We start from the raw sequence: 57671 nt of genomic DNA, 5'->3' as shown, positions 1-57671 counted from the left end.
AGGGTTAAATTTTGCAATAAAATCATTCGCCCCAACTTTCTCCACCATCGCCTGATTAAAGACTCCGCTTAACGATGTATGCAACACAATTTTAATATTCTTTAATTTGGGATTGTCCCTTATTTCCGCAGTTAGGGTATACCCATCCATCTCAGGCATCTCAATATCAGAGATTATCAACGGTATTTCAGTCGAGACATCATCTAAATTCTCAGCCATTTTTCTGAGTTTATTCAATGCATCTTTACCATCAATAGCGGTATCGATTTGCAAACCGAGTGCCTCAAGCGCACGAATAATCTGTTTTCGAGCAACCGCAGAATCATCAATCACCATAATATGGAAGTTATCATCTTTACCTACGGTTAGACTCTCACTCACTTCCTGACTGATTTCTGTCTTAACGGGTGATATTTCGTCAAGAATCTTTTCAACATCGAGGATCTCAACCAACTCACCTTCAATCTCAGTCACCGCAGTTAGGTAAGAGTATCGTCCAGATCCCTGTGGAGGCGGCATAATCGCTTCCCAGTTCATGTTAATAATGCGTTCAACCGAGCTAACGAGAAAACCTTGAATACTGCGATTGTACTCAGAGATGATGATAAAGCAGCCATCTATACTTTCGACAGGACGACCACCCGTTGCTGCACTCAAATCGATAACCGAAATGGTAGCACCACGAATATGCGCCACACCTTTTACGAAGGAGCTTAGCTTAGGTAAGGTGGTGAGAGGGGGACATTGCAGCACCTCCTTCACTTTGAACACATTTATTCCAAACCTTTGGCGCCCGTTAAGCTTAAAAAGTAGAAGCTCTAACCGATTGGCGCCAACTAACTGGGTTCGTTTATTAACTGACTCAAGAATACTTGACATAATACGCTTGCCTTGTTTGGATGCTGACCTACATTCATTGTACTAATGAGTATAGGCATATTAATTGCTTAAATAGAAATACCTCACAACCAGACCACTGATTAGTCAAGTTTCTGACTCCTTCTCTTCGATTTGAGAAGTGTAAAGTCACGGTCATTACGAAAGTATAGGTGTAATCTAGTGAATCAAGCTAGTCTATTCATTATGAAAGTAAAAAATGTACTCATTATATTTATGATTTATTTTTCTATGCCTAGCTTTGCTGCAAGTCAGGCAAGTGTACCTTCTTTATCGACCATATCTAAATTAGCTATAGAAGTCATAGAAAAAAAAATAAATGTTGCTGATGGTGCCAAGGTTAAAATCACACCTCAGAGCTTAGACTCTCGTCTTTCCCCTCCTTTATGCTTACCTCCGTTAAAAGCAGAACTTGCGACAGATAGGGCAATAAAACGAACGAATACAGTAAAGATAAGTTGTAACAGTCCCCAGCTAGATTATCCGTGGCAGATTTTTTTATCAGTTCGAGTCGATATTCTCTATCCCGTTGTTGTTGCAACGGAAACATTAGGGCCTGGTCAGTTAATCTCCAATGGAGATATTTCAATCCAGTATGTTGATCAAACCCACCTAAGAGGGTTACAATTTGATAACATCAAACAAGTTATCGGCACTCGAACTAAAAGGCGGATTCCGCCAAATCAACCTATTTTTAGTAACAATCTCTGCTTTGTTTGCAAAGGCGACACTGTCTCTATATTTGCACGTTCACAAAATTTAGTGATAAAAACTGTCGGTGAAGCGCTACGAGATGGTAATTTAGGTGATAGAATTCGTATTAAGAACTCACATTCCAACAAAAACCTGCATGCGACAGTCATTGGTGTTGGCGAAGTTGAAGTGAGAATGTAATAACGCAAAAAAATACTAAAGCTCTGCGTATCACTGCCGATATACGTGTATGTTCTTCCTTTTTACTGCTGGAGCCTAACGATGGCTATTAATATTAAACAAGTAGATACAGCTGCTAATTCTCATATTGGCAAAGCGTCAGCGAATAAAACTAATGCACAAGCAAGTCAGACAAGTGGCAGTGCAAGTTCGATTAGCACACCACCAAAAAGTGATTCAGTTTCAATTACTTCAAAAGCTCAACAGCTGCAGAACATTCAGTCTAAACTGGGTGATATTCCTGAAGTTGATAAGAAAAAAGTGGCTGAAATTAAGCTTGCCATTGCAGAGGGTCGTTACAAAGTAGATCCAGAAAAGTTAGCTAGCAATATTGCTATGTTTGAAAATGAACTTAAGGATCTTAATTAGCCTTTATGAGTCAACTATCAGTCATCATTGAAAATCAGCATCAGCTTTTAAAAGAGTTGAAAGTCATCATATCTGATGAAAAGAGTGCATTAGTCAATCAAGATGCCGAGCTCTTACTTTCTTTGGCTTCCAACAAAGCGAAGTTACTTGATGCACTAAAGGCCAATGATGTTAATTTGTCAGCTCAACCTGATATATCTAGCTTGTCATCAGTTCCTCATTTAGTCGAGCAAGTAAAATTTGCCAAAGAGCAGCTCGCAGAATGTCAGCAGCTGAATATAGAAAACTCAAGCTTAATAGAACTCAATATCGCCAGTGTTAACCGCTTTGCTCAAGCTCTGCAAGTGAGTAGAAATGCGTCCAGCCTAACCTATAATGATAAAGGTAAAACGTCTACAATATCGTCATTAGGTAATAACTTAAAAGCTTAACAGGACTATTTTGTGCGTGGTAAATGCTTAGCAGACTCGAGAAGCTGGAAATTCGCTTCTTAGTTTTGAGTGCACACTCCCCTACAACTCTTCATGTATCAGTAAAACCTCAGTAATACATTAAAAAAGAAACAGCGAGTAATAGAGACGATGAATGAAAGTGGCAAGAGAAGATTTACCACTCAAATTATCGAGGTGGATAGCTAAAAGTAAGTCACGCTCTTAACTTTCTGAGTGCGGTTATTTTGTTGATACAGAGCCCAAACCTGAGAAAAATCCAGTTCTAACTCAGTCACATAATGTTCACCAGCGGGATAACTTTTCACCACTTTAGCTCCTCTGATAATCCCCGTAACAGACGCTTGAATTGTATTATCAGTCAACATCCAGTCATTCACTTTACTGCTAGCAGACAACTCTTGGCCATAAACCTGCTCAGCTAACTCACGATAAGCTGCAATTTTTGACGCTTGCATTGCCATCAACACCCGTTGAGATTTATCCTCTGAAGGTTGTAAGTCCAAACTAGCGTAACCAATAGCAGTGAGTTTAGGGAAACTTTCTGGCTGCTGGGTTTCCCACTCAATATAACGATCCTCAGAAGCACAGCCCGATAGTATAAGCATTATCAATATTAACCATCTATTCATTTCAAATCTCCAATCACCTTTGCTTCTTTCATTCCCATACTGGTATCTCTGTAAAGTAAACCATCTTGGGATACCACTTTTTCTGAAGGCCTTAAATAACCAGGTAACTGCATGAGACCAAAACTTGCCTGAGAAGCCGATACAACTCGGTTATTAGTTATATTTACAATTCTAGCATTAACGACCATTCCTTCACTGTTCATACTCATGGTGGAGACTAACACGTGCTCAACAGCCACATCCGCCGGTAGTTGCTGCCAGTTTCGCGTCAATAAAAAGTCCCCTTCTGGCGTCACTCGTATATTTTCACCCACATTAATATCCACGAGACTGAATTGATGCTGATGCATCGCAGTACTCAAGCCTTGTTGAAGCTGGAGACCCACTGCATTGGTTTGATTGAGATCCGCCAACAGTACCGGTGTCGCCACCAACAAAGGTTGAGTTGGACGTAAAGCATCATTATGACGCACCAACTCATTCACTATCTGCTCAGACATGTGATTAATTGCCGTGGTTGACGGCAATCGATTGCCGTCATCTAGTGGTGATTTAGTTGTGTACTCAACCTGTGCACAGCCACTTAGAAGCAAGACAAAGGAAATAAGCAATATAATACGCATGGCTAAACCCTAAATTATACGAACAAGAGATAAACAACACTGACTTCAAACTCAGCTAAGAAGGTAACAAACACCAAATCGTTACTTAACTAAGCAGCAAGTATCAAGCCAAGATATAAAGGTGCCGCTAAATTAAGCCAATCTGGATTAAATATCGGTAACCACTTTTCATCGGCCTTGCCCGGCATAACTTTAAAACTCATTATCATTAATAGCTTGCAGGCACGTTAATTGCTTTATAAATCATCTAATGCACTAAACTACGTAAGAATATCTTTTGCACGACAAAGTGATTTCGGCAATATAGAGGGGAAGGATCATGCAGGGAAGCGATTTTACACCATATAATAATCAAGAAGAAAATGCCTTCTGGCGCACAGCAGTGGCCAATATCAAGCTTGGCCAAGAAGAGTTCAGCCAACTGCATCAAATTGATTTAGCCACCAACGCCCCAAGGATTTCCTCTATCGGTTCTTGTTTTGCACAGCACGTTGGAAAGTGGCTCAATGCCGGAGGCTACCAATTTAATCAAAGTAAACTTGAAACCAATCAAACCTCCAGTTTTGCATTTGGCAACCTATACACTCCAAGGTGCCTTCTACAATGGTTCGATATGAGTGATGACCTGAAACCATTCGATATCAATAGTGCCATCTATTCAGATAACCATAAATATTATGACCTGCTGAGACCCAACTTTAATCCCAAAGGCTTCGACTCACACGCCGATTTAGTCACTGCTAGACTCGCGGCTTCAAATGAGATGCGAGAGACCCTATTAGAAACCGATCTACTGGTATTTACACTCGGGTTAACCGAAGCATGGAAAGATAACGGTGATGTGTACTACCCTAGCTGCCCAGGTGTGGTCTCAGGTATATTCGATGACTCAATCTACACGTTCCATAACTTCAGTTACGAAGAGATCCGCTCCGATCTTGAAGAGATAGCAACTCGGCTTCAATCTATCAACCCCGATATTCAAATCATTTTGACCGTTTCCCCTGTGCCGCTCACCGCCACCATGACAAACAAGCACATTCTAGTAGCAAATCAACATTCGAAATCATTGCTTCGCACTGTTGCCGGTTTCTTAAGTGATAATCATACCGTTTTTTCATACTTTCCCTCTTATGAAATCATTACCGTTGCTGGTGCTGAAGATTTTAGATTTGAACAAAACCTGAGAACCGTCACGCCTCAAGCGGTTAACTATGTCATGCAACACTTTCGTTCGGTTATTGATAAAACGGCGAGTCCAACTTCACTTCTCGAAGCATCAGTTAAACACTTGCCCCCCAAAATGAATCCTTCGAGCAGTAATGAAGTCGTATGCGAAGATGAATTACTCGAAGCTGCAAAAAAACAACAAAGTAGCCAAGCCCAACAGCACAAATGTGATATTAGCCTTTTTGGTGATAGTCATATGGGGAAATTATCCAGCGCTTTTAACAACATAAATGCACAACATTGTGGTGGCATGGTGATGCATGGTTCTGGGTTTTCACAAAAGAAATTTGCCATGTGTGACGCCGAATATTTTGTCCCACTTGAGAGTGCTATATCGAGAAAGTTATGGTCAGACGTATTGCATAACTTAAATATCCATCAGCATGATAAAACAACGGCTAATTCAACCATCATCACCAACCTTGGCATGCAGACCCATCAAAATATATCTAGGCTCACCACTTGGCTAAATCAAACCTATTCTGAAGGTGTATCTGAAATCTCCACCAAGGACTTTATCGATTATTTCAATAATGATTTAACCGACCAACTGTCTATCATTTTGAAACTTCGTGATAATGGACACCAAGTCATCGTGGTATCCGATCCGCCTTTCTGTCAATATTTTGAAGAGTCAAAATCAATAAAGAATCTCATTTATTCATATTTTTACGCGATGGAATATGTATGGAGTCAATTCGGTATTACCTTCTTTAATGCTGCAACGACATTTGATCAAGAGATCTCCGATCCTAAAAATTACCTGTCTAATATCAAATTTGATGATGGCAGCCATGACTGGATCCACGGTAACGACAAGTATTACGCTTGGCTCACAGAAAAATTAATCACATTGGTAAAAGCGCCGAGTTCAGATTAAATCAGAATTGATCTTAGTGACTAAGTTCAAAGTCAGTTGAAGTTAGTCACTCTCTATTTACTGCATATCTCAACTTACCGATTGCAACGCAAAGGCACGATTATTGCTTTATCATAAACACTGGCTGACAGCGGTTATAACTGTCATTTTTATGTCGACGGATCTGTTCATACTGGATCGACAACGATAAATGGATAAAAGATGAAATTTGTAGCCCTACTTCTCCTTAGCTGTCTCTCCCTCTATTCACACCTAGCAATTGGCGCTTGGGTCGTCGTCAAAGGCGAATCAAATATTGTCGATGGCAATGTGACCAAAGCCAGGGAAGATGCCATTCATCAAGCCCTTACTTATGCAACACTGCAAAGTGGTGCCCGTTTTAGCAGCTCTCAAACTGTCAGTAATGGTCAATTAACACAAGACAGCTTCTCTATCGCACAGCAAACCCAAGCCGCCAAAGTCGAATTAATCAACGAGCTGATTGAAGGTGATAAACTCACAGTGATGGTCAGAGTTGATGTGATCGGTGCTAGCTCACATCAGGCCCAGTGTGACAGTCAGTCACTAAAAGCGGCAATACTCGTTCCCCAATCGATGATCAATGACAGAGCCCAATTGCGATACGGTAATATTGGCTTCTTTGAAAAAGCACTCTCTGTGCGCATTGGCGATACATTGACACAAACATCAGACAGCAGCTTCGCCCACTTACATGCAAATGAGCGACTAGACATAGAGCAAGCCTTAGTTGATATCAGAGGCTATCGGCTACCTAGCTGGCTCAGCGAGATAACAGATAGCCAATATGTATTGTTACCAGAGATAATCGACATCTCAACCAACCCTGCCGAAAGCAATATGTTAGGGCTTTGGAGTAGTGATCCTATTCGACAATTTCAACTCAGACTTTCCCTATATCACGGAATAAGCGGTGAGCAAGTCTGGAGCCAAGATTACACATCATCAGCACCATGGGAATTTGAACGCCAAGAAACAGTGCCTTCAAACCAAAACCGGTTCTGGAACTCTGCCTACGGGAAAAATATTGATAAAGTATTAATGCAGGCAACCCAAGATATCGATGCCAGTTTAAGCTGTCGCCCTATTCTCGGTCAGATCGTCGCAAAACAACACGACAGAATAATCATCAATCTAGGTCGTCGCCATGGCATTAAAGTTGGAGATTCATTCCAATTAGTATTGCAGGAGAATTTACCCGATCGTTTCGATAAAATGCGTGCAGTTGCAGGTAAAAGCCGAGCAACAGTCAAAATAGATCAAGTCACCCAAGATACCGCTACCGCTATTCTTGTTGGGCAGAATGCCGCTTACAATGTGCAAATTAATGATATCGCGATAAAAATGTGAATAAGAATTAAGCAACTAAATTAATTAGCTTTTCATCCCCTCTTTTCATTAGGGAGAAAACCAGTATAATCACACTCGTCTCCTTATAGCTCAACAGGATAGAGCAGTCGCCTCCTAAGCGATCGATCGGGGTTCGAGTCCCTGTGGGGAGACCAAATAGGACTTTTTTTCTATTTAAATCAATAGATTAACATTTTTACAACAACCCTGTGCCGCCTCTGTGCCACCACAGGAATGTGCTTTTTTAGCACTTTTTCTTATAAGCATTTCAAATAATCCTCGTTTTACTCCATTAAACTCAGTTATAGACAAATCGCTCCATTTCTAATAGTTTTCTCTTAACGAGATAACATGGAAGTCATATATCATGGATGAACAAGAAAGCACCTTAATCTTTCCCTTACCCATTCATACCTCTGATGGTGGAAAGAGATATTTTACTATTCCAGACAGTGAGAAAAACCCTAACCTTCTTCTATTTGCCCAATTTATACATACAGTGAAGTGCTGTGATTGGTTAAATTTAATCTTAAGAGAGTTCGCTCCACACCTGTCAGATTTTGATTTCGAAGAACTGCCAGTGGAAGAAGTCATAGAATCACTTTCAGGTATCGACGACATTTTGTTAAAAATTGAGAAATTAAGTAAATCTGTTTTAGAACAAACCCTTTCTTTTGCAGAGAAACTGCCAATAGTCAAAGAAGAAGAAAATATAGAGGTCATCAAAAAATTTGCATCTGCAAATAGTCTTCATGAAGCCTTTGAAGGACATGAGGGGTTAGACTTAGTCACTAATATGTTTGCAGCACTTGAATCCAAACAAGCAGACATCCTTCAAGCCTCATTAGCTTGTCATATGGCTGGGCTAACAAAGCCTGCACAAACTTTACTTGAGGAGTTTGTATCTAACGAATTCCTTCATGGAAATGAGTTATACCATTGGCTAACCCTCGACTTGGCATCAGGAGTATCAAAAAAATACTCAGCAAGAAAAGCTGCCAAAAGTGGTAATGACTCTAAACATAGAATCAATAGACAAGTTCGAGCAAAAGCAGTTAAATTATACTTAGACGGTACTTTTCACAACCCGCGCCATGCCACCAAAAAACTTCTACCTAAAGTTGCTGAGATTTCAGCAAAGCTTGGTTCTTCACTAGAATGGGAAAACAATGGTTTTGAACGCTTATATGGCTGGCTAAGAGCCTCTAATAAACCTAAAAAAGTATAAACTTCACAGCGAGCCACACCTTTTTCGCTGCGAGAAACATACTTCTCGCAGCTAACCCCGCATACACACTAACCATCTGATCGTAATCTCACTCCGTCGAACACAAATCTATCGGAGTTAACATGAATACACTACTTACCCCCTCACAGGTTTCTGACTTCTTAGGAGTCACTATAGGAACCCTATCCGTCTGGCGCTGTACTGGCCGCTACCCTCTTAGCTTTATCAAAGTTGGCCGTCGAGTGATGTATCGCGAAAGCGATGTTGAAAACTTCATTAACGGGAGGGTTTATGAACATACTCTTTAATATTTTAACCACTATCATATTGCCGATAACCATCCTTGTTCAGCTTGCTTATATCTGGGGTTCACTAGCAGCGACTAATATCATGCTTCAAGCCACAATTGAAAAACCGTTAACGAGTAGCCAATACACCAAAGCCCCTTCGTACCCGTTAACGGGTACAGAGCCGAAACCTGAACCTATGTACCCGTTAACGAAATCGGTACTCGTTAACGAACCGTCTGCTGATCTTACCCCGTTACGCAAACCCGACTCGTTAGGTTATGTAGAGACACAAAGCGACAGTGAGCAGTCAACGAACAATAAAGGGGGCAAGTAATGGCCGCCTTTACTAAAGAGCAAATTGAATTTATCGAGTGGTTAGATAAAGACAATAGCATTGAGGTCTGTATCGAGGTTTGTGCTGACCTCGGAAAAATGGCGGGTTACGACACCTTTAACGGTCACTTTCAAAAGCGCACCCTGTTTAGATTAAAAATGCAGGGCTTTATTACAGAACAAGCCCATTACGTAATGGGAATCCACTGGCTGCGAGCAAGTCTAAACCAAAGAGGTAAAGCTTGGCTTAGTAATAACCGAGGGGAAACTCATGCCTGAAATTCATGACCATGATATAGAGTGGTTAGACGGGAAGCTCTACGGACTTCCCTCAGCTCATAAAAATGCCATTCTAGCCCTATACAAAAAAAGACCGACAAGACGAGAAGCAAACTTGTCGGTGTTGCAGTTAACCAAATCTATTGCTCAGATATTGGGAAAAGATAGCCACTTTTACAGCATCAACATTGAAGACAAGGATCATCGAGCCAACGCCAAGAAACATGCTCGACGATGCATTAAAATTGCCGCCAATGAACACCGCCAAGGGTTACTAAAAACCTATAACGCAGTGGTTCACTATATGCGCTGTTATCAGATTATCCCGCCTAAACTGCCTGACACGATTCTTACAAATCTAAAAGATGACACGTTAACGGAACTCGAACACGCTAAAGTGCGCGGTGTCCTGTTACGGACAAATGATGAGTCTTGGTGGAAGCCAAAACTCAGAAAGCTGCATAACAGACAAATAGAAACCATCTCACGCATGCTGAATCTGGTGAGCAAGCACAAAGGGATCTATGCCAGTGACATAACCGTGAGCGGCTTTAAGAAACAGTGGCAAAGTAATCAGCAACTACTCGAACAGACTATCGCCACCAATGAAGACGGTTTTAGCATGAGTTTGGCTGAACTCTCAAAACTTAATGTCTCTAATCCTGCTATTCGCTTTGCTGAATTAATGGTTCGCCTACGTGGTTTTGAAGACTACGCCAAAGAGATGGGCTACTCATCTGTATTTCTTACCATGACCACCCCATCTAAATATCACCGAAACTTTGCAAAATCAGGAGATGAAAACCCCAATTGGAATGGAGCAACACCGCTCGATGGCCAAGACTATCTGAATCGCACTTTCCAGCGAATTAGAGCAGCCCTTAAAAGAGATAATATTACGCCATTTGGTTTTCGCATTGCAGAACCCCACCATGACGGAACACCTCATTGGCATTTGATATATTTCATCCCTACGGAGCAACAACAAACCTTAGTCGATACCTTCGAACAATATTGCCTAGAGGAAGATGGAGACGAACACGGTGCTAAAAAGCATCGTTTCAAAGTCATGCATATGGATCCAAAAAAAGGTTCAGCAACGGGTTACGTGGTGAAGTACATCTCTAAAAACATAAACGGCAAAGGCATAGAGCATGACTCTTACGGTAAGGAAGCAGTCACCTCAGCTGAACGAATTAGAGTCTGGGCATCTTGCTGGGGAATACGCCAATTTCAACAGATAGGCGGTGTTGGTGTCACCCAGTGGCGAGAGCTTAGGCGACTGCCTCCACAAACAGACCAATCTCTTGATGAATTTGAAGCAATAAGGCAGGCCGCTGACAATTCTGATTGGAATGAATACACCTCGCTTATGGGAGGCGTATTTTGCAAACGTAACGATCAGACAGTAAGACCGCTATACCTTCAAAAACGAAATCGCCAACCTGCACACCAGCAACACACTAATTTCAGGGAAGCCCAGATAGAACCTAGGGATGCAGAACATCATGATCCAGCAATAGCCCCCAATACTAATCCCGAAATTGCCGAAAGCTGCTCAACAACAAAAATTGATAGCAAAGCCGCTCCAATACTAAGCAATCCCGAAACATGCCCCGTTACAAGCACAGAGCATGAAACCACAACAAACGAGCCTGTAAGCAAGTTAGCAAGCACTTGCATCGAAGAAGAAAGCACATATCAAGAACAGCAAGAAAGCGCATGTAGCCTTAAGCGAGAAAGCGTCAGCAAAGAGTACAAGACTAACCGTTATGGCGACGAACTCATGACACAGCTCAAAGGACTTATCTACCTAGGTGTTGAGATCATCACCCGCCACCACGAATGGACGCTAACACTTACTCATCAGCCTAACGCTGTTAACTTGGAGTCCTGTCAATAACTGTACGACGCTCGTAACCATCAAAGTTTAGTGCTCTAAAATTTACGAAAGAGAGCCTTTGGCGAAATTATAATAAATGGCCGTCAAGAAGGAGCGAAATATATCTACCTAAGTGTTAGGTGAAAAACATCGACTAAAAGCGTAGTAACCTAGTTTAAATCACCTGATCATTTTTTGGATAGGCCAAGTTAAGGTATAGTTTCAAAGTGTACTGATTGAGAGAATTAAAACCAAGACTGGTAACATACAATTATTACTTCGTTATGATATTTTACAAAACACTAATTATTAAACCTGTCTTATAATCCTACAATAATTCAATATTTATGATTAAATAATTATGGGGTACTAATATAAATAAAAATGCAGAGTAACCTTGTCCTGCTCATAACTGTAAAAAGCTCTTCCTAGACTTAGAGTCATCACTTTTTAAATAATATAATTATTACAACTCTAATGTTAACTCCTAAGAGTTGCAGAATTAACCACTACATGAACTCACAATCCAATAAAATTTAAAATCTTACCAAGATTCACCCACAATAGGGAGATTTAATATACATATACTACCAATCTAATCGTAATGATTTTAAATCATGTAAAGTAAGATATCTTGAACAAACACCTCTTGTTAAAGATTTTATTTTTTTGGAACCTTGCTCAGAATTGACGTATTCTAAAAAATTATCTCTTAAGTTATCATCTTCAAAACGAATACGAAAAATACAATCAGAGAATAATATATCTGGACCTTTATATAGAACTATTTTACCGACACTCCTAGAACCAACTCTACACATCAGCAAGTCGCCTGATGTAGCAAATTCTGTCCCCGCCTTAATTTCACTACCTACCGTATACTCTACTTTCTCTATATTTGTAGTATGTAAATATTCTCCTCCATGTTCCTTTAAAGCCTTATGAGTATATTTCCCCCTTTTTATTGTTGTGAAATCGCTCAGTAAAGGTTTAGATTGATCAATGAAATGCTCGTGGTAAGAAAAATCCATACGATAGCTTAACTTATTAGACTCAACCACAATAGATTTAACAATATCACCACAAGAACCAACCGAGTTAATTGTAACGTATTCATTCTTGGGAGGAGATTTCTGGATAGTCAATACATGCGTTTTTGCTTCTGTATATGTAAAAGAACTATGAGAAACTTCAGATATCGAAAGTATATTATACAACGTTAGAATTTTTTCTCTAAAATACCTTGTTCTCTCACCAGAAATAATAGTCTCCGGAAGGATAATAGATAGAATCCCATCAGGTTTAAGAAGACGTATATATTGAGCGAAAAAAAACACTTCAGCCCGTAGATAGGAAATATCTGAAATAGATAATTCAAGTTCCTCTTTGATTAATTTTTTATTAAAATCAGAAACTAAATCTAACTTTAAAAAGGGCGGATTCCCTATTCCTAAATTAAAGCTGCCAGCTCGAATTTCACTCAACTCACCAATGCCATCCTCAGTATAAACCTGAGCATGAGGAAACCTATCTCTTAATAAATTTGCGTTTACACAGTCTAAATCGACAGCAACCAAATGGCTCAAAGGAGCCTTACACTGTAAAGCTCTAAGAAGTTGACCATTTCCAGCAGAAAGCTCTATGGCAACCACCTGTTCATCAGATATGTATTTTAGTGCCTCAGAAACTGCAAAATCAGCAATGATATCAGGTGTATAAAACTGAGCTAGTGTTTTTCGTTTATTCATAAACTTCATTGAATGGTAACTACAATATGCTATGATACCGGACTATAGAAATTGGTACCAGTTTTGTACAAAAAGATGTGAATGACTTATGAAAAAACCTGAAGATGATATCGTCGAATATAGAGCCGACCATATAGAACTCGATGAGTTAGAGTTGATTACTCAAGAAACAGAATTCTATAGCGTTGTTGTAAAAAAATTAATCACTCGAGGATCTAAAGTAATAGTTGGACCACGTGGTGTAGGTAAAACACACCATATGCGCATTGCGCATAAACAATGTCTAAATTCCAAAACAAAACCACTTTCAATTTATGTTACTTTTTCGAAATACCTTAGACTTGAGCCTCTCAGAGGGAAATCGAGTATAGCAATACAATTTTTTCATTGCTGGGTTCTCTCTAAAATTTTACTAGCACTGAGAGAAACCTGTAAAACGATCGGGATTGATTTTCCGATATTCAACTCAAATGACGATTCTGTAAATTTGGACTCACTTCAGCTTTTTTGTGAGCAGATTGAAAAACAACAACAAAAAGATTGGCATCAAAATATTATTGAATCAGTTTCTGTAACTTTAGTCAACGATATAATTAACGAAGCTATACTGGATTCCGGTAGAAAACATGCTATTTTATTGTGCGATGATGCAGCTTTAGTTTTAACAAAAGACTATATGGTCGAATTTTTTGATATATTCCGCTCATTAAACTCTTCCAAAATATCTCCTAAGGCATCAGTTTATCCTAATACTGAATTTGGTCCACGTTTTCACCTTGGACATGATGCTGAATATGTTCCTTGCTGGCCTTCAATTCTAAGTGATGATTATGAAGATCTATTTGATGGCATATATGCAAAACGATTTACCAAAAACCTAAAAGAAGATATCAAGAAATGCTTTATATATGCTAGTTTCGGAGTTCCTAGAGCATTTTTGAATTTAGTAAATCAATTTAACTTAACCGATAAAGGTACTGATCAACAAAGAGTCAATGCAGTTATCCAAGCTCAAGCCAAACTAATTAGAGAAGAATTCCTTACATTAGCGGTTAAACAACCTCAGTTTAAAAACTACGTATTAGCTGGTCATGATTTGATGGACAAACTTTTAAAGGACGTCTCTAAAGAAAATCAACTTTCTTTAAAAAATGGAAAAAAACAAATTGTTATTGGTATAAAACAAGAACATACACCGAATAAGAACATTAATATTATTGTGAATTTTTTCGAGGAAACAGGCTTACTACAAAAAGCTACACAAGTTAAGCATGGTACTAACCGAGTTTATGATAGATATGTGCCACATTTGACGCTTTTATTATCAGAAGGAGCTTTTCAACGAGGTCATGGTGGATATGTAACTAACTTTTCAGAATCAATAAATTACCCAAGAGAAAAGCATCCATTAAGAAAAAACTCTTTTGCTGAATTTAGTGATCCAGAATTATTGACTAAAATAAGGCTTAACCTTCCAAACTGTCCAGCTTGCGATACACCACGTAGCAATGAAGAGCAGAAATTTTGTATGTTTTGTGGAACTGAACTTATAAACAAATCAACTTTCGAAACTCTCATGAGTAATACAGTTGATACACTTCCCATAACCGAGTGGCTGAGAGCTAAAATCAAGCAAGAAACTAGTGTAGAAACAATTGGGGACATAGTTCTTTCTAGCAATCCAGGACAAGAGCTTAGAAAAGCTAAAGGTGTTGGAAAATATAAAGCCACTAAGGTAATTAGTGAAGCACAAAACTGGCTAGATGAGTACCTTCAATAATGGCTAAACCAAAAAAAGCAGTACCATATTTTGCAAGTTTAAATGGCTCTTCCCCATCTATTGTTTTTAATACTGACAATGTATTTGATAACACGACGCTCGTTTCATCTTCACCTATAGATGTTTACATGAAACGTAACCAAGCATTAATTAAAAAGGTAGGACTTCTAGAGCGAGAGGATTTACTTAGTGCAGACAACGATGAAGACCGCGATATTTATAATTTGTTTCTTTTAGGCTTCGTATCAAATGTAGAGTCATATTTTCGCACCATTATAAGGGAAGTTATAACATTTGATATTCACTCTTATAATGCCTGTTTAGAGCAACCACTTACATATGCTGCAGCACTTCATCACACGAGAGAATTGCTTCCCGAAGCTTTGATGGAAAACCACACCTTCATTAGCAAACACTTAATTACAAAAGCTTTAATAGACTATCTAAAAATAACCATTAATACACAGGAAACAAAAGGTCAAGAAGTAACCGAATGCTTACAGTTATTTGAACAGTTATGCCAATTAAGACACTGTATTGTTCATCGTGCAGGCCTTCTAGGTTCAAAAAATGCCATTAAACTTGGAATTGATAGTCATAAAGGTTTTTTTGAAAAACCTATTCGACTTAATACAGCATTCCTCCAAAATGCTAATGTCATATGCCTTAACTGTGTTAGAACCTCAAATACATATATCTTTAACAAACTTATACATAGATATGTAGCAGAAAATGATGGTATTACTTGGAAGTTCCCTAACGACAAAAGGTGGTACTTAAAATACTACACACTATTTATTTCACAAAAATTAAATGAAAGTTTGGTACAAAATGGTATCGAACTTGACACTCCATTTAAAACATATGAGAAGCTGAGAGCCTCCTTCGAAAAAAAGGATTAATACACTTAATTGAATTAACTTCTTTGAAAAAATGTGAGTCGGAGCGAATTAGGGCTTTCGAATGAACTCAGATACTTATCCTCATCTGAGTCGGGGAATTAGATTCAGTTGATTAAACCCTATTAAACAGCTCTCGCCTTTCCTCCTCTGAGAGCTGTTCTACCTCTACTTTTACACAATCTTAGTAGCTTATCCACTTTTGACTCTTTCACAAACACAGCCACATCCAGCCCCATCAGTTCTGCCGTCGTGATGACAGTGATGGCTACTATTTGCTTTCTAACACGACGCGGGTTTCTGCTCCCATAGGTTCAAATGGGTAATAAAGTTCAGGACGTTCTGATAGCTCAATTATTTTGCTAGAAGGGATATCTGAAAATTCATTAAATATCTCTCGCTGAAAGCGATAGTTATTTAACGTCATCCAATCTTTCAGCAATTTTTCATCTTCTGTTTCTGCGGTGTAACGCATTATTGCAGTTGCATACTTAACACTTTCTTCATTCGTACACCGATCTAATACCATCATAGAGACGATGAATAATATCCCTTTTCGTTTTTTTTCTGGCAATGAGTATAACCAGTCACTTTGTATCTCTGGCAATTCACGCTTTCGTAAAGCCATACAGAACTCTGTCTTATCTTCTAGTGCTGTATGCGCTTCATTTACATCATTTAGCAAAGCTGTTTCAGAATATGGCCATGATAGAGCACTTGCATTAGCTGAAATGGCTAATATAGATAGGAGACATATATTTCTAATTTTATAATGCATTGTATACACACCTCCAGAATTTAGCTTCCTCGCCAATTGAATAGTAACCAGCTTGAAATGCTACTCTCTCTAATTCTTTTTTCTTTATAGCACCAACTCCCTTTAAGGAATCAGAAAATGTTTGCCAGTCAGATGACCTTACTTGCTCTCCTTGAGACACCATACCCGCAAAAGCATAAGTGCTACGCCCTGCAAAGATTTGAAAAAATGGAACCATTGATATTATTTTTTCAAGTAGGCTAGCCATATCTGATATACGGTTCATTTCCTTTACACTATCAATAGTACGGCTAGATGGGTCAAACTGACCAATATTACAATAATCACCTTTCACTGATGACATACAACCTCCATGTTTGGCATATAATTGGAAGAATATATAACACACATGCACTCAAAAACACATATGCAAACGCACAACCAAACTTAAGGTTTACAAAAAATACATGAGAGTGGGGGGATTTATTTTAGTTGATTAAACCCTATCAAACAGCTCTCTTCTTTCCTCCTCTGAAAGCTGTTGTATCTCCTTCACTAGCTTATCCACTTTAGACTCCATCACATTCAGCCCCATCAGTTCTGCCGTGGTGATGCCAAGCTCTGCCCTCACCTGTTCAATATCAAGATGGGCATAGGTGCTGGCGGTGATGCCGCCACTTGTTAGATCTCTGCCTAACGACAGGAGACTGCGACCTAGTAGATTACAGCATATTTGAATTTAAAATAAAAAAACTGCCACGCATGACACTATCACCTCACATTTTGTTTAACACCACATGTTGTATATGATTTAATAGATTATTATTTTATAGCTTTAACAGTTGATTAGGGAATGATTAATGACCGAACTATTTTTTAGCACTCTTGATAAATATGGTGTTGTGGGTGTTTTGGCCTTTCTGGGGCTAACCGTTATTGTTAACCTTAAGAATATCATCCCTTTTCTTGATGGTTACAAGAAAAGGAGGATGAATTTACTAAAAGAAGTATTAACCGATAAAGATGCGGATAAACTGATAAAACAAAACATTCAAGATGAAATCGACTCTGAATATTTCAGATTAGCTCATGGTATAAAAGTGGACAAAGAAAAAGCTATTTGTATACTAAACACGCATAAAGAACTAGGTTCAAAAATCCCTTTTAGAACATACCTAAATGCTAACTATTATATTTTCATAGAAGATAATAAAATGAAAATTAAAATAAGCAAACCTGACAAATTAAACCATTACTACAATATTTTCACAGCTTCAATACTCTTCATATCAAGCCCAACTATAGTAGCAATTAGTACAACAACTAATACTCCTATCGCGATATTACTAGTGTATTTACTTTCAATGGTTATGATGTTCATTTCAATATTAATTTTTGCTTCTACAAGACATTACAAATCAGCAACGATTATTGAAAAAGAACTATTACAGATTAATTCAAAAGATACAGATAAATAATGCTTAAATTACTCTAAATTAAATCCTACCCAACAGCTCTCGTCTTTCCTCCTCTGAGAGCTGTTGTATCTCCTTCACTAGCTTATCCACTTTAGACTCTTCTAAATTCAGTCCCATTAGTTCTGCCGTGGTGATGCCAAGCTCTGCCCTCACCTGCTCAACATCTAAATGAGCATAGGTGCTGGCGGTGATACTGATATCACTGTGACCTAGCAGTTTACTGGTCATCTGAATGTTGCCGCCACGCATTACACTCCAACTGGCAATGGTTCGCCTCAAATCATGGATAGTGACGTTTTGTTCTTTCTCCTCGCTGCGCAGACCTGCTCTTTCAGTTATGCGCCACCAGAAGCTACCCTTGCCTGAGTTTTCGGCGATGTGCCCTGTCTGGCTGCGATTAGCGGGAAAGACATATTTCTCACCTTGCACAGCTTCTGCACTTCTGCGTTTAAGGATATCCATCACCTCAATCGTTAACGGCACAGCATGAGGCCGCTTAGCTTTCATTTTACTGGTTGGAATAATCCAAACACCGCGCTCGTGATCCACCTCGCGCCACTCCATGGCAAACACACAGCTTTTGCGTTGGCCAGTAAGCAAAAGCAGCTTAATCACATCTTGATAGATCTGCTCTTCATAGTTGAGGGCATCGAGCAGATTTTTAACTTCAAGCTTACTGAGCACTCGTTCACGTTTTACACCAGCGAGCTTTTTTATCTTGGCAAAGGGGTTAGGCTCTTGTTCGTTGTACATCGACTTCATCAACGACAGGCATTTATTGCGAATTGGCACAGTCTTACTAATGAGGATTTTTTTAAGCAGATTATTGGCATCTAAGCGGCTTAGTTCACCAACTTGCAGATGAGCGACTCTAGATTGAAGATGGGCTTTCCAGAGAGATTGAATATCACGTAGGGATTTTGGTCGCCTCTCATTGGTTTTAATCTTTAGCTGAAACTCAACTTCGTACACATCGAAGAGTTGTTGTACTGTCATAGACAAGGCACGTTCACGATCAGCCAGCTGTTTTTTCTCGCGTTTTACTTCGTTGGGATTTTGACCTTGAGACAGATCTGAAGCGTGTTTTAGCGCCAGTTTTCTTGCGTTCTCAATAGTAATATTTGGGAAATATCCAAGGGAGACAGTAACGTCTTTTCCTAAGTGCTTGCGACGAAAGCGAAAAATCTGTTTTCCTGATGGCAAAACATCCAAAATAAGGCCTTTAACAGAGCTTTTTTGGCCATAATCGTGAATTCTATAGCGTTTTAAGGGTTTTTCGAGCTGTTCGAAACTACGTTTTGTAAAAGGAATATTAACACTCATAATCACTTAGCCTCAAAAATAGCCTTTCCCTGTGCCGCCCCTGTGCCACCACGGGGGTTAATTTAGACCAATCTACAGTAATTTTGGTTAATGTCAAAAACGTGGATAACAACATAACCAATTGATAAATAAAGATTCATTAATTTCAGTTAATTTTGATTAACCTCGAAACACCTCACCTGTGGGGAGACCATAATTACATCAAGTGTTCACTGACACTTGTTGAGCAGTTCATTACTGGTACGCTCTGATACATCAACCTTCATTGTTATCTGTTTCGTTTCTTGAGTTCAACTAGGTTCAAAGTAATCTATTGCTTGCCGCAGGCTGATGTGCAGCTACTTCTGTGAGACGCTATAAATATGTCCCTATACGCTCTACGATTTCATCCTTGAAATCGAAGCTCACAGCTGCATCTACACTGCCATAGTAAAACAAGCTCATCTTGTGTACTTAAGATTCGAGTTACTCAGAAATGACTTACTGATTCTATAAATTAGCGGCGATATCATAATGCTTGGTCATCATTTTATGGCAGTTTATCAAGCTCCTTTCCTGGTTTAGCGTAACTCAAACGCGCTAACCGTTTTGTTTGATGGTAACTATCAAGACCTGAGATGGTGACTGTATCAAGTGCTTCAATGTCGATGTAACCATCTGGATTCATACCCAGTTCATCCACGATAATATGCTTTATTTCACCAATCACCATGATGGTGTTGTTAACCATCAACTGAGTGATTTCTCGGACTTCAAGAGAGAACTTAAGCTGACTTTCCTGCACAAAGGGGGCAATAACGCCCTCGACATATTCCTCTGTTAACCCAACCTCTCCAAACTCAGAGACGTTGGCGTCATAACGCGCCGATGTTTGATGAGCTTTACAGTAAATGTCAGATGACACATGGTTAATGGTGTAGCTTCCTGTTTGCTTAATATTACTTAAGGTATCTCGTGGAACACCATCAGGTCGAATAATCATCCCCATTAGCGCAGGATTTGCACCAAGATGAAATACCGAACTGACGATGGACAAATTAGTACAGCCTTTATCATCTTGGCTACCAATTAGATTGGCGCTTTTAAAGCCTGATAGGCTATTGATCAATCTTGCGCGACTTCGTTGCTCCATCTGAGCAATGTCGGTGGTTGTTAAATGTTTCATCATTATGTCCTTAAAAAACAAACTCTCGCTGAACAAACAAGTATTTATACTGATTGGTATTATATGTCGTCGATATGACTGAGTAGATTTTCTGCTCGTGCTAAAATTAACTCCCTGTCCTCAATGGGCTTTTTTAGCCAATTGGCATAAACCATTTTAGTGCGCGGATTCGCGCTAAAGTCATCGATATGTTGTTCCATAAATCGCCAGTATAAAGCATTCAGCGGACAGGCATCTTCAGTGTGACTTTGCTTAACTTGATAGCGACAGTCTCCACAGTGATCACTCATTTTGTTGATATAATTTCCACTGGCTGCATAGGCTTTAGAGCCTACAATGCCGCCATCGGCAAATTGGCTCATGCCTCGGGTATTGGGCATCTCCACCCACTCAATCGCATCGATATAGATCCCTAAATACCAGTCATCGACTTGATCAGGGTCTATGCCAGAGATTAAGCAAAAATTTCCTGTCACCATTAAGCGTTGAATGTGATGAGCGTAGGAATAGTCTAGTGATTGCTTAATGGCATGATGTAAACAGTTCATTTTGGTGTCGCCATTCCAAAACCAACTGGGGAGATCCCGTGTCGCAGACAAGTTATTAAGGGTTGCATACTCGGGCATGTTTGCCCAATACACACCTCTAACGAACTCTCGCCAGCCCAATATTTGTCTAACAAAGCCCTCTATTTGCGCTAAGGTGATCTCTCCGTTTGCCGCCTCATAAGCGGCAATCGCGGTATCGACCACACGCTTAGGACTTATCAGCTTGGCGTTGATAGCAAATGATAATCGTGAGTGATACAGCGTCCACTGCTTGTCTTCGCCTAATGCACCTAGCTTGGGGTCGAGCTTGGATGTCATCGCATCTTGGAACCGCCCAAACCTGATTAAACAATACCGACAAAAATGCGCCAGTAACTGATTTGCCTGGCAACGAGTAATTGGCCAGAGTAAATAATCTTGAGCGACGCCGATTGTTTCAATATTATGCCGCTTAAGCCGTTGTAAAATCGGCCTGACATCATTAGTGAATAATAAAGGAGTGGGTACATCGTTAAAATCTGACACTTTGAGTTTCTGTCGATTATCAGCGTCATAATTCCACTGTCCCCCTTGAGGCTTATCTTGCTCCATCAACAGGTTAAAGCGCACTCTCAACTTTCGGTAAAAATGCTCTAAACGGTGTTTTTTACCGGCGGTAAAGTAATCAGGGAGTTCGGCATCAGACAAATAGAAATGTTCGCTTTCATAGGCTTGAACACTGACTTCGATTGATTTAGAAAACACCGATAATTGTTGTCGTAAGCGATATTCATCCGATAACTGGTATTCAAACTCTCGAGTCTGATAACACTCAATAAGATCCCTTAACAGTGCCGGTAAGTCTTGGTATTGGGATGTCTCATCTAATGTAAGGTGAAGCACTCGATGTCCTGCTTGCTTAAGTGCATGAGCAAAAGCAGCCATTGCAGCAAAAAATGCTGACACTTTCTGAACATGATGCCGTGTGTAGCTTGCTTCTTGATGGAGCTCAGCAATCACATACAGAGTATTAGGAGACTTAACTCTGTACCAAGAGTGTGAGGCATTAAGTTGATCACCCAGAATAAGTCTAAGCTTTTGTACTGGCTGGCTAACTCGATCACTCATGCATCATCCCCTTCACACAAACTCCAGATATGTAATGCTGAGATATCACTTCTGTATTGCCTTTTTGATACGTGATTATCGGTAATGCAATCATGCGGATATAAAACGGTTCGATTTAATGACAAGATGAACTCTCATATCTGTGATAGTTCCTGTTCATACGTATCAAACGATATAAAGGTTTACTTCTAGCAATAGACGGTCAAATTCTTACAGGGAGGTTACATCTAGAAATAGCAAGGACACTTACTAAAGGTGAATTTACTGAAGAAAAACAGACAACAATTGACTGGAATTGTTGTCTTATACAATGACGGTTTTTAACTCTTAAGCCATATTGACATCATTTAGCTGATTAAAAATGTTTTCGTGATGAGTGAGGTAATCGCCAAACTTTTCAAAGTCTGCTTTATTCATTCTCCCCGTCGCGAGTGCATCGCCGCCATTGATACCTAGTTGAGCCATCAGCGTTTTGTCGAGATCATCTGCAAGTTTCAATCTGAATTCACGACCAACTTTTTTAAAGGTGATGCGGTGTTTATCGAACAGGCCAGCGACATGAGCACACAATAAAATGCCATTTACACCATCTAATCGCTCGGCTGAATTTTCACAGTTCCGCCACGCTTTAATATGTGAAGCAATAAGCATCTCTTTAACCGGTGTCAGCGTTAATGCACAGGTCTCGCTGCCCCACACTCTAATGACTTCTTGTCTAAATTTACCTTGACCTACACGAGCATTTATCTCTTGGCGCTTTTCAGAATCAGACAATAATGTAGTTTGTACATCAATGATATCTTCACAGGCATCGCCATCATTGATCACTTCACTGCGATCCATACAATGGGGAAGTAAATTCTCAAACTTAACACTATCTTCTACGTCTTTTACTGCAACCTTGACTGAAACATGCTCATACTTAATTTGCTTCCCTACGGATTTACCCAGGCTGCATTCAGGATTTTTCTTATCATGGTCAAAATGAGGTCGCTGCCCATCTTTACCTTCCTTCATCAACTTAACGGCTGCATGGCACTCTGGACATCTACGTATAATACCGTCTTCTCCAAGGATTGACTCAACGGGTATTAAACGCCATTCACCACAAATCAGTGCTTCACAAAATGTGTTTGTCAGCTTTAACATACTATTCCTTATAATTTTAGTTTTACTTAATTCTGTTAAACAGCTCTGGATTTATTCCTCTAGGAGCTGTTGTATCTCGACTAATTCTTAGAGCGTGTAACTGCTCCACTTCGCTTGTTAAATTTCAATCTCAAGCAAATGAGCCACCGTCATTTCCACCCCAATCTCACCGACTAGACATCTAAACGCGCTCTTGTTTAAATATCGCTCTGATGAATACTCATTGAAGGTTCATCACAAAATACGCTAAGCAAGCATGAACCAAGAACTTTTCACACTACTTACTGTATATGATCTAATGACAATTTATCTTCATTTTTCAAATTATTAATGAGTGATTCTCAATGATAGAAGTGTTCTATAACATAAAAAATTGTCTAGGTGTCGTTTTGAGGCCTTAAATTCCTCGCCAGTGCGTTTGTTGTTTATCGCCTACCATCAAGGAAGAGTGTTAAACAAGTCCCTAAACATTAAGCCTCTGTTGATGGTTAACACAGACCAATCTACAGCAAGTTAAGTATTAATCTACAAACGCCCTTTATAAAACGCCAATTTATTGTCTACCCCGCCTCATCTTCATTCAAAAAGCTTGCTCAGCCTGCCGTTTCCATTGTCATGATAAAAGTGCATCTCTCTTAATAAATAATACACAATGCCTCCGTGGTTAACGTTAAGGTGGTTTATTTTGCGACAGCAACCATCTCAACCTCAGCGATAAATGTTGATTTGGTTCATTTTTTGCATTAATTCTCGCTGTATTAAAAATATTTTCAGTAGAAAATAAGATAGACTTTAGTTATCACTCAATTCACTTGTGATAGCTGACTTATTTTATAAATTGAATGCATCAAACCATCGGTAGCACAATGACAAACACCTTAAGCTTGATTGGAAGAGAGAAATCACTTTTTTCTGCAGATATTGGCCAACATGAGACTCTGTTAATCAATGAGGTTAGCCAGTCTCGTTTTCTCGTTCTCGGTGGTGCAGGCTCTATTGGTCAAGCTGTGGTGAAAGAGATTTTTAAGCGTATTCCATTAAAGCTGCATGTGGTCGATATCAGTGAGAATAACTTAACTGAACTAGTTAGAGATGTACGCAGCTCTTTTGGTTACATCAAAGGGGATTTTCAAACCTTTGCGCTCGATATCGACTCGGTAGAATATGACGCATTCATTAATCAAGATGGTCAGTATGATTACGTACTCAACCTGTCAGCACTAAAACATGTGAGAAGTGAAAAAGATCCCTTCACCTTGATGCGCATGATAAATGTCAATATTTTCAACACAGATAAGACGATTGAGCAATCAATAGCATGTGGCGTGAAGAAATACTTTTGTGTATCCACCGATAAAGCCGCGAATCCAGTCAATATGATGGGGGCATCCAAACGTATTATGGAGATGTTCCTGATGCGTCGCAGTCAAGAAATGACCATATCAACCGCACGTTTTGCCAATGTGGCCTTCTCTGATGGATCATTGCTGCACAGTTTTAATCAGCGCATGTTAAAGCATCAACCTATTGTCGCCCCCACGGATATTAAGCGTTATTTTGTCACCGCCAAAGAGTCTGGCGAACTCTGTTTAATGTCTTGTATTTTTGGGGAGAATCGGGATATTTTCTTCCCTAAACTTGATGAAAACCTACACCTTATATCTTTTGCTGACATCGCGGTAAGGTATCTTTCATCTCGAGGCTATGAAGCCTATATTTGCCAAAGTGAAGACGAGGCTCGGCAACTGGCTGCCACACTGCCAGCTAAAGGCCTTTGGCCATGTTACTTCACTATTAGTGATACAACTGGCGAGAAAGACATTGAGGAGTTTTTTACCGAACAAGAAACCCTCGATATGGAAAGATTTGCAGAGCTTGGCATCATCAAAAATGAACTCAAGTACGAGCCTGAACTTATCGCGTTATTTGTACAAAAAATCCAATCAATGAAGCAAGCGAAGTCATGGAATAAAGAACAATTAGTTCAGCTTTTTCACCTTATGCTGCCTGAGTTCGGTCATAAAGAAACAGGAAGGTCTCTCGATGAGAAAATGTAAACTAACCACGCTAAAAGGACTTCATTGCTATGTCGTCATTAGTTAAGTTTATTCGTGAAACCTATCAAACCAATGAGTTTATTCCTTTGCATGCTCCAACGTTTGCAGGCAACGAACAGGCTTATGTTGCAGAAACAATAGCCAGTACTTTTGTGTCTAGTGTTGGCAAGTTTGTCACTGATTTCGAACAAAAAATTGAAGCCTTTACTCAATCCCCTAAAGCCATTGCCACTTCGAGCGGCTCCAGTGCCTTACATACAGCTTTATATATGGCTGGAGTAATACGTGGTGATTTGGTGATCACGCAAGCCCTGACGTTTGTGGCCACCTGCAATACCTTATATCACATGGGTGCAGCGCCTATATTTGTCGATATTTCAACGGTGAGCTTAGGGTTAAGCCCTCAGGCTGTACAAGCTTATCTAGAAGAGCATGGTCTTCTTAATGAGGATGGTTTATGTGTTCACAAGGAGACAGGCCAAATCATCAGAGCAGTGATGCCTATGCATACCTTTGGTCATCCCGTTGAGTTAGATGAGTTGCTGTTCATTTGTCAGCAATGGAATCTCGTTTTAATTGAAGATGCCGCCGAAAGTTTAGGGTCACGCTATAAAGGAAAACATACAGGTACGTTAGGAGAGTTTGCAGCGCTTAGTTTCAACGGCAATAAGATCATCACCACAGGTGGCGGTGGAATGTTACTGACCAATAATCAAATCAGCGGCATACGGGCAAAACATATAACAACAACTGCAAAAGTGCCGCACCCTTACGAGTTTTATCATGATGAAGCAGGCTTTAACTACCGAATGCCAAACTTAAATGCAGCGCTTGGTTGTGCCCAAATGGAAAGCTTGCCTCGATTTATCGAACAAAAACGTGCCCTAGCAATGCATTACAACACCTTTTTTGATGGCGGCGATCTGCTTTTTGTTCAAGAGCCCAGTTATGCCAAATCGAACTATTGGCTCAATGCGGTTATTTGTCCCAATGTTCATAGCCGTGACAAACTGCTCAAGTTAACCAATGATAGTGGCGTGATGACTCGACCAGTCTGGCAACTGATGCATCGTCTTCCCATGTTTAAAGATGCGTTGCGTGGCCCCTTGACCAATTCAGAGTTAATGGAGTCTTGCCTTATAAATCTACCAAGCTCTCCAACAGCAATAGGATTAACTCATGCCTAAAAAAATTGCAGTGTTCACCGGCACCAGAGCAGATTATGGATTACTTTATTGGTTAATATCAGATATTCAAACCTCAAAAGAGCTTGATCTTCAACTGATTGTTTCTGGCAGTCATCTCTCACCTGAATTTGGTAATACAATTGAACAGATAGAGAAAGATGGCTTTCATATTGATGAAAAAATTGAAATGTTGCTCTCTTCAAATTCAGCGGTTGGCACAGCCAAGAGCATGGGCTTAGGTATTATTAGTTACTCTGAAGCACTTGATAGACTGAAACCCGATGTGTTGGTCATACTGGGTGATCGGTTTGAGGCGTTGGCGGTAGCGCAAACAGCAACGATTCTCGGCATTGCAATATTGCATATCCACGGTGGTGAAATTACCGAAGGAGCTTATGATGATGCAATACGGCATGCGATAACGAAACTAAGTCAAGTTCATTGCACATCAACCGAAACCTATCGACAACGTGTTATCCAAATGGGTGAGCATCCAGATAAAGTCCACAATGTCGGTGCAATTGGCTTAGACCATATCAATCGTAGCCAATTGATGACTTTGGAGGCATTATCGACATCGCTAGATTTCTTGTTAACGAAGCCCTACTTTGTTGTGACTTACCACCCGGTGACATTAGCTAAAGAGCCTGCTGAGGAGACATTTAGTGCGTTATTAGATGCACTAACGCAATTTACCTCACACCAAGTTATTTTAACTTACCCCAATGCGGATAATGGTGGACGTGGCCTTATCTCACAACTGCAAGACTATGCAGCACAATCAAATGGCCGAGTATTGGCAATCCCCTCTCTCGGACAAACCCGCTATCTCAGTGCGGTCAAACATGCAGCAGCTGTGATTGGTAACTCATCAAGTGGAGTTATCGAAGTTCCCGCTTTTAACGTCGCCACCGTCGACATTGGTGACCGTCAAAAAGGTCGACTTGCAGCAAATAGTGTCATTAATACCAAGCCAACATTCGACACAATCGTCAAGGCAATAGAGCAAGCCATCAACACGACGGAAGTACTGAAGCGCTCACCAGTGAGTAACCCTTATGGGCAAGGACTTGCCAGCCATGATATTAGAGACATATTAATCACCATGGATACTGATCCTATAAAATCTTTTTATGATATTGAGGTTGGGCAATAATATGGCCTTGATAATTGCCGAAGCAGGCGTTAATCACAATGGCGATGAGAAATTAGCCTTCAAACTCATCGATGCTGCACACAAAGCAGGAGCTGATATCGTAAAATTTCAAACGTTTAATGCTAAGAGCTTAGTAACAGATACTGCCAAGCAAGCTGAGTATCAGATTAGCAATACAAAAAAAGTCGAATCTCAGCTGACGATGTTAAGCCGCTTGGAGCTGTCACACGACGCTCACCAACGCCTAATTCATTACTGCAATAAACTTGGTATACAGTTTCTTTCTACCGCCTTTGACTCTGAAAGTTTACATTTTTTAGTTAACACACTTCAGCTCAAGACATTGAAAATTGCCTCAGGTGAGATCACCAACGCCCCCTTTATACTTGAGCATGCTCGTACAGGCTGCGATCTGATTTTATCAACGGGAATGTCGACCTTAACTGAGATTGAATCAGCACTCGGAGTGATCGCATTCGGTCTGACAACACCGAACGATGCTACGCCAAGTATAGAGGCTTTTACAGCAGCTTATATGTCAGCAGAGGGACAAGAAGCACTGAAAGAAAAAGTCACCTTATTGCATTGTACTACCGAGTATCCCGCACCGTTTAATGAGATAAACCTCAAGGCAATGGATACTTTAGCGTCGGTTTTTTCACTACCCGTAGGTTACTCAGATCACAGTCAAGGGATCACGATCCCCATCGCCGCCACAGCCCGTGGAGCCTGCATCATTGAGAAACACTTTACCTTAGACAATAAGATGTCAGGGCCTGATCATAAGGCGTCTCTGGAACCTGATGAGTTAACCGCCATGGTGACAGCCATTCGCACGGTTGAAGTGGCAATGGGAACTGGCGTTAAAACGCCTCAAGCCAGTGAATACAAAAATATTAGCGTTGCCAGAAAAAGCTTAGTGGCAGTGAAAGCGATTCAAAAAGGCGACAGTTTTTCAGCCGACAACTTGACAATAAAGCGACCCGGTACAGGCGCAAGTCCCTATCAATATTGGCAACGACTCGGCACTAAAGCGGATAAAGATTACGCTATCGGGGAGGTGATTTTTGATTAAGCCTATTGTTATGCTCGGTTCTGGAGGTCATGCCAGTGTACTTGCTGATATTTTATTGCAGAATAATCATACTATTTTAGCGGTAAGCAGCCTAAACAAAAGCTCTCGCCCCGTCTTTAGTGATATACAACATTTTGATTCTAATGAGGATGTTTTACAGTTCTCTCCTGATAAGGTTAAATTGGTGAATGGCTTAGGCTCCCTACCAGGACAAAGTTTACGTCATGAACTCTTTGACTACTTTGTCAAATCTAACTATCAATTTGAAACGGTGATATCCCAAAATGCAATGTTATCGCCCTATTCCACGATTGGCGCAGGCTCGCAAATTTTCATGGGCGCGATCATACAAACTGGCGCAGTGATTGGAGACGGTACCATCATTAATTCAGGAGTCATTGTTGAACATGATTGCCATATCGGCATGCACTGTCACATCGCCCCAGGAGCCACTATCTGCGGAGGCGTTCACATTGGTGAACATACCCATATTGCAACTGGTGCGAATGTCATACAAGGTGTCTCGATTGGAAAACATTGCATTGTTGCTGCAGGTGCTACGATTACCAAAAATATGCCTGATAACTCCATTGCTTATGGTTACCGGAGCCAGATAGAGAAAAGGTCATAATATGAATCAAATATTGAGTAAAGTGACAATATCACCCGACAAAACACTCCGTGATGCCTTAGAGCTTATCAACTCTCAAGCGCTACAGATCGCTTTAGTCACCGATCATAATCAACACCTTTTGGGCGTGATCACTGATGGAGACATTCGTCGTGGTTTACTCAATAATTTATCACTCGATGCTATTGTCACTGAGGTGATGAATACTAATCCTAGAACTGCTGCTCCTTCTACTTCGAAGAAAAAGCTGCTTCAACTTATGCAGCAATACAGCATTTTATCAATCCCATTGGTCAAGGATGATATTCTTGTAGGATTAGAAACCTTAAAAAGTGCTCAACAACAAACTCATTATGCTAATCCGGTACTTATTATGGCTGGCGGTTTTGGTACACGTTTAAAACCGCTTACAGATAGATGCCCTAAACCTATGCTGAAGGTTGGAAACAAGCCCCTGCTCGAGATTGCACTGTTCAATTTTATTCAAGCAGGCTTTACCAATTTCTATATTTCAACCCATTACATGCCTGAACAAATTAAACAGCACTTTGGTGATGGTCGTCAGTGGAACATAAACATCACTTACGTTCATGAAGAGACGCCGTTAGGAACTGGTGGCGCTGTCGGCCTACTGCCAGAGAGTATTCCTCAGTTACCGACCATTGTCATGAATGGTGACATTCTAACTAAAGTGGATTTTCAACTTCTACTCAAATTTCATGATGATAATAATGCTGACGCCACAATGTGTGTACGAGAATATGACTATCAAATTCCTTATGGTGTGGTAAGCGGTACAGGAAGTCGTATTACAGGCATGATAGAAAAACCGATACAACGCTTTTTTGTGAACGCTGGCATTTATGTCATCAATCAAGACATTATTAAGAGTGTTGCCGCTAATACATATATTGATATGCCAACACTACTAGAGCAAAAAATCGCAGATGACGGCCATGTTCTCATGTTCCCGATCCATGAATATTGGCTCGACATTGGCCAAATGGATGATTTCAAACAAGCTCAGGCTGATATCTGCGCTATTGGTTTTGAACAATGAAAACCGTCGCTGTCATCGGCCTAGGTAATATCGCTAGGCGTCATAGAAAAAACCTGAAATTCATTTATCCAAATGCAAAGGTCATTGCTCTTTCTGCCAGTGGTAGAATTGCTGACGAAGAGATAGAATTTGCCGACCTTCAGCTCCCAAATATTGAAATGCTCATCGACAACAAACCTGAGTTGGTGATTGTAGCCTCACCTAGCCCTTATCATGAAGCCCATGCAAGCGCGTTAATTCAACATAACATCCCCGTTTTGATTGAAAAGCCTGTAGCTTCAGAGCCCAATAGCGCTAATCGTATTTCAGCGCTATCTCAACAACATTCAGGCCAAGTGATGGTCGGATATTGTCTGAGATATCTCAGCTCAGCCATCGAGGTTAAACGTCTTTTATCTGATGATTTGATTGGTGAGATATATAACTGCCAAGCTAGCGTAGGACAGTATTTACCCGATTGGCGACCCAATAAGCATTACACTCATTCAGTCTCTGCCAACAAGTCCCTTGGCGGCGGTGCACTACTCGAATTAAGCCATGAGCTAGATTATTTGCATTGGTTACTCGGCCCTTTGACACTCAACTATGCACAGCTTAGAAGTACCAAAGAATTAATATTAGATGTTGAAGAGATTGCCGATCTAGTATTAACAAATGCCAAAGGATGCGTTTGCACGCTTCACATGGATTTCATCCAGAAACAAGCACAACGAGAGTGTACTTTTATCGGCTCAAAAGGTCGGCTGCATTGGGATTTATTAGCCAATACGATCACTCACCACAATCATGAAGGCACACAACAACTGTACTCAGAGCCTCTGTGGGATAAGAACCAAATGTACATCAATATGGTCACTGACTTTATCAGCAATATTCAACACGGTGAGTGTACAACGGCATCCTTAGAAGATGCCTGTCAGACCGTAAACTTGATTGCCCAAATTAAACAGCAGGCGACATGGGGGGCCACCCAATGAAACAATACGCCTTTATTTTTGCACGCGGAGGCTCAAAAGGGCTCCCGAGAAAGAACATTAAAAATTTACTCGGCAAGCCACTTATCGTTTATTCCATCGAAACGGCTCTCAATGTCACCGACATCGATAAGGTGTTTATCTCAACAGATGATGATGAAATTGCCAGCATTGGTTTAGCGACAGGAGCTGAAATCATCCCTAGACCTGCCAACTTAGCTATCGATAACTCTCCAGAATGGCTCTCTTGGCAACATGCAGTGAACTGGGTAACGAGTAAATATGGTGAGTTTGAACAATTTATTAGTTTACCCGCCACCAGCCCATTAAGAAGTGTTGAAGATGTTGAGTCGGCCATGCATAAACTCTATAGCGGAAATGCAGATATCTGTATTTCCACAACACCGGCCAATCGAAGCCCATACTTCAACATGATAAAAGAGACTGAATATGGCCACGTTGAATTGGTCAATACGGACTCGCAAGGGGTATACCGCCGCCAAGATGCGCCTGAGGTTTACGATATTACTACCGTAGTTTACGTATCAACACCGCAGTATATACTCAATGAAACAGGGCTTTTCGCAGGAAAAGTGACTCACACAATAATCCCCAAAGAGAGGGCCATAGATATCGACGACATCTATGACTTCAAATTAGCGGAAGCTATTTTAAGCTGTAAAGGACAAGTATGCTAAAAGGGAAAACGATCCTTATCACTGGTGCGGCAGGGTTACTGGGCTCTCAGGTAACCTGTTCGATACTGGCTCAAGGTGCAAAAGTGATAGCCACAGACTTATCTATTTCAGCAATGACGGCAAGGCTTAGCGAAATCAGGACAATTGAGTCTGATTCATTAACCTTGGTAGAACTTGACTCAAATGATGAAGAGGCGATAAAGCAATTTTTCTCGACTCAAGTTGAAATTTCTGGTGCTGTAAATTGTACTTACCCGCGTAATAAACAATATGGCACCTCATTTTTAGATGTCTCTTTAGAGAGTTTCAATGAGAACATCTCTTTGCATTTAGGCTCATCGTTCCTCTTTATGCAGCAGTGTGCAGCGCAATTTATTAAGCAACAATCCCCTATGTCCGTCGTCAACATTTCATCTATTTATGGTGTAGTCGCCCCTAATTTCTCCATCTATGACGGTACTCCAATGACGATGCCTGTCGAGTATGCAGCCATTAAATCAGCCCTACTTCACCTTAATAAGTATGTGACAACGTTTGTAAAAGACAGTCGATTTAGGGTGAATAGCATCAGCCCTGGCGGTATTTTAGATAACCAGCCCGCTGAGTTTCTTAAAGCATACAAAAGTTCGACTAACGGCCATGGGATGCTTTCTCCTGAGGATTTAACCGGTTCGATTGTTTTTTTACTTTCTCAGCAATCGAAATATATCACAGGCCAAAACATAATCATTGATGATGGGTTTACACTATAAATTATGATCCAGAAACTGAGCTATTGGTTCAAGGTTAAACGTATCGGGCCAGACATTCCTCTGACTCACCTCCTGCTGCACTCCAAACGGCTCGGCGCTTGGTTATGTCGAAAGAAATTTGCTAAATTTGGCCACAATAGCGCAATGAGACCTGGAAGTTATGCTGTCTGTTGTGACCACATTAGCATTGGTAATGACGTCGTTCTTCGACCTGGGACAATGCTGTTTGGATCCGAGCATGGCACTAAGTCCATCAACATCACCATTGAAGATTATGTGTTAATAGGTTCGGGTGTTCACATCTATACCGCTAACCATGAGTTCAGCGATCCACAGCGGCCTATTTTTTCCCAAGGACATCGAGACCCGCAGCCAGTTATCGTGTGCAAAGGGGCTTGGATAGGTGCTAATGCCATCATTTTACCCGGTGTCACCGTTGGCCAAAACAGTGTCGTTGGCGCTGGCAGCGTCGTCACCAAAGATGTTCCACCATACACAGTCGTCGCAGGGCAGCCTGCAAAAGTCATTAAACAACTGAAGTGATCTACCGTCATCAGTCAGCAAGTTAATTTCGACGCCAAATTTATTTATGCAAACATGTGTACCGTGTTGAAAAATTTAAACTTGAACTGCACACTGTCGTATAATTTAAACAAGCAATTGCATCAATTTTTGTCGAATAACGCTTAATGGGAATCTAATGTCTTTAGCTGAATCCAACATACAACATACTTTCTCAATCAGTCCGTTTAATGAGTATTATCTCCCTAGCGTTAATAGACGTATGTTCGAGTCGATTGACTCTAAGACTCAATACGATAAGAAATTCAAAAGCGATTTCGCTAAAGAAGATATGTTGCAGGTCATCGTTGGATTAGACTCAGGTTTACTGGTTAACTACTTACTCGATCAAAACGTGCCCAAAGGAAGTGTGTTTATTTTTGTTGAGCTAGATGCCGTGCTCGACCTATTAAATATCGATATCCCAAAAGAGTTAGCTGATAAATTATTTATTTATAGTTGGGAAGAGTTTCAAAATAACTTCTCTTCCACATCCAATAGTATCTACATACTTAAAAATAACTTTAAACACCATAGAAGTTTAGCTGCCACTTCAAGCCATCTCCCTGAATACAGTATTCTAAACACGCAAGTGGTTAAAATACTTGAAGCTGAACATCTGGAACAGAAACGCAATTCATCCCAAACAAAACACTTTCAGCAGCAATTTAAAAACGTCTCTGAAAACATGTTGCCCGCTTCACTATTAACCAACAAGTTTACAGACAAAACATGTCTAGTTATCGCTGGTGGTCCATCTCTAGATGACAATATCGACTGGATAAAAAACAATCGTCAAAATCTGTTTATTATTGCCGTTTCGCGAATAGCAGGAAAACTAGCACGAGAAGGCATCACACCACATATCATCGTTTCTGTAGATCCTTATGATTTCAGTTTCGAAGTCAACAGAGACATGATGGCGCTCGCGAGCGACTGTTTATTCGTGAATTCATATCATGTAAGTTCAAGGCTGTTAGGTCAATGGCAGGGAAAAAGTCTGTTTATGGACTGTAAGTACCCTTGGCAGCTTGAAAACACTCACAATATAAATACATTAGCACCGACGGTAACCAATTCCTCAGTCCACCTAGCAACCAAGATGGGGTTCTCTCGTATCATATTGACAGGGGTTGACTTGTGTTTCACTGATGACGGTTTTACACACACCAAAGGCTCCGTTGAGTCCAACATTGGTCCAAACTTAGGGATTATGGGGGAATGGATCGATACCTATGGGGGCAAGAGGGCTGAAACCGTCTCTCAGCTAAGAATGGCTATGGAAGCCTTGGCAGAGGAAGCTTCAAATAATCCACACATCGAATTTATCAATCTATCTCTCAATGCGGCTAAAATTGAAGGCATTAGTTACAAGAATAAAAAGCAGCTGTCTCTTACTCCAAGTGAATGCTCACCTGCACAGCTTCTGAACCAGCTCCCAAGCTTAAGCCTCGAAGAGAGAAAACAAGAAAATTTGAACTCTCAAAAGGAGTTTAACAGGCTGATTGATACTTTAACTGACATCATTAACCTATCAGACAATGCTTCAGATTTAAGTAAACAGCTACAAAACCCACTGTTATCTCCAAATGAGATACAGCAAAAAATTGATAGAATTGACAAGATAGACAAAAAAATAAACCAAGAAAATTCTAGCGTCGCCACTTTGATAAAAGCCTATGGTTTTGCTGAATTCTCAGCGTTTCTCACAACAAAAAATACCGATGACTGGGACGCCAACCACATTCACTTGATGACCATTAACTACTATCAAGCCTTTAAAACAGTAGCGACACAACTATTAAAACTTGCACACGATACTCAAATCAGACTCAGTCATAGACTTAATGAGTTATCGCCAAACGCAAATCTACAAGAATTAACTGAATTTTGGCGTGAAGAACAACAACATGGTCGAATTAACATCTGGCTTGAAAACCATTCAGATAAGGAAGCTCATCAAAACCTTCCCTCTTCCAGTCAGCTGATTAAAGAAAATGGCGCACTCATCAAAACGATAAGTGATGAATACGCAGAGCAGCTCGCTATCACACCAAAAGAATACATAGACACAGTTAAAGAGTCTGCGTCGATGGAAAATGTGTTTGAAAAAATAGTGGTGTTAATTAGGGATAATGATCATCACGGTTTGCTTAAGATGACAAGAAACCTTAAAACACTTGCTGAAAACGACGATGAGGCCAAACGGTTATATCACCTGACTTACTGTCATCAGCTACAGCTAGAGCAGAAAGACAGTGAAGCATTACAAACCTTATTAGCGTTAGATGAAACCTTACAATCTGAAGTAGAGTTAAAACAGATCAGTCTCTTAGCGCTAAAAACGAGCAACATCGACGTTGCTGAATTCGCTCTCGCTCAGCTCTCTACCTATTCTGATGAGTATATCCCGCAACATGCGCACATATTGAAGCTGCAAGGGAAATTTCAAGAGTCAGTGACCGCTTACTTAGATTATTTAGACAAGTATTCAGAAGATGTAACGACTTGGCTTAAACTAGGTTTATTTATGATTGAAGTTAATGAATTAGAAAGTGCAAAGACCGCTTTTCAACATGCTTTACAGACCGATCCTAATAACCAAGTCGCTCAAGAGTATCTAGCGCAACTTTAGTTAACTCGATTTTAATAAGATGCTGTTTTAACAAGTAAAGGGGATATGTAAAATCCCCTTTACTTAAACGAAGAGTACCGACAATCTTTGCTAAGTTCTTAGTTTATACAAGCGTAATTCGGAATGAAAATTGTCGATAGTTTGAAATCCAAATGGCAATACATTTGTCGCGACTAACTCATAATCAGGTAAATACGTATCATAATCGTCCCCTTTTATAGGCTTTATCACGCCGACTTGAGAGGCATCCTTTGCCACTTGTTTACCTTCTCTTAAATTGCGAAGTAGTACATATTTACTCTTTAATCGTGCCACATGATATAAGTAATTTTGAACGATATGAGGTTCCATTTCTTGAAAAGAAATAAAGTTAACAAACAAGTCTACTTCACCGGTAAGTGCTGGCAACTGCCAAGGACACATTACAGCACCACGGTACTGATCTCTTAACGTCTCTATGTCTATCGCTTCTTTGTCTTTGAGTTGCATGTAATCAGCAATATTGTCACTACCGAATACCTCTTTCAAATAGTAACTAGAGAACAGACATGTCGGCGGAATATCCACATCAATATAGAAGCTGTCATTTCGACTGTCGCTAAGCAATATCTCCCCTAATGAACCAAAGCCACCACCAATCTCTAATACGGTTTTGATAGGCAGTTCGTCTATATGCTGCTTAATAAAATTCAATCCCAAAAGGTAATTAAGGCTAGAACGACTGTGAAACTTACCCTCAAATTCAAATTGCTCTACCGGTTCACCAACTTGACTCTCACTGAAGTTTTCAGTGTAAGGTTTACATGCACGTTCACTCGCCTTAAAAACTCGGTAATCGCCTTTGGCATGCGTCTCACCGCAAAGAAATTCTGACATAAACATCATTGATTTCTTATCACCCACAAATGCATTATCAAACAGCTCCAAAGCATCATGATAACGTTCAGGTTGTAATGCCCAACCGTTGAACATATAAGTCGGCACAAAGTAGCCTAATGCACTCTTCAATGAGCGAAAAGAGGCGATTCCGTGTTGCTCCAAATCCTGTTGTAAACGATCAGAACCGTGTTGCCAAAAATGACTTGGCTGATAACTAGGATCGACATTTTTCATGTCTGCAATCATGGTACTCACGTTTTCTTTCCACATTAATTAACGCTTCCTATTGGCTCAGGTATCATTTCGGTTACAGGGTGAACATTCACTTTTTCACCGTTATATTTCTATAATCAAGAGGCTGACGACGCGAAGCTCTCATCATCTCAATAGCCCCAACAGGGCCTAAATTAAACAGCACATCAATGACACTAAGATGAGAGATATGCCCTGGTGACTGCTGTTGATACTCTGCAGGTTCAAACTGCTGATAAAACAAGTCAATATTATTCCTGACAAGCGCACCACCTGGTGAATACTGTTCCAGATACCCCATTGCACCGATAGGAGACAAGTATTGATTGCAATTCAACCGCTCACATAAAGAGACTAACCTTTCATCTTTAACACCATCGATATCAGACAGTTCTGAGGCCTTTACCTTAACGGTATCAATTTTCATAACCTCACAAATGGTACTAATAAACGCGATATTAAATGTGGCAAGCGAAGTAGTTTTATCATCGTAAAGCGCAGTTAATCGCGGATAGAGTTGATCAAAATATGGCGCATTTCTGTAGTTGTCATGGATGGTACGCAAATGCTTTTTTCGCCATGGGTGACCCGCTTTAAACTGAGCCTCAGCAATTGTCGTATTCAAGCGCCCTTGCGGTGTTAGAACTGGCGCACTGAGCATCAATTCCCCCTGTGCTGACTTAATTCGATTACGTACCTGCCAACTGCTTTTCTCAAGTTTCACATTGTCTAAAAAAACAAACGTATCTGCACTGTCAATTAAGTCGAAGTAGCCTATCCAAGGAAGAAATGTCGGCTGCATAACACTTAATATCATAACTTAGCCTTGTGCATTAACTTCATGGTAAATTCATACGGAAATCCAGAAGGCTTAGTGATGTAATCATGTTTGAGTACTACATAAGGCGTTATTTTGGTTTTACAAAAATCAAACAGAACCATTGGGTTGACGTAGAACAACTCATCATCTTGGTATTGAACATATTCAGACATCGCATTGAAAACAATCCCAACCTTCACTTTATGCATTGATTTAGTGAGTGTTTGATGAATAAAATCAAGATTATTTGATATTTTATTATTGAATATTCCACTTATCAACACATAGTCATAGCCTTCAGGAAGCTCATCTTCAATAATATTAAACTCTTGAAACTGAGCTAAATCATCAAATTGATACTTTTCTTTGGCACGTTGCACAAATTCAGGAACAAAATCACAACCTAAGTATTTACCCCTAAAGCCCTTCTCTCTCAAAAATGGCAGCATATCGGCTAAGCCACATCCCAAATCAATGATATTAGCTTCTTTATCTATGCCTTCACTCAATATAGAAAACCGGACTCTTTGAGACTCTGAACAGGCATATTGTAATGACGCTGGAGAATCACCTGATTTTGCATATAGTTTTTGATAATGTGCTTTTAAATCTACAATCATAACGTCCCAACTTAGATATATAATTACAATAGATAAAAAATCTTCTCTGCCAACTTAGCGGTAGAGTCACTGCGATAAGCATTAACCATCGCTTCACGTTGTTGTTCGATCACATCAGGGGTCAAGAAAACCGTTAATCGACGGATTAACTCCTCCTCGTCAACTTCGCCTATTAAACCTAAATCAAAGGAAAGCGCATTTTCAGCTAACACATAGGTATCATCCTGCTGTAGCTCAGTTTGTGAGACTGCAGCATTAGGCAACAAACAAAATCCCGCTTCGTACTTACTTAAACCACCACCACTGAAAACCAGATCAACACTTGAATATAATTCAGCCATGTCATCAACATAGGGCACCTGTGTTAATTGATTGTTTCGCAATGATAAACGAACATCTTGATTCGTTAACCATATTATCTGTTTTGAATGCAGCACTTTATCTAAACAAGACAGTAGTGTTGGCGCAAAATTCATCCTATCAGTGCCGCCGATAAACACGAGAACAGACTTGATGTCATTGTCACTTCTATTGTTGAGCCTTTGTTTTCTAAGTTGCTCAAATGAAGGAGCCACAGGAAGGTAATCAAGACCTAATAGGTGTTTATCGGTTGGCTGACATATTTTTTCTGCTTCAAATCGAAAATTAATGATCAGATCAACACACTCAAATGCAAATTGATCAAAATCATCGATAATGACAAGTCGAGCCCCTCGATTACAGTAGCCTTTCAAACTCGTTTCGGTGATTTGATAGTCATCAATAATCAACAAGGTGTCAGTAAGGTTTTCGGCTGGTAATCCCTCTACCCTAGTAAAACCAGCTTGTGCAATTTTTTGCTTAGAAAAATGACCATAATCCCCATAAAAATGGATCTGCTTAGCGGGGAGTAATCTTGCTAAACCAGAGGCAATATTTAAACACCTTGATACATGGCCAAAACCAGTGACCTCATTACCACTACAAATAAAGACAACATTCACATCGCTCACCTAATCGATCGCCTCTATGTCTCGATACATCTTTTTCAAAACATCACTTTGAAGCCAGCAACTCCCGCTAAAACGGCCAGAGATAATGATATTGTGAAAGGCGTTATTAAGCGTGTTGAAATTACGCTCTGTAGACCTCTTAAAGTCAAAAGTAGGAACAGGGAACGTATTATGTATCACTTGCTGAAAGCCTGATAACATTTGAGTATCCGATGATAATAAATTCATTTTTTTAAGATCGGCCAAACCCTGCTCTAGGGTGTAACACGCTGCATTTTCTCGATTAGAAAGATACTCCGCTGTTACCTGATAAGCGCCATTTGTGCGTAAGTTTTGGTAGAGTGTTATGCGGAAAATAGGTGAGACTTCATCCCAATTCCACAGATATTGGCAAGTTGTATTTAACGCTGCTTTGTCTAAATTAAAATGAAGTATGTTCGCCGTTCTGAACTCAACATTGTCTGACTGAACCTCAAGCCCTGCAGCTTTTAACGCAAATACTGGCGGTGCACTCCAAAACAATAAATCACACGGCAGCTCTTCACCACTTGCACTTAAGTTAACTGAGGCTATTTTTCCATTTGAATGTTTAATGGAGTTGATATTCTCACTGGTAATGATCCTCACACCAGCCTTAATGGCTCTTTGCAATAAATCATCTACCCATGACTGTACACTTCGGCCTTCGCTGGGGTATAAATACTCCGTCGGCTCAACGCCCATTTTCAGGAGTTGATCTTCATACTCTGCTTGCTGATGAAATCCTAATTTAGCATCAAAGCTTGGGTGCTTTTTTAACACATGAGTTAATTCAGAGCTAAAAGCAATAATGCGCCCCGCACCGAAATAATTAACTCCTGTTTGCCGTGTTAGATTAATCGGCTCAACATCATTCCCATACAGCTTTTTGATCACTGGTAGCGCCAATTGATTGAAAAATACAGGCCCCAATGTCTGTTCTAGATACTCTTTTATATTGTCCGATGTAGAATCTGAGTCACATGTCATCAACTCACCAATTCCTTGGTGGTATAAATTCAGAGGAAGCTTTCTAGCATCAATGGTTTGGGTATTGAAATCCCATTGCCCATTGAAATAATTCCCCGTTCTTAGTGCACTTATCTTTTGCCAATGAGAATCTATGTATTCTTGATCACCAAATAAAATGTCATCGATTACTTTTACACCTGTTTTCTCAGGGATATGTGTCCCTTGGTCATATTCATTACCTTGCTCATCCCGAACAGATTGAAGCAAACCGCCACAATGATCAGATTGTTCAATTAAGGTAACGCGATCATATTTCCGAGACAGTAAAATAGCTGCGGTTAATCCACAAATACCCGCACCAACAACGACACATGAAGATGACATATTTGACCTCATTAGACTTCAAACCCCTGAATCGTCTCTGCTGAAACTCGATCACCAAACTCGACATCTTGTACCACTTTCAACCCTAATATTTGCTCATAATATTTAGGATGGAGCCCAAAGCCTGGACGAACAGAACGTACAGTGGATTCAGTGATAACATCACCCGCTTTCATGGATTTACTGAAATAAAGAGAACGTCTTGCAAGCATGTTTTTTTGAGCTTCTGCTGTGATCTGGTAACTAACCTTGCCCAAAGCTTTTTCAGTATTACGGACTTCGGTGACCATCTGACGAAATTCTTGCTCATCTAAAGAGAAAAAACCATCAACTGAATCATGAGTCTTATCTAAAATAAAATGTTTCTCTATCACTTTGGCACCTAAAGCCGTCGCAGTGATCGGCGAGGCCAAACCAAGAGTGTGATCTGAAAGGCCGGCAATACAAGAGAAACGCTTTGCTAAATCAGGAATGGTCAGTAAGTTACATTCTTCATAGGGCGTAGGATAAGCAGTAGTGCATTTAAGGATGACCAACTCATCACAGCCATGGTTTCGCAATGTCGCCACAGCTAACTCAATGTCTTCAAGTGTCGCAATCCCTGTCGATAAAATGACAGGTTTACCCGTTCTTGCTACATACTTTAATAATGGAATATCGGTGATTTCAGGAGACGCTATTTTATACGCTGGCGCCCCTAAAGACTCTAATAAGTCCACCGCAGTTGCATCAAATGGGGAGGAGAAAATATCAATTCCAATACTCTTCGCCTCATCAAACAAGGCTTGATGCCATTCCCAAGGCGTGTGCGCTTTTTCATATAAAGAATACAGTGTCTCATGAGCTACCCAAGCACTTTTTTGTGGCAACCTAAAGTCTGAGTGGCTGCAGTCGAGCGTGATGGTATCTGCTCGATAAGTTTGTAACTTTACCGCATCAGCACCTGCGGCTTTTGCCTGTCTGATGATCTCTTTTGCTCGGTTGATATCACCGCCATGATTCGCTGAAAGCTCTGCGATGATATACACAGCTTGATCTTCACCAATAACTCGATCACCTATACGAACCATCTATCTTCCCTCGTTAAAAATTAACTGTCTATGACATTGCTAGGTACTTTATTTACTCAACATGCCCTTTAAACTTTGTGCTGAATAAGCTGACAAAGTAATTCAGCCTTAATCCAATCATCTTCCGTGTCTATATCTTGAACTTGATAAGACGGCAAAATATACGGAATTGAACATGATGAAAAAACAACAGACCCATCAAGAAATGACTCAGTGAGTCCCCAGTAAAACTGACCGGCATCATGGTATGCTAGCTCTAAATCCTGTGAACGAGTATTTAAATGTTCTTCATTAAACATTGAAATATCCCCGGATGCGGAGATCTTTAACGCTCGTTGTATCGGAAATGGGTATTCCGTCACGCTAAAGCAGAATTTTTTATCATGGTGACTCAAGAGATTAAACGACTCCCGTAGGATTTCGGGCTGAATAAAAGGGGCTGTTGCATACATCAAACAGGTATATGTAGGATTGTGTCCATGTTCCTTCAACCAATTTAAAGCGTGAGTCACTACCGCTAGCGTCGTCGCATGATCATCAGCAATATTTTCAGGACGAATAAAAGGCACCTCAGCCCCATATTTCTTGGCGACTTCGGCTATCTCTTTATCATCAGTCGATACTATGACTTTCTCAAAACAACCACTGTTTATGGCAGCCTCAATCGAATAGGCAATAATCGGTTTACCGTTAAATAGCTTGATGTTTTTGCGAGGAATACGTTTACTGCCACCCCTTGCTGGAATAATGGCAATATTCATGTAAGTAACCCTCTCAACGTACTGATAATGAAATTCTGATCTTCCTCTTTTAAATCTGGGTAAAGTGGCAGAGTTAAACAGTGCTGATAAAAACACTCTGCATTTGGAAAATCATTTTCAGCAAAGCCTTTTTGAAGATAGTAAGGCTGAAGATGAACAGGAAAGTAATGAACATGCACACTAATGTCTTTAGCTCTCATCGCATTAAAAATATCTTTGCGAACGATATGGTGAGGCAATTGAACAATCATCAAATGATACGCGCTATGGCTGTTTATCAAAGGCGTCACACACGTTAACCCTAAATCTGCTAATGCATTCTGATATGATTTCGCAAGCTTATTTCTTTGGAGAATAAAGTTATCCAAACGTTTAATTTGACTATTACCTAAAGCAGCGTGCAAGTCTGTCATACGGTAATTAAAACCTAAAGTATGCTGTTCGTAATACCAATCTCCCTCATCAGGTCTTAGCATTAACTCCCTATTTCTAATGATACCGTGACTACGAAATTGAGCCATTGATTCAAACAATGAAATATCATTAGTCGTCGCTACACCGCCTTCTGCTGTTGTGATTATTTTAACTGGATGAAAACTAAAGATTGTAATATCACTGTATTGGCAAGCACCAATTTTCGAACCGCCATAACTGCCTCCTATCCCATGCGATGCATCTTCAATCACTTTCACGCCGTAGGAGTGGGCTAAAGAACCTATAGCCTTCATGTCACAACTGTGACCAGCCATGTGTACAGGGATCAGCACCTTAGGTAAGCTATTATTAATCTTGGCCTGCTGAAGTTTCTTCTCTAACGCTTGAGCACACATGTTTCCAGTGGACGGTTCAACATCAACAAAATCAATTGAAGCACCACAATACAAAGCGCAATTAGCAGAAGCGACAAAGGTGATTGGGCTAGTCCAAACACTATCCCCTTCTCCAACGCCCAACGCTAGACAGGCAACATGTAACATTGAAGTCGCACTATTTGCCGCAACGGCATACTTAGCTTTTGTCACCGCACAAATGTTTTTTTCAAAAAGTGGAACCTGCGGGCCCTGAGTCAAGTAATCAGAGTTAAGGACAGCTGTAACGGCATCAATATCCTCAACCGAGATATTTTGACGTCCATAAGGAATCATTAATCTTGCCCTTCATCAAGTTGCTTTATCTGCTCAACTGATAAGAAGTCAGTATTATTTCCTGAATGGTATTCAAACCCCATAGCAACGGGTTTGCCTTTCTCACCTAGCATATTCTTAGAATAATCATTATCTTTGCCAAAGAAAGTAATACTGGGCGTAATAACAAAGTGGTCATCAAACTCTATCGTGTGATGAGAGTCATCACCTGGACACATGATTTCATGCAGTTTCTCGCCAGGTCTTATGCCAACGATGTCATGTTTCAATCCGGGGCCGCATGCTTCTGCCAGATCGGTGATGTGAATAGAGGGAATTTTAGGGACAAAAATTTCTCCACCTTGCATTCTTGAGAAGTTCTTTAGTACAAAATCGACCCCATCTTGCAACGATATCCAAAAACGAGTCATCTCCGAATGGGTAATAGGTAATGAAGTCGCCCCGTCTTTAACTAATGACTTAAAAAATGGCACAACTGAGCCACGGGAGCCAACCACATTGCCATAACGGACTGCGGAAAAACGGGTTACCCCTTCCCCCACCATGTTATTTGCTGCAACAAAGAGTTTATCGGAAGCTAATTTCGTGGCCCCGTAAAGATTAATAGGCGCCGCGGCTTTATCTGTGGATAGTGCAATGACTTTAGATACATTATTTGCAATGGCAGCTTTAATCACATTTTCGGCACCATAAATATTGGTTTTGATGCACTCCATAGGATTATATTCAGCAGCCGGCACCTGCTTAATCGCGGCCGCATGTATTACGTAATCAACACCATTAAATGCCTGCATTAATCGATCGGCATCACGCACATCGCCTAAAAAGTAACGCATACAAGGGGCGTTAAATACTTGCTGCATCTCGTACTGTTTAAGCTCATCTCTGGAGAGGATGATCAAACGCTTTGGCTTGTAGCGTTCTAAAATAGTCTTGGTGTATTTATGCCCAAAAGAGCCTGTACCACCTGTAATAAGAATTGTTTTATTATCAAACATGATTTCTCCAACTATCAACGAAGTGCAATCATCCCAACCCACCAGATTAATCAGATAGAGCTTTGCACATCAGTGTCAATGCAATCATTAAGCCAAAATAGAGTTAAGCCGCTGCATTTTTATATACTCCTCTTTACAAACTAAAAATAGAGCAATATGAGTAGCTTAACTAGAGCCTCATAATAAGTACATTAATATTCAAATTCACAGTGTTTTTTATAAATTCTAGCTAAAAAACAAACGTTAACGTACTTTTACTATCATAGTTATGTTTATTCTATGTAGAATAAACATAACATGTGGCTCATTATTTGCTCTTTCGTTACGGACAGCATATTCAATGGCAGGTTAACTAAGCTACGTATCACTTGGTGACAATCTTTTGACTCTTAAAATCGATAAAATCAGAGGCGAACATGCAAGAGCAACAAACAAATATTCTCAGTACTTTTGCAGTGAGCCAATTTGGTGAGTACTACCTCCCTAGTGTTAATCGTGCGCAATTTGAGAAGTTAGACTCTACAACTCAATATGATGCTAAGTTCAAAGATGATTTTAACAAAGAAGATACCCTGCATATTATTATCGGCATGGATTCAGGGCTTCTGGCAAACTATGTGCTTGAGATGGCAACAACAAAAGGAGGTCGCTTCATTTTTGTTGAGCTAGATGCCGCACTGAGTCTATTACAAATCGATATTCCAGATGACTTTAAAAATAGACTCCATATTTGTAACTTGTCTGAATTAGCTGAACTACTACAAGAACAAACCTATCAATTATTTATCTTTAAAAAGCGTTGCGAGCTATACCGTTCATTAGGGGTGACTTCAAGTCACCTTGAAGAGTACACAAGGCTAAGTAACGATGTAGAAAAAATAGTTCAAAACGCCTTTTTTGAATCTGAAGTGGTTTTTTCACAAAAGATATTTGTAAAAACTCAGTTTGAAAATCTAATTGAAAACCGTCGACCTGCATCCGTATTAAAAGATAAGTTTACAGGCATGAGCTGTATTATCATTGCGGGAGGGCCTTCCCTTGATCAACACTTAGATTGGATAAAATCGCAATCTGATAATCTCGTTATCATCGCCGTTTCTCGTATCGCATCCAAACTCAAGAAAGAGGGCATTACTCCTCATATAATTGTTTCGGTGGATCCTCAAGACCGCAGTTTTGAACTCAATTGTGAAATGATGCAGCTCCACCAAGAATCCCTTTTAGTTCAGTCTTACCACCTCTGCCCTCGTATCAGTGCTCAGTGGCAAGGGAGAAGCTTGTATTTAGGTAAGCAAACTCCATGGATAACTAAAATTGATGAAGATAATATTGAATCTATCGGTCCAACGGTAACCAACAGTGCTGTTCATCTAGCCATAAACATGGGCTTTTCCCAGCTATTACTTTGTGGGGTCGACTTTTGCCATTCAAGAAATGGGTTTACTCATGCGCAAGGCACTATCGAATCAAGCCTTGGACCTAATTTAGGCCAAATTTGTGAATGGGTCGATACTTACGCTGGTGAGCAAGCTGAAACTCTTATTCAGCTTTTATATGCCATTGAAGCACTACAAAGCGAAGTTGAGCAGCATCCTACATGCACATTTATCAATCTGTCTGAAAATGCTGCGGTAGTGAAAGGCATTGGTTATCAACCAACAGAAAATATTCAATTGCAGCCCATTGAAGTCGAAAAACTAAAGATATTACAAGTTATTGAAGAGACTGAAACACATAACAATATTGAAAAAGACATTAGAAGTAAGATTCACTACCTAAAAAATAAAATTGAGTCATTAAGTGAAATTGCGAGACTGTCAGCCAAGGCTATCGAACTCAATTTAGAGATGCAGCAACAGCTAAATAACAGAGAATTGATTATATCCTTATCCGATGAAATAGAGGGCATAGAGCAAGAGATGAGGGAAAAGTATCACTCTGAATGTCATTCAATAAAATTCTATGGCTACTATGAATTTTCTCAATTTTTGACCACACAAACATCCGACTCATGGTCACAAGAACAGTTAAACGAGACCACTTATAAGTATTACCATGCTTTTAACAACATATCATTACAGCTACGAGAACTGCTGACTTTAACGCTTGAAAGAGCGGAATGTCGCCTTTTAGAATTCAGTCCAGAAATTGATATTAATCGACTTGCTAAACAATGGCATAAAGACAATCAGCCTGGTCGCATTAGGATCTGGAAAAAGTATCATCCCGATCACCTCGCTCACTGTGATAATGCCAGTATTAAACAGATCGATGAATTAGAAGATGAGTATCAACAGCAATTAAACAATGACCGCAAAACCTATATCGATTCAGTCAAGAAGACATCGACTTTAGAGCGTACATTTATAAAAATAATGCTTTTGATTAATACCAAACACCATACTGGTCTTAAACAAATTGCCACGTGTTTACAGCCCTTAGCTGCGAACAGTGACGAAACAAACCGTTTGTATCACCTAAGTTATGCCCATCAATTGCAATTGGAAGAACGCGATGAAGATGCCCTGTCGTGCATACTCGCGTTAGATGAACACTTAATTACCGAGCCTGAAACTAAGCTAATCATTCAGTTATCACTTAAGTTGATGAAGCTTGAACTCGCCAATAAAGCACTAAAAAAAGCCATTACCTACAGTGATGAATATTTGCCACGTTATGCCAATGTATTAAGGTTTCAAGGCTTTACCCAAGAATCAGTCAATACCTACCTCGATTATTTAGAGAAATATCCCTCAGATCTTATGGTTTGGTTAAAGTTTGGCAGTTTCATGTTTGATCTTGGCGAGATGATGGCAGCTGTCGATGCCTTTAATCACGTGATAGAGTCAGATCCCGATAATCAAGTCGCACTCAATTATTTAGCTAAGATCAAAGCCAATTTAGAGCAGAGCTAATAGAGATAAATAGACATCTAGTTCCCTATCTCATGCCTAAACAGTATAATGTCGATAATTAATCATTATCGACATTCTCGTTTTTTGTCGCTTCCAAGTTAGTCCCGGAGACCCCGCTTGTCACATACATATATCCCACTTGAGCAATACAAACGCAAATGGATTTTTAACCATAAAGATCTGCCCGTTACCGAAGAAGATAAAGCGTTTATCAAGCCACTGGATCAGAAGAGTTCCATGGAAGTTTGGAACAAATGGATAAGCAATAAAAGCAGTCACTCCGAACAATTCGCTAAAGGTGATTGGGCTGCAAAAGGTGATGCTTGGAAGGAGACCGATCATTGGCAAAGCGCTTGGGACAGTGAAGAGCCAGCACTGCCTGAACTGTTTGCTGATTTTTTTGATTGGAAAGATGAAGCAACAGTTTATTTTTGTTATGAAAAATATCAGGTTATTGAAACTCGATGGGATATTTTTGTGCGTAACTGGAAGTGTTTTCTATTCTTCGATGATGGCCCATTACTCATCTCTCCGAAACAGAAACAAACCGCATTTATACACCAAAATGGCCAATATCAATTAGGTAACCGCGGCTAAGTTCAGCCGACGAACATACCGAAATAGAACAATAAGAGGTTATATGATGTCCCTCACTCATAAGATGGCAAAATTCGCTCTGGCTGGCACGATTCTCCTTAGCAACCATGTTCAAGCGATGGAAGTTTCAGGTATTGAACTCCCACAACAAATAACGCTAGCTCAAACAGAGCTACAACTTAATGGCGCCGGTGTACGTAGTAAGTTTTTTATCGACTTGTATGTCGGCAGCTTATATCTCACCTCACCCAGCTCTGATGTAACGAGCATTATCAATGCAGAAGACTCCGCTGTTCGCCTCAATATCACTTCAGGCATGATCACAGCTGACAAGATGCGAGATGCCATTAATGAGGGGTTTGACGATGCTACCATGGGAAAAACTGCTGCTATCCAGCAAGAGATAGACTCCTTTATGGCACTTTTCAATGAAGAGATTAAAGAAGGCGACCAATTTACATTAGCCACCAGCAAAGCGTTAGGCGTGACAGCCTATAAAAATGGTGTTATTCAAGCGACCATTGAAGGTGAAACATTCAGACAAGCGTTATTGAACATTTGGCTAGGTGATGAACCCGCTCAAAGCAGTCTAAAAGATGACATGCTAGGTCAATAGAACAATGATAGGGGCTAGATACTCACTACATTATGCCCCTTTCCTTAAAATTTATACTCAGCAGTAAACGCTAAAGCCGCTTGAGCATCTATGCTTTCGACCTCAACTTGTGGTGTGTTAAGTTCAAGCTCACCATTAAAGTAATATCCAGCATGGCCAGTTAACACGATTGAATCCGTTGCACGCCAGCCTACTCTTAAAAAGCTAACCCACTCATCTATTTCAACTGTCGTATCATCACCTTCAAGCAAGAACCTTTGCATACGTTTTGATGCGCCAAAACCAAAATCAATGCTTGGGCTCATTTTATAACTCAGCTCCAAACCTGCAGGACCAGTAAAGCCTGCGGCAAAAGGATTGCCAAGTCTCCATGCATCGGTTATCTGCCAATTGACGGCAATAAACGGCACAGTTCTCACCTCTGAGATATCATTCAAATACGCCACACCAAGACCGACTAGATTACCATTATCAAATCGATACAACCCCGATGCCACCACACCATAACTGCTTGCATCACTCGATGATGCGGTATCAGCATAGGCATACTGTAATTTAGGGGCCACCATAAACATCCAGTGCTCATCTAAGCGATAGCTCAGTGAGACTCCCGCACTGTATCGATTAACCTGCTGCCAACCATTGAACTTATTACCAAATAATGAGCTGCCACCTTGTTGCCAATCATAGTTGAGGTCGCCGTAGCCTAAGTTAAATCCTACAGACCACTGCCTATTCAAAGGAATTTTTGCATTTATATCAAACAGCCATGAACTCCTTTGCAGTGAATGGTTATCTTCACCCACATCGGATTCAGCGGTTCCAATATGCGACATAGAGATACTTAATGGGGAAAAATTAGGTTTGCCAGAAGCTAAGGCTGTAGGAGTGAATAATTGGGAAGATAAAAATGTAACCGAAATTAATGATATTTTGTAAAAGGTTCCATTCGTCATGCTAACTCCTTGAGTGACTGTTTACCTAACATATGAACGTTCCAGCCATATGTATATGAATTGGTCTGCTTTTGTTTAGTCTATACGGTATTAAAGTCTAAACCGATCACCTAGAAATTGCTTTTTTTGTAAGCCCTTAAAAACATATCAACACATTCTTGAATATATTCAGCACGTCCTTCAATAAGATCTTCAACCCCTAATCCAAGCTCTAACTTCATCCGCATCTCACCAAACATCATCAAACACAGACGCACAGAACAGCTTCTAGGATTATCAAACTGATAAACACCACCTTGCTCTACAAGTGTTAAATAATTTGCCATGAGATCGAGTAAATGCTCAGGACCCGCATCGAAAAACAGTGCCGAGATTTCTGGATGAGTTTCCGCTTGCGCCACACACGCAGTGAATACTTTGAGAGCCTCTGGGCTCACTATCATTTGGCTAAAGTATTCACCAAAACAGGCTAAGGCTTTTTCTGGCTGATGGGGATCGGAAAAAAGATCGTCAGTCAATCTGTGCACGACACACTTAGACTCGATAGATGCCACGAACAGATCGTCTTTACAGCCAAAATGAGAATAAACAGTCTGCTTAGAGACCCCAGCCTTCTTGGCTACTTCGTCCATACTGGTATTAGGGAAACCTTGATCACAAAAAAGATCGATTGCGGCTTCAAGGATTTGTATTCGTTTTTGCTCACTGCGGCTTAAATTAACAGTTGAAACGGTAGTCATTACCAACACCTCTTGTTAACAAGGTTTTTATAGTTTGGACACATTTAATCACAAACTAGACTAGACAGTCTAGTTCTTTCAAAATAGACTAGACAGTCTAGTTTAACAAGTTTGCTACCTAAAACTAACCAGGACAGTGTATCAGGATGAGTAATAGAACCGATATATTCCACAACAAATTTTTAGCCAGTGTGCTGTTGATCAGCTTTTTAAGTGCTTGCCAAGGGGAAGTTACTAGCCACAGTGACAAAGCTAAATTTCAAACTGTGACCACAGAGGCATTAATATCTTCAAATTCCTATGAACACGCGCAAGAGTTTACCGGCACAATAAGAGCCGGTAACACAACAGGGATCGGTTTTGAGTTAGCAGGAAAACTAAAAAAACTAGCCGTCGACAGTGGCGATAGAGTCGTAACGGGTCAGTTATTAGCGCAATTGGATATCCGCTTATTAGAAGCAGAAAGACAAGAGTTAGATGCCAGTTTGTCACAAAACAATGCCGATCTAAATTTGGCCAAAAGTACCTTAGACCGCAGTCTGGAATTACAGAAACAGGGTTACACTTCTGAACAGCAACTCGATGAACTCAAAGGTCAACTAAACAGTCTACTTGCCGCTAAAAATAGGCTCATCGCATCCAAGCACGCCAATGAATTAAGAATTGAGAAATCCTCTCTTCTGGCTCCTTTTAATGGCGTGATCAGTAAGCGAAATAGCAACCTAGGGGAAGTCGTCGCACTTGGTACTCCAATTTTTACCTTAGTTCAAAACAAAAACCCCCAAGCATTCGTCGGTGTTCCAGTCAAAATAGCTCAGCAGCTAAAAACCAAACAAGATGTGTTATTAAACGTTGGCGACAACAATTACACAGCACAGATTGCGGGAATTGGCGCAGAAGTGAATCCAGTGACTCGCACCGTACCTCTTAGACTGTCCTTACCCATCGACGCTCAGGTGATCAATGGCGAAATCGCCTATCTCATTTATGACACCCAGATACAACAAACTGGCTATTGGGTGCCTATTTCTGCATTAACAGATGGTATCAGAGGGTTATGGAACATTTATGTCATCAAGCCAAGTGAAGGCTCTGATGCTGTTGAAGACACGTTCAGCATTGAGCGAAGAGATATTGAAATTCTCTATACCAAAGATGATATGGCCTATATCCAAGGCGCCTTACAGGTTAATGAACACTATGTCAGTCAAGGGCTACATAAACTCGTTGTCGGTCAGCGAGTAAAGAACAACACCAATGTAGCGGCGAGGTAAGTCATGATTAAGGCTTTTGTAGAAGTAAAGGACACGCTAGCTAGAGTGGTATTAGCTCATGCTCTAGAGGGTACTGAAAATGATTAAGGCTTTTGTAGAAAATGGCAGGTTAGCGAGTCTATTTATCGCGCTGCTTATTGTGGCGGGTTTTGGCGCGATATCCAGTTTACCGCGCATGGAAGATCCCGATATTACCAATCGGTTCTCGTCTGTAGTCACTCAATATCCAGGGGCATCAGCCGAACGCGTTGAAGCCTTAGTAACCGAAGTGCTTGAGAATCAGCTGCGCAGACTCGAAGAGATTAAATTAGTCCAATCGACTTCTAGACCTGGAATTTCAGTGATCCAACTGGAACTCAAAGATGACGTCATCGATACCGATCCTGTTTGGTCAAGAGCCAGAGATCTGATTGCAGATGCAAAGCCTTTACTCCCAAGTGCAGCACAAAGTCCCACCCTAGATGATCAAGTTGGCTATGCCAGCACCGCAATCTTAGGCTTAGTCTGGAAAGGAGGTGGGGAAGTCCGTACCGATATGCTCAACCGCTATGCCAAAGAGCTCCAAAGCAGATTGAGACTAGTCAGTGGTACTGACTTTGTAAAACTCTATGGAGCCCCAACTGAAGAGATCTTAGTACAACTTGATGGCAACAAAGCCAATCAACTGAAATTAACACCGGCTGCTATTGCGCAGATCTTAGAAAACGCTGACACCAAGGTGTCAGCCGGTGAAATCAACAACAATAATTTCCGTGCATTAATCGAAGTCTCAGGTGAGCTCGATTCAGTCACTCGCGTGCGTCAAGTACCGTTGAAAGTTGATAAACTCGGACAGATCATTCGTTTAGGCGATATTGCGACCATCAAAAGGCAAGCTAAAACCCCTGCCAACTCCATTGCGTTAATAGAGCAAGAGCAAGGTGTCATGGTCGCGGCTCGTATGCTTAACAACACCCGCGTCGATCTCTGGTTAGAACGAGTCAAAGTCTCAGTTGAAGAGCTGCAAACCAGTATTCCATCCAACATCGAGATCCAGTGGTTATTCGATCAAGAGGGATATACCACCGATCGTTTAGGTGGATTAGTGGGCAGCCTGCTACTCGGTTTTATCATCATTTTAGTGGTGCTCATGCTAACGCTGGGGCTACGTAACGCGCTCATCGTCTCGTTGTCACTACCTTTGACGGCCTTGTTTACGCTAGCTTGTATGAAATACATCGGCTTGCCCATCCACCAGATGTCAGTCACAGGGCTCGTGGTCGCACTCGGAATTATGGTCGATAATGCCATTGTCATTGTCGATGCGATTGCCCAAAGGCGACAACAAGGTTTGTCTCGCCTCGAAGCCGTCACTAAAACCTTGCATCACCTTTGGTTACCTTTAGCAGGCTCAACCATCACCACAATGCTAGCGTTTGCGCCTATCGTTTTAATGCCTGGCGCTGCTGGAGAATTTGTCGGTGGCATCGCCATCTCTGTGATGTTTGCTCTAGTGGGGTCTTACCTTATCTCCCACACATTAATCGCAGGCCTTGCTGGCCGATTCGGTTCCGATGGCACTCAACAACATTGGTATCAACGTGGCATCGACCTCCCCTTTGTGAGTCAGTTATTTAAAGCAACATTAACCACGGCTTTAAAGCGCCCCATTCTGTCAGCCTTATTGATCGGGATTATTCCCGCGCTTGGCTTTATGGCGGCAGGCAAGATGACGGAACAGTTCTTTCCCCCATCAGATAGAGATATGTTTCAGATAGAGGTCTATATGCCTCCCCATGCCAGTGTCGACAGCACTCGCGCTTATATCGAACGTATGGATGCGCATTTACGTTTAACATCAAGCATCACGCGAATTGATTGGGTTATTGGAGGCAATACTCCCTCATTTTATTACAACCTTTTACAACGTCAGCAAGGTGCCAGCAACTATGCACAAGCTATGGTTAAGGTCACTGATTTCGCAACGGCCAATTCGTTAATTCCGCAACTTCAACAAGAGTTGGATGACCACTTCCCTGCGGCGCAAGTGTTAGTGCGTATGCTGGAACAAGGCCCACCTTTCAACGCCCCTGTTGAACTGAGAGTCTTTGGTCCAAACCTGGATCAACTTAGACTCATTGGAGATGAGGCCAGACGTATTTTGAGCGATACCCCCGATGTCATCCACACTCGAGCAACCTTAAGTGCTGGCGCACCTAAAATTTGGTTTCAAATCAATGAAGATGCCAGTTTAATGAGTGGATTGAATTTAACGGATATTGCCAAACAGATCCAGATGGCCACGACGGGGATCAATGGTGGAAGTATACTCGAGCAAACCGAATCACTTCCTATTCGAGTCAGATTACAAGACAGCACCAGAGAACAACAAACCAAGCTTTCTGAAATAAATTTAGTCTCCCCCTCTGGCAATGGGATCCCACTGTCAGCACTTGCTAACAATCAAATCGAGGTTAGCCGTGGCGCAATCCCTCGCAGAGATGGTCAGCGAGTAAATACCATCGAAGCGTATATTGTTAGTGGCGTTCTCCCTCAACAGGTGCTTGACGACGCCCAATCTCGAATCGATGCCATGTCACTGCCTGCGGGTTATCGAATTGAAGTCGGCGGTGAAAGCGCTAAGCGCAATGAAGCCGTGGGGAATCTATTATCCAACGTGGTTCTGGTTGTCACCTTACTGCTCGCCACGGTGGTTTTATCCTTTAATTCGTTCAGATTAACCGCCATTATACTCTTTAGTGCCCTGCAATCTGCCGGTCTTGGTTTACTTGCTGTTTTTGTATTTGGTTATCCGTTTGGCTTTACCGTGATAATAGGACTGCTTGGCTTAATGGGCTTAGCCATTAATGCCGCCATTGTTATCTTGGCAGAGCTTGAAGACCAAAATGATGCTAGGCAAGGAAATATACAAAGTGTCGTCGAGGTTGTGTCCAGTTGTGGCCGTCATATCGGCTCAACAACCATAACCACGATAGGCGGCTTCTTGCCGCTTATCATTGCAGGGGGTGGCTTTTGGCCTCCATTTGCCATAGCCATTGCTGGCGGAACATTGTTAACCACCTTGTTATCCCTCATCTGGGTACCCACTATGTATCAATTGATCATGAAGCCAAAAAACATCGGCTGTAACTTAACGAGCCAACCTCCCATAAACGGTTAATGAAAGTGTGATGCTTCATCCTTAACAGGAATACTGAAAACCAGTGTTCCTGTTTTGTATATACCCAAGCTACTTCAAGATGCAGGATTCAGCATGTCGAGAAGTGACAGAGTTCAAGGTAGTTAATTGCTCCTGCATTAACGACATTCCCGCCATCCATGGCGGTCTTCATGAAATAGTTGGACTAGTTATTCTCGGCTCTGGCATCCAGCTTCGCCCTACCTTCTGCATCCATGCAGTCGTAATTCAATATTTCATAACGCAGAAACATGTTGCTTCTCGCCGTGCCCTTTGGGAGTTCCCGTAGAATACCTGCACTGTGTTAGTCATATCAATAAGGGAATAACCATTATCCTCAATCACTGCCTTGTTCAGCTATCCTACGGGGGCTCAGAAACGAGCATCTTGAGGTGGCTTGGGTATAAGCCCCTTTCATCCTCTCGTGACACCTCACATTAAACCTGCCAATATCAGTCTCAAATAACATCAATTTAATCTGGCTCAATTGTGAATGTCGATAAGCTTCCTAATCTAGGCCCTAAGTCTACAGCTTGGTTAAATAACATAGGGATTTACACTCGCGCTGAACTGCACGCTGTTGGTCCTATAACCGCCATGATAAGGCTAGAGCGTGCAGGACATACATCGAGTTTAAATATGTTATACGCCTTGGTAGGTGTGCTTGAGGGGGTTCATTGGCAAGAGATAGCTCACACTCGCAAAGGAGAATTAGTGTTGGCACTTGATGCAGCAAGGGAACTAGAAAAGCTTAACTTCTAGATAGAGTAAATAATGATTGCCACGGTTAACATTTCCCCATTAAAAAGCCCCGTAATGCTTAACGCATTGACGGGGCTTTTGTTATCAACTTAATCAGTAAACTGAGGTAAGTGATTAATCTTTATTTTCAGTGTCTCTGTCCATGTTTTCAGTCGTCTCAAGCCAAAGGGCATTGATAATTCCGAATGAACACGCCAGTAATACACCAAGTATCCAAGCAAAGTACCACATAGTGTCGGCTCCTTATTAGTATAGTGACGTCTTATTATTATCAATGAAGCTACGAGATAAACGACCAAACATCTTCATGTAAGTGTACACAGTGTAACTCAGTACAATTGGTATAAAGATAATCGCAGCCCACGTCATCACAGTTAACGACATTTCACTTGCTGTTGCATCCCACATAGTCAAACTTACATTTGGCTCGAGTGAAGATGGCATAACAAATGGGAACATGGCAGACCCGCACGTTAAGATAACGGCAGCAATCGCCAATGAGCTGAACAAGAAGGCAAAACCTGAACGATTTAAACGACTTGTTAACAATACTAAAATTGGCATCAGTAATCCCAATACAGGGAACATCATTGTTACTGGATACTTGTCGTAGTTTGCTAACCAAGCGCCAGCTTGAACCTCAACCGTTTTAAGGGTCGGATCTGAAATACCATAGGTACTTAAAGTAGAGGTGATCACATATCCATCGATACCATTCACCAACCAAACACCCGCAGCACCAAAGCAGACAAACAATATGATAGAAAGAACTTGAGAAGCATTAGCAGCACGAACTCGCAACTCCCCTTCAGTCTTCATCTGTAGCCAAGTGGCACCTTGCATCATAAACATGCTGACACAGACAATACCCGCAAGCAGACCAAATGGATTCAACAGACCGAAGAAACCACCATGATAAGTTGCACGTAAGTACTCATCAAAGTTGAATGGCACACCTTGAAGCAAGTTACCAAACGCGACACCTATGATCAGCGGCGGCACAAAACCACCGATAAACAATGCCCAATCCCATGACCTGCGCCATCTTGGATCTTCAATTTTAGAACGGTAATCAAAGCCAACAGGACGAAGGTACAAGGCAAACAGTACCAACATCATCGCGACATAGAATCCCGAGAATGAAACGGCGTAAACCATAGGCCAAGCAGCAAACAATGCGCCACCCGCAGTGATTAACCACACCTGATTGCCATCCCAGTGAGGGGCTATCGAGTTGATCATAATACGGCGCTCAGTATCATCTTTACCTATGATAGGCAAAAGTGCACCAACACCCATATCGAAACCGTCTGTGACAGCAAAACCAATGAAGAGCACGCCAATTAGCACCCACCAGATCAATCTTAACATTTCATAATCAAACATAATCAGATCTCCACTTAGGCTTCAAGGTTTTCAAAATGATAACGGCCAGTCTTCAAACAACTAGGACCTTGACGAGCGAACTTAATCATCAAGTAAGCTTCGATAACAAGTAGCACAGTGTAGAATAAAGAGATCGATATGATACTGAACCAAAGATCATTGACTGACAGACTCGACGCTGACATAAAGGTCGGCAGCACTTC

Annotated in this window: 54 protein-coding genes and 1 tRNA gene (2 of these 55 cut by a window edge); 31 read left to right on the top strand and 24 right to left on the bottom strand. The window is 40.8% G+C overall.

What is annotated here, in order from left to right:
* Positions 1-879 carry the 5' portion of a chemotaxis protein CheV gene (locus tag FN961_RS03915; RefSeq protein ID WP_143563240.1) on the bottom strand. It extends 42 nt beyond the left edge of the window, so only the first 879 of its 921 coding nucleotides appear in the window; it begins with the start codon at positions 877-879; the stop codon falls past the left edge of the window.
* Positions 880-1083: 204 nt separating this feature from the next.
* Here FN961_RS03915 and flgA point away from each other — a divergent pair, with 204 nt between their 5' ends.
* The 3 genes from flgA (at position 1084) to FN961_RS03900 (ending at position 2630) form a co-directional block, all read left to right on the top strand.
* Positions 1084-1791 (top strand): flagellar basal body P-ring formation chaperone FlgA, encoded by a 708-nt coding sequence (gene flgA / locus FN961_RS03910; protein WP_143563359.1) that lies wholly within the window; start codon positions 1084-1086, stop codon positions 1789-1791.
* Positions 1792-1872: 81 nt separating this feature from the next.
* Positions 1873-2199 (top strand): flagellar biosynthesis anti-sigma factor FlgM, encoded by a 327-nt coding sequence (flgM, locus tag FN961_RS03905; RefSeq protein ID WP_143563239.1) that lies wholly within the window; start codon positions 1873-1875, stop codon positions 2197-2199.
* A 5-nt stretch (positions 2200-2204) separates the two neighbouring features.
* Positions 2205-2630, top strand: a complete 426-nt coding sequence (locus FN961_RS03900; protein WP_143563238.1) for a flagella synthesis protein FlgN — start codon at positions 2205-2207, stop codon at positions 2628-2630.
* Between the two features lie 203 nt (positions 2631-2833).
* Here the strand turns inward: FN961_RS03900 and FN961_RS03895 are convergent, their stop codons facing one another.
* Together FN961_RS03895 and FN961_RS03890 are read right to left on the bottom strand one after the other, a co-directional pair.
* Positions 2834-3280, bottom strand: a complete 447-nt coding sequence (locus FN961_RS03895) for an LPP20 family lipoprotein (RefSeq protein WP_143563237.1) — start codon at positions 3278-3280, stop codon at positions 2834-2836.
* Positions 3277-3903, bottom strand: a complete 627-nt coding sequence (locus FN961_RS03890; RefSeq protein ID WP_143563236.1) for a FlgO family outer membrane protein — start codon at positions 3901-3903, stop codon at positions 3277-3279. Before FN961_RS03890 ends, FN961_RS03895 begins: the two co-directional genes overlap by 4 nt.
* A 319-nt stretch (positions 3904-4222) precedes the next feature.
* On the opposite strand from FN961_RS03890, the gene FN961_RS03885 reads away from it, so the two are divergent.
* The 8 genes from FN961_RS03885 (at position 4223) to FN961_RS03850 (ending at position 11414) form a co-directional block, all read left to right on the top strand.
* Positions 4223-6013, top strand: a complete 1791-nt coding sequence (locus FN961_RS03885) for a GSCFA domain-containing protein (protein ID WP_143563235.1) — start codon at positions 4223-4225, stop codon at positions 6011-6013.
* Between the two features lie 201 nt (positions 6014-6214).
* Positions 6215-7381 (top strand): flagellar assembly protein FlgT, encoded by a 1167-nt coding sequence (locus FN961_RS03880; protein WP_143563234.1) that lies wholly within the window; start codon positions 6215-6217, stop codon positions 7379-7381.
* Between the two features lie 79 nt (positions 7382-7460).
* Positions 7461-7536 (top strand) — tRNA-Arg (locus FN961_RS03875).
* Between the two features lie 212 nt (positions 7537-7748).
* Positions 7749-8609: a hypothetical protein gene (locus tag FN961_RS03870; protein ID WP_143563233.1), complete on the top strand. Its 861-nt coding sequence runs from the start codon at positions 7749-7751 to the stop codon at positions 8607-8609.
* A 122-nt stretch (positions 8610-8731) separates the two neighbouring features.
* The gene (locus FN961_RS03865) at positions 8732-8917 is read left to right on the top strand and encodes a helix-turn-helix domain-containing protein (RefSeq protein WP_143563232.1); all 186 of its coding nucleotides are present in this window, start codon (positions 8732-8734) and stop codon (positions 8915-8917) included.
* Complete coding sequence (locus FN961_RS03860) at positions 8901-9233, top strand: hypothetical protein (RefSeq protein WP_143563231.1); 333 nt, start codon at positions 8901-8903, stop codon at positions 9231-9233. The genes FN961_RS03865 and FN961_RS03860 overlap by 17 nt, the downstream gene beginning before the upstream one ends.
* Complete coding sequence (locus tag FN961_RS03855) at positions 9233-9511, top strand: hypothetical protein (RefSeq protein ID WP_143563230.1); 279 nt, start codon at positions 9233-9235, stop codon at positions 9509-9511. The genes FN961_RS03860 and FN961_RS03855 overlap by 1 nt, the downstream gene beginning before the upstream one ends.
* A complete protein-coding gene (locus FN961_RS03850; protein ID WP_143563229.1) occupies positions 9504-11414 on the top strand; it encodes a replication endonuclease in 1911 nt (636 codons plus the stop codon). Before FN961_RS03855 ends, FN961_RS03850 begins: the two co-directional genes overlap by 8 nt.
* Positions 11415-11980: 566 nt before the next feature.
* Here FN961_RS03850 and FN961_RS03845 read toward each other — a convergent pair.
* Complete coding sequence (locus FN961_RS03845) at positions 11981-13141, bottom strand: Eco57I restriction-modification methylase domain-containing protein (RefSeq protein ID WP_143563228.1); 1161 nt, start codon at positions 13139-13141, stop codon at positions 11981-11983.
* A gap of 88 nt (positions 13142-13229) precedes the next feature.
* Here FN961_RS03845 and FN961_RS03840 point away from each other — a divergent pair, with 88 nt between their 5' ends.
* Together FN961_RS03840 and FN961_RS03835 are read left to right on the top strand one after the other, a co-directional pair.
* Positions 13230-14921 (top strand): ORC-CDC6 family AAA ATPase, encoded by a 1692-nt coding sequence (locus FN961_RS03840; RefSeq protein WP_143563227.1) that lies wholly within the window; start codon positions 13230-13232, stop codon positions 14919-14921.
* Entirely contained in the window at positions 14921-15823 is a 903-nt protein-coding gene (locus FN961_RS03835) for a hypothetical protein (protein WP_143563226.1), read from the top strand. Before FN961_RS03840 ends, FN961_RS03835 begins: the two co-directional genes overlap by 1 nt.
* Before the next feature lie 268 nt (positions 15824-16091).
* On the opposite strand, the gene FN961_RS03830 is transcribed toward FN961_RS03835, so the two are convergent.
* Both FN961_RS03830 and FN961_RS03825 read right to left on the bottom strand, forming a co-directional pair.
* Complete coding sequence (locus tag FN961_RS03830) at positions 16092-16598, bottom strand: hypothetical protein (protein ID WP_143563225.1); 507 nt, start codon at positions 16596-16598, stop codon at positions 16092-16094.
* Positions 16588-16941, bottom strand: a complete 354-nt coding sequence (locus FN961_RS03825) for a hypothetical protein (RefSeq protein WP_143563224.1) — start codon at positions 16939-16941, stop codon at positions 16588-16590. The genes FN961_RS03830 and FN961_RS03825 overlap by 11 nt, the downstream gene beginning before the upstream one ends.
* Before the next feature lie 496 nt (positions 16942-17437).
* Here FN961_RS03825 and FN961_RS03815 point away from each other — a divergent pair, with 496 nt between their 5' ends.
* Complete coding sequence (locus FN961_RS03815; protein WP_143563223.1) at positions 17438-18055, top strand: hypothetical protein; 618 nt, start codon at positions 17438-17440, stop codon at positions 18053-18055.
* A gap of 18 nt (positions 18056-18073) precedes the next feature.
* Here FN961_RS03815 and FN961_RS03810 read toward each other — a convergent pair whose 3' ends face one another.
* The 4 genes from FN961_RS03810 to FN961_RS03795 all read right to left on the bottom strand — a co-directional run bounded on the left by FN961_RS03810 (position 18074) and on the right by FN961_RS03795 (position 23347).
* Positions 18074-19378, bottom strand: a complete 1305-nt coding sequence (locus FN961_RS03810; protein WP_143563222.1) for a tyrosine-type recombinase/integrase — start codon at positions 19376-19378, stop codon at positions 18074-18076.
* Positions 19379-19907: 529 nt separating this feature from the next.
* On the bottom strand, positions 19908-20546 hold the full coding sequence (locus FN961_RS03805; protein ID WP_221936090.1) for a flavin reductase family protein: 639 nt from the start codon (positions 20544-20546) through the stop codon (positions 19908-19910).
* A 56-nt stretch (positions 20547-20602) separates the two neighbouring features.
* Positions 20603-22198 carry a cryptochrome/photolyase family protein gene (locus FN961_RS03800; RefSeq protein WP_143563220.1) on the bottom strand — a complete coding sequence of 532 codons (1596 nt, stop codon included), beginning with the start codon at positions 22196-22198 and terminating at the stop codon, positions 20603-20605.
* A 327-nt stretch (positions 22199-22525) separates the two neighbouring features.
* A complete protein-coding gene (locus FN961_RS03795) occupies positions 22526-23347 on the bottom strand; it encodes an HNH endonuclease (RefSeq protein WP_143563219.1) in 822 nt (273 codons plus the stop codon).
* Between the two features lie 866 nt (positions 23348-24213).
* Between FN961_RS03795 and FN961_RS03790 the strand changes: the two genes are divergently transcribed.
* The 11 genes from FN961_RS03790 (at position 24214) to FN961_RS03745 (ending at position 36133) form a co-directional block, all read left to right on the top strand.
* Positions 24214-25404 carry a UDP-N-acetylglucosamine 4,6-dehydratase gene (locus FN961_RS03790; RefSeq protein WP_143563218.1) on the top strand — a complete coding sequence of 397 codons (1191 nt, stop codon included), beginning with the start codon at positions 24214-24216 and terminating at the stop codon, positions 25402-25404.
* Between the two features lie 29 nt (positions 25405-25433).
* A complete protein-coding gene (locus FN961_RS03785) occupies positions 25434-26591 on the top strand; it encodes a LegC family aminotransferase (RefSeq protein ID WP_143563217.1) in 1158 nt (385 codons plus the stop codon).
* On the top strand, positions 26584-27747 hold the full coding sequence (gene neuC / locus FN961_RS03780; RefSeq protein WP_143563216.1) for a UDP-N-acetylglucosamine 2-epimerase: 1164 nt from the start codon (positions 26584-26586) through the stop codon (positions 27745-27747). Before FN961_RS03785 ends, neuC begins: the two co-directional genes overlap by 8 nt.
* Position 27748: 1 nt before the next feature.
* Complete coding sequence (gene neuB / locus FN961_RS03775; RefSeq protein ID WP_143563215.1) at positions 27749-28822, top strand: N-acetylneuraminate synthase; 1074 nt, start codon at positions 27749-27751, stop codon at positions 28820-28822.
* Positions 28815-29453: an acetyltransferase gene (locus FN961_RS03770; protein ID WP_143563214.1), complete on the top strand. Its 639-nt coding sequence runs from the start codon at positions 28815-28817 to the stop codon at positions 29451-29453. The genes neuB and FN961_RS03770 overlap by 8 nt, the downstream gene beginning before the upstream one ends.
* A 1-nt stretch (position 29454) precedes the next feature.
* On the top strand, positions 29455-30513 hold the full coding sequence (locus FN961_RS03765; protein ID WP_143563213.1) for a nucleotidyltransferase family protein: 1059 nt from the start codon (positions 29455-29457) through the stop codon (positions 30511-30513).
* Positions 30510-31490 (top strand): Gfo/Idh/MocA family protein, encoded by a 981-nt coding sequence (locus FN961_RS03760; protein ID WP_143563212.1) that lies wholly within the window; start codon positions 30510-30512, stop codon positions 31488-31490. The genes FN961_RS03765 and FN961_RS03760 overlap by 4 nt, the downstream gene beginning before the upstream one ends.
* Positions 31487-32185 (top strand): acylneuraminate cytidylyltransferase family protein, encoded by a 699-nt coding sequence (locus tag FN961_RS03755; RefSeq protein ID WP_143563211.1) that lies wholly within the window; start codon positions 31487-31489, stop codon positions 32183-32185. The genes FN961_RS03760 and FN961_RS03755 overlap by 4 nt, the downstream gene beginning before the upstream one ends.
* Entirely contained in the window at positions 32179-32937 is a 759-nt protein-coding gene (locus FN961_RS25760; protein WP_185972716.1) for an oxidoreductase, read from the top strand. Before FN961_RS03755 ends, FN961_RS25760 begins: the two co-directional genes overlap by 7 nt.
* Positions 32938-32940: 3 nt before the next feature.
* Complete coding sequence (locus tag FN961_RS25755) at positions 32941-33480, top strand: acyltransferase (protein ID WP_185972715.1); 540 nt, start codon at positions 32941-32943, stop codon at positions 33478-33480.
* Between the two features lie 157 nt (positions 33481-33637).
* Positions 33638-36133, top strand: coding sequence for a 6-hydroxymethylpterin diphosphokinase MptE-like protein (locus tag FN961_RS03745; protein ID WP_143563210.1), 2496 nt, complete (start codon positions 33638-33640; stop codon positions 36131-36133).
* A 90-nt stretch (positions 36134-36223) separates the two neighbouring features.
* Here the strand turns inward: FN961_RS03745 and FN961_RS03740 are convergent, their stop codons facing one another.
* The 9 genes from FN961_RS03740 to pseB form a co-directional block, all read right to left on the bottom strand.
* Positions 36224-37282 (bottom strand): putative sugar O-methyltransferase, encoded by a 1059-nt coding sequence (locus FN961_RS03740; RefSeq protein WP_143563209.1) that lies wholly within the window; start codon positions 37280-37282, stop codon positions 36224-36226.
* A gap of 52 nt (positions 37283-37334) precedes the next feature.
* Positions 37335-38081, bottom strand: a complete 747-nt coding sequence (locus tag FN961_RS03735; protein ID WP_143563208.1) for a WbqC family protein — start codon at positions 38079-38081, stop codon at positions 37335-37337.
* Positions 38078-38704, bottom strand: a complete 627-nt coding sequence (locus FN961_RS03730) for a class I SAM-dependent methyltransferase (RefSeq protein WP_143563207.1) — start codon at positions 38702-38704, stop codon at positions 38078-38080. The genes FN961_RS03735 and FN961_RS03730 overlap by 4 nt, the downstream gene beginning before the upstream one ends.
* Before the next feature lie 23 nt (positions 38705-38727).
* Positions 38728-39687, bottom strand: a complete 960-nt coding sequence (locus FN961_RS03725) for a glycosyl transferase (protein ID WP_143563206.1) — start codon at positions 39685-39687, stop codon at positions 38728-38730.
* 9 nt (positions 39688-39696) lie between these two features.
* Positions 39697-41070 (bottom strand): NAD(P)/FAD-dependent oxidoreductase, encoded by a 1374-nt coding sequence (locus tag FN961_RS03720; protein ID WP_143563205.1) that lies wholly within the window; start codon positions 41068-41070, stop codon positions 39697-39699.
* 11 nt (positions 41071-41081) lie between these two features.
* Positions 41082-42140 carry a pseudaminic acid synthase gene (gene pseI / locus FN961_RS03715; RefSeq protein WP_143563204.1) on the bottom strand — a complete coding sequence of 353 codons (1059 nt, stop codon included), beginning with the start codon at positions 42138-42140 and terminating at the stop codon, positions 41082-41084.
* Between the two features lie 68 nt (positions 42141-42208).
* Positions 42209-42901, bottom strand: coding sequence for a pseudaminic acid cytidylyltransferase (pseF, locus tag FN961_RS03710; protein WP_143563203.1), 693 nt, complete (start codon positions 42899-42901; stop codon positions 42209-42211).
* Positions 42898-44046, bottom strand: a complete 1149-nt coding sequence (gene pseC, locus FN961_RS03705; RefSeq protein ID WP_143563202.1) for a UDP-4-amino-4,6-dideoxy-N-acetyl-beta-L-altrosamine transaminase — start codon at positions 44044-44046, stop codon at positions 42898-42900. The genes pseF and pseC overlap by 4 nt, the downstream gene beginning before the upstream one ends.
* A complete protein-coding gene (pseB, locus tag FN961_RS03700) occupies positions 44046-45044 on the bottom strand; it encodes a UDP-N-acetylglucosamine 4,6-dehydratase (inverting) (protein WP_143563201.1) in 999 nt (332 codons plus the stop codon). Before pseB ends, pseC begins: the two co-directional genes overlap by 1 nt.
* 416 nt (positions 45045-45460) lie before the next feature.
* Here pseB and FN961_RS03695 point away from each other — a divergent pair, with 416 nt between their 5' ends.
* The 3 genes from FN961_RS03695 (at position 45461) to FN961_RS03685 (ending at position 49172) form a co-directional block, all read left to right on the top strand.
* Positions 45461-47959, top strand: coding sequence for a motility associated factor glycosyltransferase family protein (locus tag FN961_RS03695; protein WP_143563200.1), 2499 nt, complete (start codon positions 45461-45463; stop codon positions 47957-47959).
* A gap of 117 nt (positions 47960-48076) precedes the next feature.
* The gene (locus FN961_RS03690) at positions 48077-48556 is read left to right on the top strand and encodes a DUF2947 domain-containing protein (RefSeq protein ID WP_143563199.1); all 480 of its coding nucleotides are present in this window, start codon (positions 48077-48079) and stop codon (positions 48554-48556) included.
* 43 nt (positions 48557-48599) lie between these two features.
* Positions 48600-49172: a chalcone isomerase family protein gene (locus tag FN961_RS03685; RefSeq protein ID WP_143563198.1), complete on the top strand. Its 573-nt coding sequence runs from the start codon at positions 48600-48602 to the stop codon at positions 49170-49172.
* 44 nt (positions 49173-49216) lie between these two features.
* Here FN961_RS03685 and FN961_RS03680 read toward each other — a convergent pair whose 3' ends face one another.
* Both FN961_RS03680 and FN961_RS03675 read right to left on the bottom strand, forming a co-directional pair.
* Positions 49217-50128, bottom strand: a complete 912-nt coding sequence (locus tag FN961_RS03680) for an autotransporter outer membrane beta-barrel domain-containing protein (protein WP_143563197.1) — start codon at positions 50126-50128, stop codon at positions 49217-49219.
* A 110-nt stretch (positions 50129-50238) separates the two neighbouring features.
* Positions 50239-50868, bottom strand: a complete 630-nt coding sequence (locus FN961_RS03675) for a TetR/AcrR family transcriptional regulator (RefSeq protein WP_143563196.1) — start codon at positions 50866-50868, stop codon at positions 50239-50241.
* A gap of 146 nt (positions 50869-51014) precedes the next feature.
* On the opposite strand from FN961_RS03675, the gene FN961_RS03670 reads away from it, so the two are divergent.
* The 3 genes from FN961_RS03670 (at position 51015) to FN961_RS03660 (ending at position 56082) form a co-directional block, all read left to right on the top strand.
* Entirely contained in the window at positions 51015-52142 is a 1128-nt protein-coding gene (locus FN961_RS03670; protein ID WP_143563195.1) for an efflux RND transporter periplasmic adaptor subunit, read from the top strand.
* Between the two features lie 79 nt (positions 52143-52221).
* Complete coding sequence (locus FN961_RS03665; RefSeq protein ID WP_143563194.1) at positions 52222-55302, top strand: efflux RND transporter permease subunit; 3081 nt, start codon at positions 52222-52224, stop codon at positions 55300-55302.
* 507 nt (positions 55303-55809) lie between these two features.
* A complete protein-coding gene (locus FN961_RS03660; RefSeq protein ID WP_221936089.1) occupies positions 55810-56082 on the top strand; it encodes a TfoX/Sxy family protein in 273 nt (90 codons plus the stop codon).
* 114 nt (positions 56083-56196) lie between these two features.
* On the opposite strand, the gene cydX is transcribed toward FN961_RS03660, so the two are convergent.
* The 3 genes in view from cydX to FN961_RS03645 are tightly spaced (at most 15 nt apart) and all read right to left on the bottom strand, a layout consistent with a single transcriptional unit that may run on beyond the window.
* The gene (cydX, locus tag FN961_RS03655; protein WP_143563192.1) at positions 56197-56313 is read right to left on the bottom strand and encodes a cytochrome bd-I oxidase subunit CydX; all 117 of its coding nucleotides are present in this window, start codon (positions 56311-56313) and stop codon (positions 56197-56199) included.
* 15 nt (positions 56314-56328) lie between these two features.
* A complete protein-coding gene (cydB, locus tag FN961_RS03650; RefSeq protein WP_143563191.1) occupies positions 56329-57468 on the bottom strand; it encodes a cytochrome d ubiquinol oxidase subunit II in 1140 nt (379 codons plus the stop codon).
* A gap of 14 nt (positions 57469-57482) precedes the next feature.
* Positions 57483-57671, bottom strand: the final stretch of a protein-coding gene (locus tag FN961_RS03645) for a cytochrome ubiquinol oxidase subunit I (RefSeq protein ID WP_143563190.1). Its footprint extends 1368 nt past the window's final position; 189 of the gene's 1557 nt are visible here — the last part of the coding sequence; the start codon falls outside the window, past its right edge; it ends in the stop codon at positions 57483-57485.

Source organism: Shewanella hanedai (assembly GCF_007197645.1).
Classification (GTDB): domain Bacteria; phylum Pseudomonadota; class Gammaproteobacteria; order Enterobacterales; family Shewanellaceae; genus Shewanella; species Shewanella hanedai.
This window is presented reverse-complemented; position numbering and strand designations above follow the sequence as displayed.

What these genes read in the sequence shown, in the direction of transcription:
- FN961_RS03870 (WP_143563233.1), top strand. Translation starts at nt 7,749, where the DNA reads ATGGATGAACAAGAAAGCACCTTAATCTTTCCCTTACCCATTCATACC.
- FN961_RS03720 (WP_143563205.1), bottom strand. Translation starts at nt 41,070, where the DNA reads ATGTCATCTTCATGTGTCGTTGTTGGTGCGGGTATTTGTGGATTAACC.
- FN961_RS03795 (WP_143563219.1), bottom strand. Translation starts at nt 23,347, where the DNA reads ATGTTAAAGCTGACAAACACATTTTGTGAAGCACTGATTTGTGGTGAA.
- FN961_RS03680 (WP_143563197.1), bottom strand. Translation starts at nt 50,128, where the DNA reads ATGACGAATGGAACCTTTTACAAAATATCATTAATTTCGGTTACATTT.
- FN961_RS03685 (WP_143563198.1), top strand. Translation starts at nt 48,600, where the DNA reads ATGATGTCCCTCACTCATAAGATGGCAAAATTCGCTCTGGCTGGCACG.
- flgA (WP_143563359.1), top strand. Translation starts at nt 1,084, where the DNA reads ATGAAAGTAAAAAATGTACTCATTATATTTATGATTTATTTTTCTATG.
- FN961_RS03675 (WP_143563196.1), bottom strand. Translation starts at nt 50,868, where the DNA reads ATGACTACCGTTTCAACTGTTAATTTAAGCCGCAGTGAGCAAAAACGA.
- FN961_RS03730 (WP_143563207.1), bottom strand. Translation starts at nt 38,704, where the DNA reads ATGATTGTAGATTTAAAAGCACATTATCAAAAACTATATGCAAAATCA.
- FN961_RS03790 (WP_143563218.1), top strand. Translation starts at nt 24,214, where the DNA reads ATGACAAACACCTTAAGCTTGATTGGAAGAGAGAAATCACTTTTTTCT.
- cydB (WP_143563191.1), bottom strand. Translation starts at nt 57,468, where the DNA reads ATGTTTGATTATGAAATGTTAAGATTGATCTGGTGGGTGCTAATTGGC.
- FN961_RS03845 (WP_143563228.1), bottom strand. Translation starts at nt 13,141, where the DNA reads ATGAATAAACGAAAAACACTAGCTCAGTTTTATACACCTGATATCATT.
- FN961_RS03740 (WP_143563209.1), bottom strand. Translation starts at nt 37,282, where the DNA reads ATGTGGAAAGAAAACGTGAGTACCATGATTGCAGACATGAAAAATGTC.
- pseF (WP_143563203.1), bottom strand. Translation starts at nt 42,901, where the DNA reads ATGAATATTGCCATTATTCCAGCAAGGGGTGGCAGTAAACGTATTCCT.
- pseB (WP_143563201.1), bottom strand. Translation starts at nt 45,044, where the DNA reads ATGTTTGATAATAAAACAATTCTTATTACAGGTGGTACAGGCTCTTTT.
- FN961_RS03760 (WP_143563212.1), top strand. Translation starts at nt 30,510, where the DNA reads ATGAAAACCGTCGCTGTCATCGGCCTAGGTAATATCGCTAGGCGTCAT.
- FN961_RS03665 (WP_143563194.1), top strand. Translation starts at nt 52,222, where the DNA reads ATGATTAAGGCTTTTGTAGAAAATGGCAGGTTAGCGAGTCTATTTATC.
- FN961_RS03900 (WP_143563238.1), top strand. Translation starts at nt 2,205, where the DNA reads ATGAGTCAACTATCAGTCATCATTGAAAATCAGCATCAGCTTTTAAAA.
- FN961_RS03890 (WP_143563236.1), bottom strand. Translation starts at nt 3,903, where the DNA reads ATGCGTATTATATTGCTTATTTCCTTTGTCTTGCTTCTAAGTGGCTGT.
- FN961_RS03865 (WP_143563232.1), top strand. Translation starts at nt 8,732, where the DNA reads ATGAATACACTACTTACCCCCTCACAGGTTTCTGACTTCTTAGGAGTC.
- pseI (WP_143563204.1), bottom strand. Translation starts at nt 42,140, where the DNA reads ATGGTTCGTATAGGTGATCGAGTTATTGGTGAAGATCAAGCTGTGTAT.
- FN961_RS25755 (WP_185972715.1), top strand. Translation starts at nt 32,941, where the DNA reads ATGATCCAGAAACTGAGCTATTGGTTCAAGGTTAAACGTATCGGGCCA.
- neuC (WP_143563216.1), top strand. Translation starts at nt 26,584, where the DNA reads ATGCCTAAAAAAATTGCAGTGTTCACCGGCACCAGAGCAGATTATGGA.
- FN961_RS03840 (WP_143563227.1), top strand. Translation starts at nt 13,230, where the DNA reads ATGAAAAAACCTGAAGATGATATCGTCGAATATAGAGCCGACCATATA.
- FN961_RS03835 (WP_143563226.1), top strand. Translation starts at nt 14,921, where the DNA reads ATGGCTAAACCAAAAAAAGCAGTACCATATTTTGCAAGTTTAAATGGC.
- FN961_RS03825 (WP_143563224.1), bottom strand. Translation starts at nt 16,941, where the DNA reads ATGTCATCAGTGAAAGGTGATTATTGTAATATTGGTCAGTTTGACCCA.
- neuB (WP_143563215.1), top strand. Translation starts at nt 27,749, where the DNA reads ATGGCCTTGATAATTGCCGAAGCAGGCGTTAATCACAATGGCGATGAG.
- FN961_RS03850 (WP_143563229.1), top strand. Translation starts at nt 9,504, where the DNA reads ATGCCTGAAATTCATGACCATGATATAGAGTGGTTAGACGGGAAGCTC.
- pseC (WP_143563202.1), bottom strand. Translation starts at nt 44,046, where the DNA reads ATGATTCCTTATGGACGTCAAAATATCTCGGTTGAGGATATTGATGCC.
- FN961_RS03855 (WP_143563230.1), top strand. Translation starts at nt 9,233, where the DNA reads ATGGCCGCCTTTACTAAAGAGCAAATTGAATTTATCGAGTGGTTAGAT.
- FN961_RS03895 (WP_143563237.1), bottom strand. Translation starts at nt 3,280, where the DNA reads ATGAATAGATGGTTAATATTGATAATGCTTATACTATCGGGCTGTGCT.
- FN961_RS03755 (WP_143563211.1), top strand. Translation starts at nt 31,487, where the DNA reads ATGAAACAATACGCCTTTATTTTTGCACGCGGAGGCTCAAAAGGGCTC.
- FN961_RS03735 (WP_143563208.1), bottom strand. Translation starts at nt 38,081, where the DNA reads ATGATATTAAGTGTTATGCAGCCGACATTTCTTCCTTGGATAGGCTAC.
- FN961_RS03745 (WP_143563210.1), top strand. Translation starts at nt 33,638, where the DNA reads ATGTCTTTAGCTGAATCCAACATACAACATACTTTCTCAATCAGTCCG.
- FN961_RS03695 (WP_143563200.1), top strand. Translation starts at nt 45,461, where the DNA reads ATGCAAGAGCAACAAACAAATATTCTCAGTACTTTTGCAGTGAGCCAA.
- FN961_RS03670 (WP_143563195.1), top strand. Translation starts at nt 51,015, where the DNA reads ATGAGTAATAGAACCGATATATTCCACAACAAATTTTTAGCCAGTGTG.
- FN961_RS03860 (WP_143563231.1), top strand. Translation starts at nt 8,901, where the DNA reads ATGAACATACTCTTTAATATTTTAACCACTATCATATTGCCGATAACC.
- FN961_RS03810 (WP_143563222.1), bottom strand. Translation starts at nt 19,378, where the DNA reads ATGAGTGTTAATATTCCTTTTACAAAACGTAGTTTCGAACAGCTCGAA.
- FN961_RS03815 (WP_143563223.1), top strand. Translation starts at nt 17,438, where the DNA reads ATGACCGAACTATTTTTTAGCACTCTTGATAAATATGGTGTTGTGGGT.
- FN961_RS03800 (WP_143563220.1), bottom strand. Translation starts at nt 22,198, where the DNA reads ATGAGTGATCGAGTTAGCCAGCCAGTACAAAAGCTTAGACTTATTCTG.
- FN961_RS03830 (WP_143563225.1), bottom strand. Translation starts at nt 16,598, where the DNA reads ATGCATTATAAAATTAGAAATATATGTCTCCTATCTATATTAGCCATT.
- FN961_RS25760 (WP_185972716.1), top strand. Translation starts at nt 32,179, where the DNA reads ATGCTAAAAGGGAAAACGATCCTTATCACTGGTGCGGCAGGGTTACTG.
- FN961_RS03880 (WP_143563234.1), top strand. Translation starts at nt 6,215, where the DNA reads ATGAAATTTGTAGCCCTACTTCTCCTTAGCTGTCTCTCCCTCTATTCA.
- FN961_RS03785 (WP_143563217.1), top strand. Translation starts at nt 25,434, where the DNA reads ATGTCGTCATTAGTTAAGTTTATTCGTGAAACCTATCAAACCAATGAG.
- FN961_RS03885 (WP_143563235.1), top strand. Translation starts at nt 4,223, where the DNA reads ATGCAGGGAAGCGATTTTACACCATATAATAATCAAGAAGAAAATGCC.
- flgM (WP_143563239.1), top strand. Translation starts at nt 1,873, where the DNA reads ATGGCTATTAATATTAAACAAGTAGATACAGCTGCTAATTCTCATATT.
- FN961_RS03765 (WP_143563213.1), top strand. Translation starts at nt 29,455, where the DNA reads ATGAATCAAATATTGAGTAAAGTGACAATATCACCCGACAAAACACTC.
- cydX (WP_143563192.1), bottom strand. Translation starts at nt 56,313, where the DNA reads ATGTGGTACTTTGCTTGGATACTTGGTGTATTACTGGCGTGTTCATTC.
- FN961_RS03805 (WP_221936090.1), bottom strand. Translation starts at nt 20,546, where the DNA reads ATGATGAAACATTTAACAACCACCGACATTGCTCAGATGGAGCAACGA.